55 protein-coding genes, 1 pseudogene and 1 riboswitch (1 of these 57 running past the window's edge) are annotated in these 57,671 nt (G+C 45.4%); of the genes and pseudogenes, 13 read left to right on the top strand and 43 right to left on the bottom strand.

Annotation, left to right across the window (positions count from 1 at the left end):
* A protein-coding gene (locus J2T20_RS17290) for an MFS transporter (RefSeq protein ID WP_307590455.1) crosses the window boundary here: on the bottom strand, positions 1 to 660 show its 5' portion. 651 nt of this gene lie to the left of the window's left edge; 660 of the gene's 1,311 nt are visible here — the first part of the coding sequence; its start codon is at positions 658 to 660; its stop codon lies beyond the left edge, outside the window.
* Positions 661 to 1,010: 350 nt separating this feature from the next.
* Between J2T20_RS17290 and J2T20_RS17285 the strand changes: the two genes are divergently transcribed.
* From J2T20_RS17285 to J2T20_RS17275, 3 genes are all read left to right on the top strand, one after another.
* Positions 1,011 to 1,478, top strand: coding sequence for a MarR family winged helix-turn-helix transcriptional regulator (locus tag J2T20_RS17285; protein WP_036650483.1), 468 nt, complete (start codon positions 1,011 to 1,013; stop codon positions 1,476 to 1,478).
* A 203-nt stretch (positions 1,479 to 1,681) separates the two neighbouring features.
* Positions 1,682 to 1,765: riboswitch (cyclic di-GMP riboswitch) on the top strand.
* Between the two features lie 158 nt (positions 1,766 to 1,923).
* Positions 1,924 to 2,970, top strand: a complete 1,047-nt coding sequence (locus J2T20_RS17280) for a GGDEF domain-containing protein (RefSeq protein WP_307590454.1) — start codon at positions 1,924 to 1,926, stop codon at positions 2,968 to 2,970.
* Positions 2,948 to 4,027 (top strand): GGDEF domain-containing protein, encoded by a 1,080-nt coding sequence (locus tag J2T20_RS17275; protein WP_307590452.1) that lies wholly within the window; start codon positions 2,948 to 2,950, stop codon positions 4,025 to 4,027. The genes J2T20_RS17280 and J2T20_RS17275 overlap by 23 nt, the downstream gene beginning before the upstream one ends.
* A 14-nt stretch (positions 4,028 to 4,041) precedes the next feature.
* Here J2T20_RS17275 and J2T20_RS17270 read toward each other — a convergent pair whose 3' ends face one another.
* The 3 genes from J2T20_RS17270 to J2T20_RS17260 all read right to left on the bottom strand — a co-directional run bounded on the left by J2T20_RS17270 (position 4,042) and on the right by J2T20_RS17260 (position 6,522).
* Positions 4,042 to 5,535 (bottom strand): MDR family MFS transporter, encoded by a 1,494-nt coding sequence (locus tag J2T20_RS17270; RefSeq protein ID WP_307590451.1) that lies wholly within the window; start codon positions 5,533 to 5,535, stop codon positions 4,042 to 4,044.
* A 16-nt stretch (positions 5,536 to 5,551) separates the two neighbouring features.
* Positions 5,552 to 6,115, bottom strand: a complete 564-nt coding sequence (locus J2T20_RS17265) for a GNAT family N-acetyltransferase (RefSeq protein WP_307590449.1) — start codon at positions 6,113 to 6,115, stop codon at positions 5,552 to 5,554.
* A gap of 107 nt (positions 6,116 to 6,222) precedes the next feature.
* Positions 6,223 to 6,522, bottom strand: coding sequence for a hypothetical protein (locus tag J2T20_RS17260; protein WP_307590447.1), 300 nt, complete (start codon positions 6,520 to 6,522; stop codon positions 6,223 to 6,225).
* A 210-nt stretch (positions 6,523 to 6,732) separates the two neighbouring features.
* Between J2T20_RS17260 and J2T20_RS17255 the strand changes: the two genes are divergently transcribed.
* Positions 6,733 to 7,212, top strand: coding sequence for a GAF domain-containing protein (locus J2T20_RS17255; protein ID WP_307590445.1), 480 nt, complete (start codon positions 6,733 to 6,735; stop codon positions 7,210 to 7,212).
* Between the two features lie 372 nt (positions 7,213 to 7,584).
* Here the strand turns inward: J2T20_RS17255 and J2T20_RS17250 are convergent, their stop codons facing one another.
* From J2T20_RS17250 to J2T20_RS17240, 3 genes are read right to left on the bottom strand one after another with little or no spacing between them, the layout of a single operon-like run.
* Complete coding sequence (locus J2T20_RS17250; protein WP_307590443.1) at positions 7,585 to 10,017, bottom strand: glycogen/starch/alpha-glucan phosphorylase; 2,433 nt, start codon at positions 10,015 to 10,017, stop codon at positions 7,585 to 7,587.
* Between the two features lie 55 nt (positions 10,018 to 10,072).
* Positions 10,073 to 11,176, bottom strand: a complete 1,104-nt coding sequence (glgD, locus tag J2T20_RS17245) for a glucose-1-phosphate adenylyltransferase subunit GlgD (protein ID WP_307590442.1) — start codon at positions 11,174 to 11,176, stop codon at positions 10,073 to 10,075.
* A 24-nt stretch (positions 11,177 to 11,200) separates the two neighbouring features.
* A complete protein-coding gene (locus J2T20_RS17240) occupies positions 11,201 to 12,364 on the bottom strand; it encodes a glucose-1-phosphate adenylyltransferase (protein ID WP_307590440.1) in 1,164 nt (387 codons plus the stop codon).
* Between the two features lie 418 nt (positions 12,365 to 12,782).
* Between J2T20_RS17240 and J2T20_RS17235 the strand changes: the two genes are divergently transcribed.
* The 3 genes from J2T20_RS17235 to J2T20_RS17225 all read left to right on the top strand — a co-directional run bounded on the left by J2T20_RS17235 (position 12,783) and on the right by J2T20_RS17225 (position 15,799).
* Entirely contained in the window at positions 12,783 to 13,469 is a 687-nt protein-coding gene (locus J2T20_RS17235; RefSeq protein ID WP_307590438.1) for a response regulator transcription factor, read from the top strand.
* Positions 13,466 to 15,031, top strand: coding sequence for a sensor histidine kinase (locus J2T20_RS17230; protein ID WP_307590436.1), 1,566 nt, complete (start codon positions 13,466 to 13,468; stop codon positions 15,029 to 15,031). The genes J2T20_RS17235 and J2T20_RS17230 overlap by 4 nt, the downstream gene beginning before the upstream one ends.
* Before the next feature lie 201 nt (positions 15,032 to 15,232).
* Positions 15,233 to 15,799: an FAD-dependent oxidoreductase gene (locus tag J2T20_RS17225; protein ID WP_307590434.1), complete on the top strand. Its 567-nt coding sequence runs from the start codon at positions 15,233 to 15,235 to the stop codon at positions 15,797 to 15,799.
* Between the two features lie 603 nt (positions 15,800 to 16,402).
* Here the strand turns inward: J2T20_RS17225 and J2T20_RS17220 are convergent.
* The 10 genes from J2T20_RS17220 to J2T20_RS17175 form a co-directional block, all read right to left on the bottom strand.
* Complete coding sequence (locus tag J2T20_RS17220) at positions 16,403 to 17,383, bottom strand: glycosyltransferase family 2 protein (protein WP_307590432.1); 981 nt, start codon at positions 17,381 to 17,383, stop codon at positions 16,403 to 16,405.
* 81 nt (positions 17,384 to 17,464) lie between these two features.
* Positions 17,465 to 19,624, bottom strand: a complete 2,160-nt coding sequence (locus tag J2T20_RS17215; protein WP_307590430.1) for a glycosyltransferase family 39 protein — start codon at positions 19,622 to 19,624, stop codon at positions 17,465 to 17,467.
* Positions 19,625 to 19,844: 220 nt separating this feature from the next.
* Entirely contained in the window at positions 19,845 to 20,396 is a 552-nt protein-coding gene (locus tag J2T20_RS17210) for a DUF1697 domain-containing protein (protein ID WP_307590428.1), read from the bottom strand.
* A 27-nt stretch (positions 20,397 to 20,423) separates the two neighbouring features.
* Positions 20,424 to 21,239 carry a phosphotransferase family protein gene (locus tag J2T20_RS17205; protein ID WP_307590427.1) on the bottom strand — a complete coding sequence of 272 codons (816 nt, stop codon included), beginning with the start codon at positions 21,237 to 21,239 and terminating at the stop codon, positions 20,424 to 20,426.
* 14 nt (positions 21,240 to 21,253) lie between these two features.
* Entirely contained in the window at positions 21,254 to 21,550 is a 297-nt protein-coding gene (locus tag J2T20_RS17200; RefSeq protein ID WP_307590425.1) for an antibiotic biosynthesis monooxygenase family protein, read from the bottom strand.
* Between the two features lie 22 nt (positions 21,551 to 21,572).
* On the bottom strand, positions 21,573 to 22,199 hold the full coding sequence (locus J2T20_RS17195; protein WP_307590424.1) for a hypothetical protein: 627 nt from the start codon (positions 22,197 to 22,199) through the stop codon (positions 21,573 to 21,575).
* Positions 22,200 to 22,290: 91 nt separating this feature from the next.
* Positions 22,291 to 23,394: a GerAB/ArcD/ProY family transporter gene (locus J2T20_RS17190; RefSeq protein ID WP_307590422.1), complete on the bottom strand. Its 1,104-nt coding sequence runs from the start codon at positions 23,392 to 23,394 to the stop codon at positions 22,291 to 22,293.
* Between the two features lie 29 nt (positions 23,395 to 23,423).
* On the bottom strand, positions 23,424 to 23,627 hold the full coding sequence (locus J2T20_RS17185; protein WP_307590420.1) for a hypothetical protein: 204 nt from the start codon (positions 23,625 to 23,627) through the stop codon (positions 23,424 to 23,426).
* A gap of 2 nt (positions 23,628 to 23,629) precedes the next feature.
* Positions 23,630 to 24,790, bottom strand: coding sequence for a Ger(x)C family spore germination protein (locus J2T20_RS17180; RefSeq protein WP_307590419.1), 1,161 nt, complete (start codon positions 24,788 to 24,790; stop codon positions 23,630 to 23,632).
* Positions 24,787 to 26,328, bottom strand: a complete 1,542-nt coding sequence (locus J2T20_RS17175) for a spore germination protein (RefSeq protein ID WP_307590417.1) — start codon at positions 26,326 to 26,328, stop codon at positions 24,787 to 24,789. The genes J2T20_RS17180 and J2T20_RS17175 overlap by 4 nt, the downstream gene beginning before the upstream one ends.
* 293 nt (positions 26,329 to 26,621) lie before the next feature.
* Between J2T20_RS17175 and J2T20_RS17170 the strand changes: the two genes are divergently transcribed.
* Positions 26,622 to 26,939: an MGMT family protein gene (locus J2T20_RS17170; RefSeq protein WP_307590415.1), complete on the top strand. Its 318-nt coding sequence runs from the start codon at positions 26,622 to 26,624 to the stop codon at positions 26,937 to 26,939.
* On the opposite strand, the gene J2T20_RS17165 is transcribed toward J2T20_RS17170, so the two are convergent.
* From J2T20_RS17165 to J2T20_RS17135, 7 genes are all read right to left on the bottom strand, one after another.
* Positions 26,936 to 27,607 (bottom strand): DUF1361 domain-containing protein, encoded by a 672-nt coding sequence (locus J2T20_RS17165; protein WP_307590414.1) that lies wholly within the window; start codon positions 27,605 to 27,607, stop codon positions 26,936 to 26,938. The two genes, J2T20_RS17170 and J2T20_RS17165, sit on opposite strands and share 4 nt — an antisense overlap.
* Before the next feature lie 126 nt (positions 27,608 to 27,733).
* Positions 27,734 to 29,512: a SulP family inorganic anion transporter gene (locus J2T20_RS17160; RefSeq protein WP_307590412.1), complete on the bottom strand. Its 1,779-nt coding sequence runs from the start codon at positions 29,510 to 29,512 to the stop codon at positions 27,734 to 27,736.
* Between the two features lie 108 nt (positions 29,513 to 29,620).
* Positions 29,621 to 29,947 carry an ArsR/SmtB family transcription factor gene (locus tag J2T20_RS17155; RefSeq protein ID WP_036650522.1) on the bottom strand — a complete coding sequence of 109 codons (327 nt, stop codon included), beginning with the start codon at positions 29,945 to 29,947 and terminating at the stop codon, positions 29,621 to 29,623.
* Between the two features lie 12 nt (positions 29,948 to 29,959).
* On the bottom strand, positions 29,960 to 30,358 hold the full coding sequence (locus tag J2T20_RS17150; protein WP_307590409.1) for a hypothetical protein: 399 nt from the start codon (positions 30,356 to 30,358) through the stop codon (positions 29,960 to 29,962).
* 240 nt (positions 30,359 to 30,598) lie between these two features.
* Positions 30,599 to 30,889 carry a putative quinol monooxygenase gene (locus tag J2T20_RS17145; protein ID WP_307590407.1) on the bottom strand — a complete coding sequence of 97 codons (291 nt, stop codon included), beginning with the start codon at positions 30,887 to 30,889 and terminating at the stop codon, positions 30,599 to 30,601.
* A gap of 18 nt (positions 30,890 to 30,907) precedes the next feature.
* The gene (locus J2T20_RS17140) at positions 30,908 to 31,543 is read right to left on the bottom strand and encodes a nitroreductase family protein (RefSeq protein ID WP_307590405.1); all 636 of its coding nucleotides are present in this window, start codon (positions 31,541 to 31,543) and stop codon (positions 30,908 to 30,910) included.
* Between the two features lie 34 nt (positions 31,544 to 31,577).
* Positions 31,578 to 32,006: a MarR family winged helix-turn-helix transcriptional regulator gene (locus tag J2T20_RS17135; protein ID WP_307590403.1), complete on the bottom strand. Its 429-nt coding sequence runs from the start codon at positions 32,004 to 32,006 to the stop codon at positions 31,578 to 31,580.
* A gap of 171 nt (positions 32,007 to 32,177) precedes the next feature.
* Between J2T20_RS17135 and J2T20_RS17130 the strand changes: the two genes are divergently transcribed.
* On the top strand, positions 32,178 to 32,957 hold the full coding sequence (locus tag J2T20_RS17130; RefSeq protein WP_307590401.1) for a carbon-nitrogen family hydrolase: 780 nt from the start codon (positions 32,178 to 32,180) through the stop codon (positions 32,955 to 32,957).
* Between the two features lie 703 nt (positions 32,958 to 33,660).
* Here the strand turns inward: J2T20_RS17130 and J2T20_RS17125 are convergent.
* Together J2T20_RS17125 and J2T20_RS17120 are read right to left on the bottom strand one after the other, a co-directional pair.
* Positions 33,661 to 34,587: a lipoate--protein ligase family protein gene (locus J2T20_RS17125; RefSeq protein WP_307590399.1), complete on the bottom strand. Its 927-nt coding sequence runs from the start codon at positions 34,585 to 34,587 to the stop codon at positions 33,661 to 33,663.
* Positions 34,568 to 35,572, bottom strand: a complete 1,005-nt coding sequence (locus J2T20_RS17120) for a copper amine oxidase N-terminal domain-containing protein (RefSeq protein ID WP_307590397.1) — start codon at positions 35,570 to 35,572, stop codon at positions 34,568 to 34,570. The genes J2T20_RS17125 and J2T20_RS17120 overlap by 20 nt, the downstream gene beginning before the upstream one ends.
* Positions 35,573 to 35,711: 139 nt before the next feature.
* Between J2T20_RS17120 and J2T20_RS17115 the strand changes: the two genes are divergently transcribed.
* Positions 35,712 to 36,599, top strand: coding sequence for a CHAD domain-containing protein (locus tag J2T20_RS17115; protein WP_307590395.1), 888 nt, complete (start codon positions 35,712 to 35,714; stop codon positions 36,597 to 36,599).
* 61 nt (positions 36,600 to 36,660) lie between these two features.
* Here the strand turns inward: J2T20_RS17115 and trxA are convergent, their stop codons facing one another.
* The 9 genes and pseudogenes from trxA to J2T20_RS17070 all read right to left on the bottom strand — a co-directional run bounded on the left by trxA (position 36,661) and on the right by J2T20_RS17070 (position 43,215).
* The gene (gene trxA, locus J2T20_RS17110; protein WP_373457821.1) at positions 36,661 to 36,996 is read right to left on the bottom strand and encodes a thioredoxin; all 336 of its coding nucleotides are present in this window, start codon (positions 36,994 to 36,996) and stop codon (positions 36,661 to 36,663) included.
* A complete protein-coding gene (locus J2T20_RS17105; protein ID WP_307590393.1) occupies positions 36,977 to 37,357 on the bottom strand; it encodes a MerR family transcriptional regulator in 381 nt (126 codons plus the stop codon). Before J2T20_RS17105 ends, trxA begins: the two co-directional genes overlap by 20 nt.
* A gap of 93 nt (positions 37,358 to 37,450) precedes the next feature.
* On the bottom strand, positions 37,451 to 38,644 hold the full coding sequence (locus tag J2T20_RS17100) for a Ger(x)C family spore germination protein (RefSeq protein WP_307590391.1): 1,194 nt from the start codon (positions 38,642 to 38,644) through the stop codon (positions 37,451 to 37,453).
* A complete protein-coding gene (locus tag J2T20_RS17095; protein WP_307590389.1) occupies positions 38,641 to 39,732 on the bottom strand; it encodes a GerAB/ArcD/ProY family transporter in 1,092 nt (363 codons plus the stop codon). Before J2T20_RS17095 ends, J2T20_RS17100 begins: the two co-directional genes overlap by 4 nt.
* Before the next feature lie 29 nt (positions 39,733 to 39,761).
* A complete protein-coding gene (locus tag J2T20_RS17090; RefSeq protein WP_373457820.1) occupies positions 39,762 to 41,525 on the bottom strand; it encodes a spore germination protein in 1,764 nt (587 codons plus the stop codon).
* A gap of 134 nt (positions 41,526 to 41,659) precedes the next feature.
* Positions 41,660 to 41,794 carry a hypothetical protein gene (locus J2T20_RS17085; protein ID WP_307590388.1) on the bottom strand — a complete coding sequence of 45 codons (135 nt, stop codon included), beginning with the start codon at positions 41,792 to 41,794 and terminating at the stop codon, positions 41,660 to 41,662.
* 101 nt (positions 41,795 to 41,895) lie between these two features.
* Entirely contained in the window at positions 41,896 to 42,285 is a 390-nt protein-coding gene (locus J2T20_RS17080; protein ID WP_307590386.1) for an SDR family NAD(P)-dependent oxidoreductase, read from the bottom strand.
* 53 nt (positions 42,286 to 42,338) lie between these two features.
* Positions 42,339 to 42,770, bottom strand: a pseudogene (locus J2T20_RS17075) (helix-turn-helix domain-containing protein); the annotation flags it as partial.
* Positions 42,771 to 42,879: 109 nt separating this feature from the next.
* Entirely contained in the window at positions 42,880 to 43,215 is a 336-nt protein-coding gene (locus J2T20_RS17070) for an SDR family NAD(P)-dependent oxidoreductase (protein ID WP_307590384.1), read from the bottom strand.
* Positions 43,216 to 43,657: 442 nt separating this feature from the next.
* On the opposite strand from J2T20_RS17070, the gene J2T20_RS17065 reads away from it, so the two are divergent.
* Positions 43,658 to 43,957: a hypothetical protein gene (locus J2T20_RS17065; RefSeq protein ID WP_307590382.1), complete on the top strand. Its 300-nt coding sequence runs from the start codon at positions 43,658 to 43,660 to the stop codon at positions 43,955 to 43,957.
* A 112-nt stretch (positions 43,958 to 44,069) separates the two neighbouring features.
* Positions 44,070 to 44,354 carry an ArsR/SmtB family transcription factor gene (locus J2T20_RS17060; RefSeq protein WP_307590380.1) on the top strand — a complete coding sequence of 95 codons (285 nt, stop codon included), beginning with the start codon at positions 44,070 to 44,072 and terminating at the stop codon, positions 44,352 to 44,354.
* 1 nt (position 44,355) lies between these two features.
* Here the strand turns inward: J2T20_RS17060 and J2T20_RS17055 are convergent, their stop codons facing one another.
* Complete coding sequence (locus J2T20_RS17055) at positions 44,356 to 45,180, bottom strand: AraC family transcriptional regulator (protein ID WP_307590378.1); 825 nt, start codon at positions 45,178 to 45,180, stop codon at positions 44,356 to 44,358.
* A 116-nt stretch (positions 45,181 to 45,296) separates the two neighbouring features.
* Between J2T20_RS17055 and J2T20_RS17050 the strand changes: the two genes are divergently transcribed.
* Entirely contained in the window at positions 45,297 to 48,425 is a 3,129-nt protein-coding gene (locus J2T20_RS17050; protein WP_307590376.1) for a glycoside hydrolase family 2 TIM barrel-domain containing protein, read from the top strand.
* Between the two features lie 229 nt (positions 48,426 to 48,654).
* Here J2T20_RS17050 and J2T20_RS17045 read toward each other — a convergent pair whose 3' ends face one another.
* The 7 genes from J2T20_RS17045 to J2T20_RS17015 form a co-directional block, all read right to left on the bottom strand.
* Positions 48,655 to 50,211: a response regulator transcription factor gene (locus J2T20_RS17045; protein WP_307590374.1), complete on the bottom strand. Its 1,557-nt coding sequence runs from the start codon at positions 50,209 to 50,211 to the stop codon at positions 48,655 to 48,657.
* A 28-nt stretch (positions 50,212 to 50,239) separates the two neighbouring features.
* On the bottom strand, positions 50,240 to 51,979 hold the full coding sequence (locus tag J2T20_RS17040; RefSeq protein ID WP_307590371.1) for a sensor histidine kinase: 1,740 nt from the start codon (positions 51,977 to 51,979) through the stop codon (positions 50,240 to 50,242).
* A gap of 73 nt (positions 51,980 to 52,052) precedes the next feature.
* On the bottom strand, positions 52,053 to 52,886 hold the full coding sequence (locus J2T20_RS17035; protein WP_307590369.1) for a carbohydrate ABC transporter permease: 834 nt from the start codon (positions 52,884 to 52,886) through the stop codon (positions 52,053 to 52,055).
* Positions 52,887 to 52,889: 3 nt separating this feature from the next.
* Positions 52,890 to 53,771 carry a carbohydrate ABC transporter permease gene (locus tag J2T20_RS17030; RefSeq protein WP_307590367.1) on the bottom strand — a complete coding sequence of 294 codons (882 nt, stop codon included), beginning with the start codon at positions 53,769 to 53,771 and terminating at the stop codon, positions 52,890 to 52,892.
* Positions 53,772 to 53,856: 85 nt separating this feature from the next.
* The gene (locus tag J2T20_RS17025) at positions 53,857 to 55,206 is read right to left on the bottom strand and encodes an ABC transporter substrate-binding protein (RefSeq protein ID WP_307590365.1); all 1,350 of its coding nucleotides are present in this window, start codon (positions 55,204 to 55,206) and stop codon (positions 53,857 to 53,859) included.
* A 15-nt stretch (positions 55,207 to 55,221) separates the two neighbouring features.
* Positions 55,222 to 56,682, bottom strand: coding sequence for a glycoside hydrolase family 32 protein (locus J2T20_RS17020; protein WP_307590364.1), 1,461 nt, complete (start codon positions 56,680 to 56,682; stop codon positions 55,222 to 55,224).
* A 248-nt stretch (positions 56,683 to 56,930) separates the two neighbouring features.
* The gene (locus J2T20_RS17015; protein ID WP_307590362.1) at positions 56,931 to 57,116 is read right to left on the bottom strand and encodes a hypothetical protein; all 186 of its coding nucleotides are present in this window, start codon (positions 57,114 to 57,116) and stop codon (positions 56,931 to 56,933) included.
* Between the last annotated feature and the right edge of the window lie 555 nt (positions 57,117 to 57,671).

The raw sequence follows: 57,671 nt of genomic DNA, 5'->3' as shown, positions 1-57,671 counted from the left end.
TTCATGGCAAAAAGATTGCTGTTTTGGGGCTTTATCTGTACCTATATCCGGGTTCTCCAGCTTAAAAGCTCCCTTATGGGGCAGTCCCAGTAGAATTACCGCTGACATAAGATAGGTAACCGAATCAATGAGATAACACGCCGAGATGCCGAATCCGGCAACCAGTAATCCACCAAGTGCGGGTCCGATGATTTTGGTAATTTGCTCTATAGAAGAGCTGAGCGCAACGGCACTATCCATCTGCGCTTGAGGTACAAGTTCCTTGAGTTTACCGCTTTTGGCCGGAGAGAACAGAACATCCATAACCCCTTTAACCAACAGCAGGAGATAAACCTGCCATAGCAAATCTGCAAATATCAGACAGGCCACTATCCCGGCTCTAGCAAGATCGGAGCCGATCATAAGTGCCTTACGATTGAATCGATCACTTAGATACCCGGCGAACGGTCCTCCGACCAGCATGGGAATTGCCATGCATAATGATATGGCTGTAATCTCCCACGGTGTAGCCTCCCACTTCAATCCAACCATCGTTAAAAGTGCCAACAAATGCAGCCAGTCCCCTACATTGGATATTAGCTGCGCAGTGATTAACAGAACAAAGGGCCTGTTAGCCGATAGTTTCCCTTCCTTGGCTTGATGATCTTGAATTTCTTTCATTACAGTCTCACTCCCCTGTCTCCTAAATTCCTTATTTATCCATGTTAAAGCAGAGCAAGATACCCTTCATCCGTCCAGAGGCGTAAATACGACCTCTGCCAGAGGCTGAAATTACCCTGCGTTCAGGTGAGAAACATGGAAATCTTTAATTTTTTTATTACGGCAAAAAATTGTTTGATTTTTAATAATTAAAAGTGTGCTCATTGTGACAAATCACATGTTCTTCTTCCATTGTTTGACGTATTGTAAAGCTATAAATAGGTTCGCTGCACAGGTGACCCTTTCATTTCAGACTATAAACTACTAACCGTGCGACGAGATCACACGATTAAAGATAAGGGTGGAGAAGCATGATACAATCCTATGAACGCGATACTCAATTAACACTGCATTTGTACCGGGTTTTTGCCAAGTCTTTCAAAAGCATCAACGAGCATGCTGTTACCGGCAGCAAGATTGAAGGGTTCAATCCCACTGCTTTTGCCGTTATGGAAGTCCTCTATTACAAGGGACCCCAACCTATTCAACAGATTGGCGCCAAGCTTCTGCTGCAAAGCGGAAATGTTACCTATGTAATCGACAAGCTGGAGGAACGCGGATATCTGCAACGCAAGCCTTGTCCAAGTGACCGCCGTGTAATCTTTGCAGAATTAACTACTGAAGGCGAACGACTGATGAATGAGATGTATCCGAAATATTCGGAGCGCATCCACCTTGCCTTTAGCGGCCTAAGTGATGAAGAGAAGGAACAAATGATTATTCTGCTCAAAAAGATGGGCCTGCAGGCTGAGAAACTTTCTCCGCTTCCACGTAAATAGTAGATTAGAATTCAAAATAGCAAGTCTCCTAACACGAGGCTTGCTGTTTTTTTATTACGCAAGAAACTTTCGTGTTTTTTCGCAACTTAAACATAGATATTAGTCAAAGAGAAAAATATTAGGTCTAAATACCTTTATTTGTAGAACTATAGTATTGTATTTTTAGATGAAACAACCGATAATCTAAGTAGAACATACCAAAATAAAGAAAAGAGCAAACCCGTGGAAACACGGCGACGCAAAGCTACAGGGGCTACAGCGTAAAGCTATGCCAGCCAGTTACCTTTTGAGATCTCAGATCTCGAGGTGTGTTTTTTTATTTTTCCATACCACTCCCTTGCATGGCTTGATGATTTTAGAAAGTGAATAACCAAAAAAGCGGTGAGTCATGATGAATATAACCCCCCAGCACAATAACCAAAATTTAAACAGGTGCGTGCTTTATGTGTATTGGTTGATTGCCGGGCTTATCCTTCTAGCGGGATTGCTTTCTCAATCTGAAGCTATATTTCTCCCTAGTATTTTTACGGCAACAGCAGCATTTACGATATCTTTACTGCTCGCAGAGTTTGCTCTGCGGTATATCACAGCTAACATGGACTATATGCTCATCTCAATCGGGTTTGTGTTTGCCATCGTAGTTATGCTCACCTTTGGTTCTCAAATTAGCGGACTGTACATTGCATTAGACATTCCTATCATCGTTTCCATTCTTTATTTCAGCCGTTCAAGGCTTTGGTTCGGATCTGTTCTGTCATTGGGCTGTTATTTTATTATGTATAGTTTCGTTGAGCCGTTGCGGCAGCAAGTCAACCCTAATGACTTTGTTGCGATCATTGGAATGATTATAGGGACAAGTCTTATTGGACAAATGATTTTGCGTAAAGCGGAGGAGCTTAAAGCGGCCTTGGAACGTGCTGTACGTTCTGAAGTGGAAGCGTTCGCCGATTCCATTGCCGTAGAAAACCAATCGAAGTACGATCATTTGACTGGGCTTACAAATTACGTAACTTTTCAAGATTATGTGGTCTCCATTATTGAGCAGCATGAGCGTTATGGACTCCCGTTATGCCTGGCTGTCTTAGATCTTGATAATTTCAAGACCATCAACGATACGTTCGGGCATTATGAGGGGGACAGGGTATTGCGGGAAACGGCCAAGCTGTTGTTGGCTGCAATCTCCAGCGAAGATGTAGCAGTGCGTTACGGCGGAGAAGAATTTGTACTTATACTAACTGGTAAGACGATGGACGAAAGCCTGCAACTGCTTGAACAGATTCGTGTGCAAATATCGCAGCTCCGTTGGGATTCTATTGATAATCATAAAATAACAGTAAGTACGGGTATCGTTCAGTATCGAAAAGGTATGGGAAAGGAAGATTTATTTAGGTCTGCCGATTCTCTGATGTATGAAGCAAAGCGGCTGGGGAAAAACCGTATTCAATTCCTCCGGAATGGAGTGTCAAGTTATGATCCGAATATTTCAGAATAACTCTCAAATATTAAGTGATTGGAATTATAAAATAAGAACTGTGTATTGGCTAATCGGATTGTTAATATTCCTATCTTCCATCGGATCATGGCCTTTCGCTACTATGCAGGAACATTCTACTATCCAACACCTGTGGAAATACATTTTTGTTCAAAACGGCCTGGTAATCGGTATCCTACTGGTAGCTGAGCTTATCTACCATATGAATACACGATGGCAGGATTATGCAATCATTTCTATCGGTTCCGGGTTCGCTGCTTTGATTCACGGGATGGCGCCAATTCATGTTTCCGGTGTTCAAATTGTGGTAATCCTGCCTATTCTCACCTCCGCTCTTTACTTTGAATATCGAAAGGTGTTATTCGCCTGCGCCAGTACTCTGCTGCCATATCTAGCCATTATTACCTTTAATTCTACCTACCGATTTGATGTACAAAAGCCTGTTGGTTACGGCTTAATTCTGTTTACAACAATAGCAGCTCTCGGAATCGTATATCGCGGGCTCAAAATTATGAAATATGAAAAAGCAGCACTTATAAATGAAGAGAAATATCGGCTCCAGCAAAAAGCCAATGATGAAGCCTTGAGCAAGGATGCCTTGACAGGGCTTAACAATCATAGATGCTTTCAGGAACGTCTTCAGACAGCCGTGAATAGTGAACGTGACCAACCTCTTCACCTTGCCTTAATCGATATTGATAATTTCAAACAGGTGAATGATGATTATGGACATTTAACGGGTGATATTGTTATTCGTAGAATAGGTCAAATATTGAAAGGACTTACGAATTGCAATTGCTTCGCAGCCCGTTATGGTGGCGAGGAGTTCGCCGTCATTCTCAGCGGCCTGAATTCCGCACAGACTGAGGAATGGCTCGAAGAGCTGCGAACACGGACGGAGCAGACCGTAATTACCGAGCTCGGTAATCAGAACATCACAGTTAGTATAGGCTGTCATCTCTTGGAAGAGAATGAGGACAATAACTTCTTATTCTGCCAAGCGGATGCTGCACTGTATCGGGCTAAACGCAACGGGAAAAACCAAGTAGCGTGGTAGGCACCAGCAAGAACCTACCTTGAAATATCCTGTATGGAAGGTACCGTACTGCGCAGTCCCCAGGAAATCAGCAAAGAGAGCAGTGCAATAACGGCCATAACGATAAACAACAAATGAAGCCCACCCTCCAAAGCGTAATGCAGGCTTCTTCCAACAGCCGTCGGCAGACTGCTACCTTCCTGCGGGTTCAGGAGCTTGTTGATATCTTCACCAGTCACTTGGGATCCAGGCTGATTCTTCAGCAGCCTATTTATGTTGAAATTCAGCCATGAACCAAATATAGCGACCCCCATTGTCTGTCCCAAAGACCTAGTGAATGTATTTAATGCTGTTGACGACCCCCGTAGTTCATGCCCGACTGAGGATTGAGCAATAATGGTAAAGACGGTGGAAACATATCCAAAACCTATACCGCAAATAAACATAAGACACAGCAAGAAAATCTGTGAGGAGCCTTCCGACATAAAAGTCAGACCCACAGCGCCGATTGAGATCATAGCCAAACCGAGCATAGCTGTTCTTCGGGACCCGGATCGCAGAATCATGCGTCCACCGGCAATCGAACCGAACATCCAGCCCACAGACATGGGAGCTAGAAGGAGCCCGGAGAGTGCCGCACTTTTACCTGAAACACCCTGGACCCATAGAGGCACGTATGTCGAGAGCCCGATAATTAATGTGCTAACGAGCAGGTTGGCCGCCGTAGAAACCGCAATATTACGAATTGAAAACAGTCCCAGCGGCAACATGGGCTCAGAGGCCCTGAGTTCTACTCTTAGAAACACTACCAGGAGAAGTACAGACGCTGACAATATCATTACTAACAGCGGAGATGACCAGGCAAGACTTTGTCCCCCGGTGGTTAACCCAAAGAGCAGTGCTCCCATACCTGAAGCAAACAACAATGCACCGGCTACATCAATTTTTGTCTTGCGGCGGACTTTATTTTCCTTCAAATAGCGGGATATAAATAGAATGGATAGAAGACCAAACGGTAAATTGAACACAAATACCCAGCGCCAGCTTAAATAATCCACCACATAACCACCCAGAAGCGGGCCTACGAGTGAAGAAATCCCCCAGACGGAGCTTAACATTCCCTGGGTTTTAGCCCTCTCTTGGATACTATAAATATCTCCGATAATGGTAAAGGTCATAGGAATAAGCGCGCCGGCGCCAAGCCCCTGAAGCACACGAAAAATAATCAGTTGTTCCATACTCTGTGATATCCCACACAGCAAGGATCCCAATAAAAAAACAATTGTACCGCCGATAAACACAGGTTTGCGACCGAAGAGATCACTGATTTTTCCGAATATAGGCGTTGTAATGGCCATGGCCAGCAAATAGGCCGTAAAAATCCAGCTTAGCCACTGCACTCCCTGAAAATCGCCTACAATCGCAGGTCCTGCGGGACCCGTAACCGTTCCTTCAATCGCGGCTAGAAAAGTAGCCAACAATACCCCAGTTAAGATAAGCTTACGTTCTTTTTCTCCCGGTGACGTCAAGATTCCAAATCCTCTCTCATAACATCCAATTCTGCCATCCGTCCGTGTTCAGCAGCGAATACATGGCCACATCCTGAAAGCCCGCTTCCGTATGACGATATTGGCGAAGTATCCCCTCCTGCCTAAATCCAAGCGCGGTAAAAAGCCTTACCGCACGTGCATTATCCGGACGACATATTACTTCTATCCGATTAAGCCCCATACTTTCAAAACCAAACTTCAGTAGGAGCCTCAGCGCCTCTCTCATATACCCGCAACCCCAAAACTCAGGTAGTAATTCACAGCCCAGCTCCCCTCGATAAGCACCCTCAAGCTGCCAGTTATTATAAGCGCAGCTCCCGATTACGGTACCCTCAGGCAAGACGATACTAAAGCGGAGGCTGTCATTCTCCTGAGCCATTTGCAATAACCTGACTATCAGTTCCCGAGTCTCGGAAACCGATGACAGCATGGGCGCCCCCAGCCAATAGGAAACCTCAGGATTAGACCAACAGTGAAATAACGCTTCCGCATCATCCACAGATATAGCCCTAAGCAACAATCTCTGTCCAGTCAATACAGGTACATGCCCATCGCCCAAATCAATCCGCCCCCTTTCATAACCCATCCATTATACATTAAAAACAGCGCTTGTACCGGGCAGTAGAATCACTACCCACTACAAACGCTGTTATTTTAGGAAGCCTATTACTTCGTTGCTCCGGCAGCTTTCAAGGGCTTAAGTACGCCGGTGCTGAGTACCTGAAGTTTCGCCTGTATATCCTTAAACTCCTCAATACCAGTACGGGTAATACTGTAAGCATCATCGTGTGCAGTTAAGAAATTGCCTTGTGTCAGCCGCTCCAGCTCCTGCTTCACTTCCCGCTCTGCTACACGGTATCCCAGGTCCTCTAATTCAGGCTGCATATCCGTTACCGTCAGGTCTTTCTCATGGGCAAAATAAAGCATGTGAATTCCCATAAACAAATTCTGTATATCGGCGCGCATGTCTCACTCCTTCTGGCCAAGAGCCTTCAGTATCTTAATCATCATTACCCTTCGTCACTGGCCTGGAAACATATACTCAAGTTCAAAACCCCGCATCTATCGGTAACTAACTTATATTAACTCTGTTAACCCTTGACGTAGCTTGTAAGCTGTATTATGTTGTAAATTACAGTTAAGTTACTGAGTCAACTTACAGAAAGGTGATGCTTCATGTTTCAGGCTATGCCTTATGATAGTACACGCAGCGAGCGGTTTGAATCTGTTCTAACCCAGCTGGTGGCACTTATTCAAGATGAACCCAATTCTATAGCCAATCTGGCTAATGCTTCAGCCCTTCTTAAATACTCTTTACCGGACACGAATTGGGCCGGCTTCTATTTATATGATGGAAACGAGCTCGTGCTTGGACCGTTTCAAGGACTCCCTGCCTGTATTCGTATACCGCTGAACCGCGGTGTGTGTGGAACAGCCGCTTCTGAACGGCGCACGCTTGTGGTAGGAGATGTTCATGCATTCCCAGGACATATTGCTTGTGATGCCGCCTCCAACAGTGAGATTGTCGTTCCTTTGATCAAGGATGATCGCCTCTTGGGTGTACTGGATATCGACAGTCCGATTAAGCACCGTTTCGATGATGAGGAGCGCCGCTTCCTGGAGCGTTTTGCAGCCATTATTACGGAGGTTATTTAGCTAAAAGCTGCTTGGTGATTGGCGTAACTGCAGTGAATGTTTAGACATCCGCCCGCTGTTGTCCCCAGATTTATTTGCACTAATTCAAATCCTTAAAAGCTAAAAAACGAGCCAGTCTCCGGGTTATTGGAGAGTGGCTCGTTTTCATTTTTAATCCGTAGTGGGTTCTTTGGGCTGGTTTTGGAGAAATTGTTGAATGGTTCCGCTGAAACCAGCGGAGAGGACGGAATGATTGCGTAAAAGCGTTAGCGGTCGCCTTTGTCTTCGGATGTACACTGCTAAGTGTAATTCAAATACATCTGAAGACAACAAGCTACTTACGCAACGTTCCGTTCGCGTAGCGCCCCAGTTACCATTTTGTAATGGATTAGATTAGAACCGAACCGGGCTGATATTCCAAATTTCTGAAGCATATCGACTAATCGTATTATCACTGGAGAATTTACCGGAGTGACCTATATTAATAATCGACTTCTTCAGCCATTCCTTCTGATTCCGATAATCACGATCAATTTCGACATGTGTTTCGACATAGCTTGCAAAATCCTTCAACACAAAGTACTCATCATTGTTATCCAGCAGCGAATGGAAAATTTGATCGAACTCTTGAGTATGGCAGCAAATAGGCCCTGGCGAAACGAGCTGATCCAATACTTCCTTCAAGCGACTGTCCTCATTATAAATATCGCGGGCGTAATATCCACCGTATTGATAATAATCAAGTACCTGCTCGGCACGAAGGCCAAACAGAAACATATTATCATCACCGACCATTTCGTGCATTTCCACGTTAGCACCATCCATAGTCCCAATGGTAAGAGCACCGTTCATCATAAACTTCATATTCCCTGTACCGGAAGCTTCCTTGCTGGCGGTTGAGATTTGTTCACTGACATCTGCTGCCGGAATGATTTTCTCAGCCAACGAAACGGAATAATTCTCCAGAAAGAATATACGAACTTTACCTTTAACGTCCGGATCATTATTAACTACATCAGCAACGGTGTTGATCAGTTTGATCGTGCGTTTCGCCAAGTGATAACTAGGTGCTGCTTTTGCTCCGAAAATGAACGTACGCGGTACCATATCCATAGAAGGATTTGCTTTGATTTGATTATAAAGATGCATAATATGAAGAACATTAAGCAGCTGACGTTTGTACCCGTGGAGCCTTTTTACATGCACATCAAAGATCGAATCCGGGTCAACCTTCCCCCCGTGTTTGGTGCTAATAAATTCTGCCAACCGCAGTTTGTTTTGTCTTTTAATCCCTGCGACTTTTTCTTGGAAAGAGGAATCCTCACAGTATTTAATAAGGCCGATCATTTCCTGCGGATGCGTAATCCAGCGTGTACCAATAGCTTCATTGATCAAGTTGGTAAGCGGAGGATTCGCATGCAACAGCCAGCGGCGATGGGTAATCCCGTTCGTTTTGTTATTGAACCGATGCGGGTACAACTCATTGAACAGCTTCATCTCGCGTTTTTGCAAGATTTCGGTATGAAGGGCGGCCACGCCATTCACACTAAAGCTGCCTACAATAGCCAAATGGGCCATTCTGACCTGATCCCCATAGATAATTGCCATTTGTGAAATACGGTCCTGATCCCCGGGATAACGGTCCATCAGTTCACGGCAGAAGCGTGCATTGATCTCTTCAATAATCAGGTGAATACGCGGTAAAAGCTCCTTGACCATATTAACAGGCCATTTCTCTAACGCTTCACTTAGAATGGTGTGGTTCGTATACGAAACCATACGTGTCGTTATATCCCATGCTTCATCCCAGCTCACGCCTTTCAGATCCATCAGAATCCGCATAAGCTCCGGAATAACCAGTGTAGGATGAGTATCATTAATGTGTAGCCCAACCTTATCAGGAAGCGTGTCATAAGGAAGCCCCAGCTTATCAAAGGTACGGAGTATACTTTGCAGACCTGCGCTGCAGAGGAAATACTGCTGCTTCAGGCGGAGAAGTTTACCCTCGTACTGGGAATCATCCGGGTATAGGAACTCGGAGATCGACTCCACAGATCGTTTATACTCTAGGAACTTATGGTAGTCAGCACCACCCCGGGTACCAAACATCCTGCCCGGCTGGGTAATAGACTCAGCGCTCCAGTTACGAAGAGTATTCACATGCCTCCGATCCGCACCAATAACAGGTACATCGTAAGGTACTGCGCGGACAGCCTCATAGTCCTTATGTTCAAAAACTAATTGGCCATCCTTCTCATAGCTGTCGACATGTCCCCAAAACTTCACTTCCACCTGCTTGTCTTCACGACGTACTTCCCATACGTTGTCCTTCTGCAACCAGTAATCGGGTAGTTCAACCTGGTACCCGTCTACGATTTTCTGCTCAAACAAACCATATTTGTAACGTATTCCGGTGCCATGCCCTGCATATTGGAGTGAAGCCAGTGAATCCAGGAAACAGGCTGCCAGACGGCCAAGACCACCGTTCCCAAGGCCTGCATCAGCCTCTTCTTCCTCAATATCCTTAAGACAAAAGCCAAGGTCTGCCAAACCTTCGCGCACTACCTCCAGCACGCCCATATTCAGCAGGTTGTTACCGAGAAGCCTGCCGATCAGAAACTCCATTGAAAAATAGTAAACCTGCTTCCCCTTATCGGCCTTGAATCTTTGATTGGTTTCCACCCAATTTTTGCCGGCATTCTCGCGGATCATGTTGCCCAAAATATTGTAAATATCGGCATTGGAAGCTTCTTCGAGCGGTTTGCCCAGATTTCCGATGAGTTTCTCGCGGAATACTTGTTTGAAAGTTTCTTTATCGTTAAACAATAGCAGGTTCCTCCTCACAGAAGCTTTTAACTAAACGGCAGCGGCAATTAGCGGTTTATATTTTACTGCTTTTGGCGATGACGAATGGCCGTCTATGATCTCCAACAAGTATCCGATCTTTGCTGAGATGAACGTCTTTATCCATAATAACATTTTCAATTACAGCATTCTCATCAATTACACATTTTTGCATGATGACAGAGTTCGTGATTCTCGCTCCCTTTCGCACCTGCACTCCACGGAAAATCACGCTGTTCTCAACTTTCCCCGCGATGATACAGCCGTTCGCAATAAGCGAATTACTGACATCTGCGCTTTCTAGGTAACGAGTTGGCGCTTCGTATTTAATTTTGGTCTGCACCGGATTTTCTTTAAAAAGGCTGAAATAATTGTCCGGCTCCAAAAGCTCAAGACTATTCTTATAGTAGCTCTCCAGAGAGTTAATAACCGCATGATAGCCTTTGTACTCGTAGCCGGCAATTTTTAGATTATGCCGATTTTTTTGGATCACATCCCGGAAAAAGTAGCTTTCTCCGTGGGCAATGCTGTATTTAACCTTCTCTAGAAAAAGTGCTTTCTCCATAATAAACATATCCAGATACAGGTTATGATGATCCTTCTCATGATGGATACCTATTACATTATTATGTTCATCTACCTCAACACGCTGGCAAAGATCATGTTCAGGCTGAAGCTGATCCACTTTTTTGTAGACCACAGTAACATCGGCGCCTTTTTCCAAATGGTATTTATACATATCTTCGATATCCATTGTCGTGATATGCTGCGTGCCGGAGAAGACTACATATTTGGCAGATGCGCGTTTGAAAAAGTCCAGGTTATTATGGAAATGCTGTAAATCACCTAAAGAAGTATCCGTTGGATCATTCCAGTCCGGAGGCAAAATAAACAGCCCGCCATGCTTGCGGTTCATATCCCACGATTTACCGTCACCCAAGTGATCCATCAATGAGCGGTATTTACGGCGGACAAACAGCCCAACGCTCTCCAGATCGGCACGCATCATGTTGGAAAGAACAAAGTCAATCAACCGATAACGACTCGCAAAAGGCACGGCCGCACCGGAGCGGAAGTAGGTTAGTTCATTTAAATTATCCAATTCATGGTCCAAATTGATAACACCCATAAGTTGCTTCATCGGAATCCACCATCCTCTAATCGATTATATGGTTTTGGCTGCGATTGGTTTTTTCTTTTTGCTTTTCTTGTCAATAAGCAGGATATCATCTTCATTCTCCCGCTCAATGCCAATATCCATATTATCCTCGATTACTATATTTTCGCTGATGATGGCTTTGTGAATCCGTACGTTTTTTCCAATCTTAACTTTAGGCATGATGACCGAGTCCGTAATAACACTACCTTCACCCACCTCAACTCCATAAAAGAGGACCGAATGGTTAACCTCGCCGTGAACAATGCAGCCTTCATTAACAATGCAACTGGAAACCTTTGCACCCGGAGCTACGTATTGAGCCGGTTGGTTTGGATTTCGTGTGTAAATACGCCAGTTCGGATCGTTCAGGTTAAGCGGCGGATTGTCACAGAGCAAATCCATATTCGCCTCCCATAAGCTGTTCACTGTACCCACATCTCTCCAATATCCTTCAAATGGATAAGCGAAGAGGGAATTGTTATTTTCCACCATCATAGGAATAATATCTTTACCAAAATCATGGGATGACAGGGCATTCTCCCCATCCTCCAACAGGTATTTCCTTAATACATCCCATTTAAAAATATAAACGCCCATTGAGGCCAAAGTACTCTTCGGCTTAGAAGGCTTCTCATCAAATTCATAGATTTTGAGATCTTCATCCGTATTCAATATGCCAAAACGACTAGCTTCCTCCAGAGGAACATCGATGACAGAGATCGTGCAGTCTGCATTTCTTTCCTTATGGTATTGAAGCATTGCGTTATAGTCCATTTTGTAAATATGATCGCCTGAGAGTATAAGCACATGCTCAGGATCAAATTGATCGACAAATTTCAGATTACGATAAATTGCATCCGCAGTCCCGCGGTACCAACTGCTCCCATTCTCCCGTTCATGCGGCGGCAATACGAATACCCCGCCATTCTTCCGATTTAAGTCCCAGTCGTTTCCTACTCCAATATAAGAGTGAAGTACAAGGGGTTCATACTGGGTTAATACGCCAACCGTGTCAATTCCCGAATTCGTACAGTTGCTTAAGGGGAAATCAATAATTCGGTAGGTGCCTCCAAAATAAACGGCCGGCTTAGCCAGTGACTTCGTCAGTGACTTCAACCTTTTGCCTTGGCCTCCCGCTAATAACATGGCCACCATCTCTTTTTTCTTCATGGAAGAGCCTCCTTGACCTTTAAATAGTAAAGCGGCGAAAATTAGTTGAGTGAATGCAAATAGAGGTGAAAATTAAAGAAATGTGCTTAATTAGGAGCTTGGTAAGATTAAAGAACGGGGAAAACCACACAGAAAAGGAATTATCAGACTGGAGGGGGCTCTCCAAACCCTGATGTTATCCTTATTGTAATGTGTTCGCTAGCCGCCGTCAAAACCCTTTATCATATCCAAAAAACACCTCTATTTCTATTATAGTCCTTATTAATACACTTAACTTCTTATATTATGATTAACCAATATGATTAACCGTGAACGATGTTTTTTAATCAAATAACAAAAGATTTGGGCAATCTTCAGCAAACGTTCAACCCGTTATGTCATAATGTTGCTAACTACTTTTACAATGGAGGGACCTGGATTGAAAGCCGCTCAAGGTGTACGACTTTTATTGGTGGACGACGAGCCTCATATCTTGCAGTTCTTGGAAATCGGACTGGTCAACGAGGGATTTGAAGTACAGACTGCTTCCGATGGTTTATCAGCTATAGCAATAGCCGCCGACTTCAAACCGCATGTAGCGATTCTTGATGTTATGATGCCAGGTATGGACGGCTTTGAAGTATGCCGTTACCTCCAAGCCGAGGAAAGTGAAATTGCTGTTATCATGCTTACCGCCAAAGATGAGGTTGATGACCGTGTCAAAGGCTTGTCTATCGGTGCGGATGATTATATGGTCAAACCTTTTAGCTTTGACGAGCTTCTGGCCCGGATTCAGGCAAGGCTACGCAATCATTTCCCTGGTCTGCTCGGCGAGGTTCGCTGCGGCCCATTCAGAATAGACGGACGCCGAAAGGAAATCCGCCACAAAGATGAGATTTTGGAACTTTCACCTACAGAGTATGAACTGCTTCAGTACCTTATCATTAATCACGGCCTGGTTCTTAGTAAAGCCATGATATTAGACAAGGTATGGGGTTATGATTTTGGCGGAGAGGAGAATATCGTCGAAGTGTACATCCGCTCCCTCCGCGAGAAACTCGGAGATAAAGAACACCGAACCATCCGTACTCTTCGAGGCTCTGGTTATCGGGTGGATCTCATATGATTTCCCGTATCTCCCGCCTTATTCACCGTCTCGCAGCCCCCCGCTCCCTGAGGAAGCAGCTCCTTGCCATCTCGATCTTAATTCTGTCAGGATTGCTGCTGCTCATCGGGGTGCTGCAATATTTCCTGATGAGGGATTTCATCTATAGCAACAGAGCCGAGTCTATGGAAACTCAAATACGTTCTGTACCCCGTGAATTGTTTTTCAACTTTCTTAATTACACAAGTGACGGCTTACTAAATGGGGGCTTTGCAGGGGAAGAAATTACATCTCCGAATGGTAAAAACGTCGGTCCTAAGCTCCCGTCTGGTGGTTTGCGTTCTGATGGCAATAGACGCCCTCTCCTACTGGACGCCCATACGACAATTGCTATCTACAGTTCAGACGGTACCTTCAGGGATTTCCAGCAAGAAACATTGTCTGATTCGACTGCACCCAGGCTTTCCGATGCTGAATACAAGGATCTGCTGCTACATATAACAGAACGGGCAACCGGCAATTACAAACTCATAACTGCCGAAGACGGCAGTGAGCATTTGGCCGTATTCATGAGTCTGGGTCGACCGGGTGATGCCAAGCTGCTACTGCAAATGAGTATGGATACAGGTCCTTTAAGTGATGTAATCATGCAGCAACTGCTTATTTTTGCAGCTTTGTCATTGGTTGCTTTACTGGCCGGCCTCTTTATGTATCTGCCTGCGCTGAGAAAAACACTAATTCCTTTATCCAATATGGGGGAAACTGCTCATATCATTGATGCAGGCAACCTGGATGTACGATTTCCGGTTGAACAGGGACAGAATGAAATTGACAAACTGGCTCTCTCTTTTAATAGTATGTTGGAACGTCTGGAGATATCCTTCCACAATGAAAGGGAGGCTAAAGAGCAAATGCGTCGTTTTGCCGCCGATGCCTCCCATGAGCTGAGAACTCCTCTTACCTCCATTCATGGTTTCTTGGAGGTCCTACTCCGGGGAGCCGCTGATAACAAAGAACAACTATACAACTCGCTGCACAGCATGCATGGTGAATCGAAACGGATTAACAAGCTGGTGGAGGATCTACTGTTGCTGGCCCGCATGGACGGAGCTCCACAGCTGCAAGTTATGGATCTGCTGCTTGGAGAAGTCATTTCTGAGATGCAGCCACATCTCCTGGTGCTGGCCGGAAATCGAGAGGTTACCTTCGATATTTCTTACGGTATACGCGGTAGATACGATCCCGATAAGATAAAGCAGGTTATCCTTAATCTTTTTCACAATGCGGTTCAGCATACGGACCCCGAGAAGGGTACTATTGATATGGCTATGCATTACAGGAATGCTCATGTCGAGGTAACCATACGAGACAACGGTTCCGGTATCTCAGCCGAGCATCTTCCGCATATATTTGACAGATTTTACCGCAGCGATTCATCGCGCACACGCAAATACGGAGGATCGGGCCTAGGATTATCCATCACAAAATCTATCGTTGAGGCTCACGGCGGAGAGATAAAGGTAAGCAGCGAACCCGGGGCAGGTACATCCTTCACCATCACCCTTCCTTGTCTGAAGGATTAGCTACGGGGCTGTAATTAACGTTATAATAGTAAGTGAGAATGCTCCACAAAACTCAGTGTATGCTTTCGGAGTAGTTTTGTTATGACGTTAGTTCGTAAGAAGTAATGCTCCACAAAACTCAGTGTATGCTTTCGGAGTAGTTTTGTTATGACGTTAGTTCGTAAGAAGTAATGCTCCACAAAACTTTTAGGAGGTTGGGACATGTACGAAATCGCCGTAATTGGAGCGGGACCTGCTGGTGCAAGCGCAGCCCTGTTCGCCGCAAAGGCAGGTAAGAAGACGCTGCTTATCGACAATGACAAGGGAATGACCCGCAGAGGATGGTACGAGAACTACTACGGTATTGCTGAAATCGGGGGCCCCGACCTGGTCGAAACCGGACATAAGCAAGCTGTAAAGTTTGGTGCAGAGCTTGTTGCAGAACAGGCCGTTAATCTTGTACCAAGCGGAGCCAGCTTTATGATTGAAAGTGAAAGTGGAATAACCTATGAAGCGAAACATGTCATTCTGGCCACTGGCGTTCTAACGGATCTGGCTGCTAAAGCTGGCATAGAAACAAAGGATGGCACAGAGCCGAGAATTAAAACGGTAATAGCTGTTAACGCCGAAGGCAAAACAAATATTTCAGGCATTTGGGCCGCGGGAACCGTTGCTGGAGTTAGCGTCCATGCGATCATTACTGCAGGTGACGGAGCGAAGGTTGCTATTAATGTAATTAGCGAATTGAACGGCGCACGATACGTCGATCATGATGTTTTGAAATCCTAATATCCTCACGATCCGGAAGATGGACATTTAAAGTCTATTTTCCGGATTTTTTCGTCACATGAAGACATTGGAGAGTGTTGGGAGCTACGTTTCAGCGTTTAAGTGTACTTTATACAACTAAAACATCCAACATACCCGAACCGCTCACTATAGTTGCACTTTCTACACTTATATCTACATTATTCGGCAATAATGCCTCTTTTGCGAGATTTTAGTTGCACTTAATACAATTAAAGCTCTGCGAGGTCCAATTTTGGCCCGAATAGATGTATAAAGTGCAACTAACCAGGTCAGACCCGAGCCTAGTTTCCGCCTAAGTTGCTTCATACCACGAATCCAAAGCTACTTTTACTCTTCATTCCGCCTAAGTAACCTCATCCTTTCATGCATCATGAGGAATCCATCCGAATAAAGGGGTGGCTATAGAAGTGGGGGACGAGTAGATGTTTGTTAGCTAGCATATAAAAAAAACTGTCAAAAATGGTAAGGTAATTCACCTCCATTTTTGGACAGTTTGGTTTCCTGTTTTTTTGCATAATATTTAAGTTGAGGCTTGGGTCTCGTGTTTGGGTTTAATGGTTGAGGCTTCTGTTAATAGGGTCATTATTTATTAGCGCTTACCCACTGCTGATCTTGTACTGTCTGCGGCTTCCCTCCATAAACCTCCTGAACAATGTAGAGCGGACGCCCCTTGGTCTCATCATAAATTCGGCCGACATACTCACCGAGAATGCCCAGCATAATTAGTACGAAGCCGTTAAAGGTAAGGGTAATTCCGATCATTGAAGCCCAGCCCTTGACTACAGATTCCGTGAAAATAACCAAATACATAACATACACAAGGTACAGAAAACCCGAGGCCGATAATAATGCCCCCAAATATCCGGCAAGCTTCAACGGTTTATACGAAAAGGATGTGATTCCATCCAGTGACAGCTTAATCATCCGCTTCAGTGGATATTTGGTTTCTCCCGCCAGACGTTCATCCCGCTCATACTCAATAGCCTTCTGACGGAAGCCCACCCAACTGACGAGTCCCCGTACAAAACGATTTTTTTCCGGCAGACGCTTTAATTGATCGCATACCTTTCGGTCAATAAGTCGAAAATCGCCGGTATCCACCGGTATGGAGATGTCTGTCGAATACCGGAGCACTCTATAAAACAGGCTGGCTGTCCATTTTTTGAAAAGGGACTCTCCGTTGCGCTTCACGCGTTTGGCATAGACGACTTCGTAGCCTTTTTTCCATTCTTTAATCATGTCGAGGATCAGTTCAGGCGGGTCCTGTAAATCAGCGTCAATAATGACAACCGCATCACCCAATGCATAATCCATACCGGCTGTAATGGCAATCTGGTGCCCGAAATTACGGGACAGGTCGATTAGGCTGACGCTCTCATCCCAAAAGCTGTATTCCTCTATCATTTGTGCGCAGTTGTCGGTGCTGCCGTCATTTACGAAAAGAAGCTCGTAAGCCTCGCCCGTCATTCCCATTACTTTCTTAATTCTACGGTACGTTTCTTGTATGACCGCCTCTTCATTAAACATGGGTATAATAATGGAATAGCGCACTTTGGTACTCATCCAGCAGCTCCTCCTTAAATTGGTGAAGCACGCTGAGTTAGGTATGCTCAAGAGACGCGCTTCAGGTTGATAAATCTCATTTTATTTCAGTGTTACCTCATACAAAGTGCCGCTGCTGTTAGCTGTTCCTGTTGTTCCTGTTGTTCCTGTTGTTCCTGTTCCCTGCCAATCAGCTGCCGGAATCTCTGTTCCATTCTCGGTAATCCATGTTGTCAGCTCAGAATTCCCACCGCGGCCGCCGCCCATCCCACCGCTGGATACAAGGAAGTATTTCACTTTTCCACTTTCCACTAGAGCCTTAAGCGTGTCTGCGGTATATACCGTATCTGACGCAGAGAATCCGTTCAAAATCACAACTTTCGCACCTTCGTCCACGATATAAGGAGCTGCTGTATTATAGTCCATAACGGCGAACAAGTATTTTTCACTGGTGTTGTGACTCTGTAAATAGGTTAGCAATGATTTGTTGACCCCTTCACTTCTGCCCATACCACCCGGGAAGCTGCTTGTTCCAATATTGGTTCCGCCCGGCATCATTCCGGCATTCCCTATCTGGCTTAGCATCTGAGCATTGGGTTGGAATCCACCCATTTCATTTCCGCCCGTGGGCCCCGCCGCCGGTAACATACTGTTCTGGCCATAAGTAATTGGTGTCAGTGCCCAATACATCGGCCCAATCAGCAATACCAATAAACCGGCTAATCCTGCCGCATATGCAAATGGTTTTTCTTTTCCCTTAAAAGCTGCCAGCAGCAGGGCAATCAACGCTCCTCCGATCAGAATACCGATGGACCAGCCGCTCCCGATTGTACTGTCATACGGATGGATGATGTACCATTGAACCGCTGTTGTTATCAGCGTTGCAGCAGGCAATAGCCAAGATAGCCAACCTGAACGTTCTCGGTACAGACTCCACAGCTCAGTCCAGCCTGCACCCGCCAGTGCGGCAATCGGGGGTGCCATCATGATCAGATAATATTGGTGAAAGAAGCCCGCGATGCTGAAGAACCCCATAATCGGCACCAGCCATGCCAGCCAAAACAATGCTTCTTTATGCTTTTGGGTAAAGTTAGTACGGCGCAAGCTTGCGAACAGTCCGATGCAGGCGAAGGCTACAAATGGAAGCAGCCAACTGGCCTGCCCCGACAGTTCCGACTGGAATAGACGCAGCGGACTCGCTGTTCCTGTATTAAACATTCCCCCACCTGAACCTGCACCTGCACCGCCGCGGTTTCCGAATCCGCCTCCGTTATCACCAGGTAGGGGGCGCCCTCCGTCGGTACCGTTACCTGCAGCTCCTGTCTGACCGCCGGGAACTAAAGTTCCGCCCTGTCCTGCAGCTGCTCCTTGACCTCCTGTTCCGTCCATTCCAGGCATCTGCCCGTTGAAATTCGGCATCTCTCCATTGCCATTTATCCCCGGCATTCCGCCTCCGTTCCCGCCTCTTCCCTGATCCCCTGTTAAACGGGATACTCCGTTATATCCAAAGGCTAGATTCAGTACAGAGTTGGTTCCGCTGCTCCCGATATAAGGACGTTTGCTGGCAGGAATCGAATCCACGATAACCGCCCAAGATATAGATACTGCGAGCAATACAGCCGTGGATGCGGCTAATACACCTGTTTTCCTCTTCCAATTCACCTTCGCTGCCAGTATATAAAAGAGGTAAAAGGCCGGCAGAACCATATAGGCCTGCAGCATTTTCTCATTAAAGCCGACCCCAATCAGCGCAAACGCAGCCAAAAGGCTGCCTATTTTATTACTCTTAGTTCCCTTAAATAGGAACCACGCGGCCAGCAGGAGGGTAAATACGAGCATGGCATCAATGTTGTTCGTACGACTGACCGCAGCAGCCACCGGTGTGGTTGCCATTGCCAAGGCGGCTAATCGTGCTGACATCCTGCCGAAGGTAGGCTTCACCAGCAGATATACCAGTAGTACAGATCCAACCCCACCCAAGACCTGCGGCAAAATTACACTCCAGCCATGCAATCCGAAAATCAGAGCACTAAACGTCTGGATCCAGAAGGTTACTGGTGGCTTGTCAACCGTTACCGAACCGGCGGAATCCAGGGATACAAAAAAGAAATTATGAAAGCTTTGCAGCATGCTCCCCACTGCGGTGGTGTAGTATGTATTCGCATATTGATCATTCCAGATTCCATAGCCGTACAGAAAAGCTGCAAGCACCAGAATGCCTAACAGAACAACATCCGAACCCATTCTTTTGATAAACTTCATATCTCCACTCCTTATCTAATATAACTTTATAACTAGGGCCGCCCTTATATCCGGTTCAACCTTTCCGTAGATAAATTATTGCATCCCTACCTTAACTCTCAATGAATATAGGCTGAATGTTTGCTGAACGTCCTTTAGGGGACAATCCAGCGTCACCTGAACGCAAAAAAGCCCCCAAGAGGGGGCCTAGCCTTGCTTATTCTGCATGCTATAAGTGCGATTATGGCTTTTCTGCTCTACCTAGAGCAACGAGTTTATTCACTGTATTCCAATTGCGGCTTGTAGCTGGCATGCCTAGCAGTTTATCCATTGGAACTTTAAAAAGCGCCGACTGACTTACACTGACCTCATAGAACACGTACATTTCTTTGCCGACAAACCTTAACTTATCCGGCCATTCCACGTAGGGTTGCAGCTTTTCAAGCGCCTCAGAAGAGGGTTCAGAGGTTAAGAACGAGACATAAAGCCTTTTATAGTCCTCTTGCTCGGAGAGATCAAAAGGGTTGTTCTCTATCACCTGCTCCAGTTCCTCCAGCGTTCGAAGAATAACGGAAACCTGAAATCCGTATACCTCTTTGATCCGCAGCTCAATCAACCCGCCAAGCAGCTCAATCTCATGATTGTTGCTCTCAAAAATAACATTGCCACTCTGAATGTAGGTCCGGACATTATCTAATTCGAGAGACTGGAACAGCAACTTTAAATCCTGCATTTTGATAATCTTGTTACCGCCGACATTAATGCCGCGCAAGAGCGCAATATAGGTAGTCAAAAGTCACCGCCTCTCCTTCTTCTTAGTTCATTCTCTAACCGACAGCGTCTTCAGACGTTTTCGAATTTCCGTAAGAAGCTGCTCTTTTTCCGTGTGGGGAAGCCATTCTACCAATCGTGCTGCCGCTACCGGTAGTACCCATTGATCTATATCTGCATAGGATTGACCTGATAACCTGAGATACTCGCGGATGTATCCCTTCGTTAATCTCTTCCTAATGAATCCTATCATTAATTTGACTGGTAGAGGGGCTTGTTGAGGTATAGCTCCTATACTGAACATAATCACCGACCGTGCAGCGTCACCATTAGGATCTCCGGCTAATCCAGTCATCCAATCAATAATCCATGCTTCTTGATCCAAAAGAACGTTATCCGGATGAAAGTCTCCGTGGCATAACTTGTGATTCTCCGGGAGGTTCTCCAAATAGGACAAAATAGCCGATTTTTCACCTATATCAAGCATCGGTGCCTCTTTAATACATCTGCTTAACATTTCCTTTTGATGCCCTATCTCTTCCGTAGCGTCAAGCTTATGCAGGCTATAGTGCAGCTCTGCCATCATTTTGGCGTATTGGCTGACTCTCCAAGGATTCTTGCTAATCATCTTCAGTAGCGAAGGGCCCTGAATCTGTTCAAATACAATACCTTTTCGATCATCAATGGATATGAGTTCAAAAGGCTTCGGGCTACGTATACCCTGCGTATACACGAACTGACTGATTTTGAACTCACGGAGTATATTCTGTTCTGGAATGTTCTCCCGGTATAGCTTCACAATCGTCTGATTGGTGTGCTGCAGTATCTCTGCTGTCCTTCCTTCTCCTATAAGCTCCACCTTCACTTGGATCCCCCTATTTAATCCAGACTTATACGGGTAAAGTGTTCTACTACTGGAAAGGGGCTGTAATAATGATGCAATAGGCCTTTCCATTCCTGATATTGAGTGGATTCTCTGAACCCTACAGTGTGGTCCTCCAAATTGCGCCACTTTACTAAGAGGAGATACTTATGATCATCCTCTAGACATTTTTGCAGCTCATGCCCCAAATAACCTTCAATAGAAGAAATTAGAATAGATGCCTCTTTAAAACTATGCTCGAACTCGTTTGTTAAGCCTGATTTTACCTGCAGCATCGCAACTTCCAAGACCATACCCATCCTCCTCTGAATTCTCTTAGATCCTTAATGCACCCCGGAAATATTCATGATATAAATTAATAATCACAATAAGTATCGCTAGAGATTCGTTCACAGTACCCACTTCCAAAGAGTGATTGGCATCATCTATTCTATACACTTTGATATTATTGACAGTGCTAATCTCAAAGGAATGCTGCTCCGTAAACAACTGATCAATGCTGCCGTAGATCACACTCCCTGCACTTTGCTGAATAAAGGGTATCGTTTCTTGCAGCGGAGTTAAATACAAATGTGATGTCTTCTTCTGTATTTCCAACTCCTCAGCGATTCTTCCGGCAATGACCGTCCCCATACTTTTGCTAATAAACAAAAACTTCTCGTATACAGGTAGCGAGGTAATAGCGGCTTTACATTCATCAACAACAATATTCATTTGTTCACGTTGCAGATCTACCCTCGCACTTTGATAACCATACTCCAGTAACAGAATGTCGCAGTTATACTCCTTCGCTACCTTAGCCGCATACTCCAGCAGTGGCCGTTCCGCCGAATAGTTTTTCCCGGGAAAAACAACAGCCAACGCCTTGGAGCCTTGCGTAATATGTGTATGTCTGACTTCTCTCCCCCAATATGAAGGCATAAGAATATGATTTACGCTCATAGGCCATTCTCTCCTCAAACAACAAGATACGGATGTTTTCCATGCCTTTATTATAGCTATTCTATGTAACGTTTGGAAATATTACTAAGGCTTAAGATGATTTTTGCTTTCGATTCCCTTTTTTTCTAATGACTAGCTCGGCCCCAATCCATAATATTAGCGGGATAATTACCTGAAACGGAAGTGCATAATATCTATAGGTTTCAAAGGCAAAATGCTGCATTTCAAAAATATCTTTAAATATAAAATCTGACATATAGACCATGATAAGCCCCATTTGAAGCACAACTGATCGGTAACTTTTTAAATTAAAAACTTTAGACATTCCTGTGCTGGCTACATATAAACATATGCTGACTTTAATAAATAGAGAGGTACAAAAAACAATAGCAGACGACCCCTCAATTCTCGTTAAAAAGTCGCCCACATTTATTCTGCTGACAGCCACATAGGATGGAAAGTAAAGGCTTGTTAGTGCGTTAGGGCCAAGTACCAGCAGGTTTCGCACAGAAATAAATGTAATCAATGCGCCCGCGATCAACAAGCCGCTTAGAAGTATCTTATAGCCCGATCCCTTTTCAGGAAGAGCCCGAAATGTACCCAGAAACAATACCGTTTCGGCAAAGGGAAAAGTAAAAGCACCAAAGGTATCATTTAAGATAGGTACCCAGCCCGGGTCTAATACAGGTCTCAAAAAATCAAAGTTGAACAAGGGGAGGGCTAAGATTTGAACGATTATGATCACGAAGATACTGAACACGAGTAGAAGTCTAGCCGTTCGCCCCATCACTTCAATTCCTGCTTTAACAGCCGAGATGCCGAGCAGACCCACAAAAAGCATAGGAACAATCATGGGTGTTTCTGTCAATGCAACCGTTCTACAGAATTCCCCGAAATTTCGCAGAACCAGCGATCCAAGATGCAATGCATACCATATATACAAACAGGAAAGTATTTTACCTCCGATTTTCCCAAACACGGCGACTAGAATGTCAAAAAGATCTTTGCCCGGAAAAAGAACACTCAATCGAGCATAGATCATAAGAAAGGGTACAACCAGCCCCAAGGCGAGAAGTAGCGCAATCCAACTGCTGCCGCCTGACTTCCCTGTTACCCCCATAATTAGTGAGCTTCCAAATACAAACAGGATGATCATACTGATATAATTCCCTGCGGGTACAATCTCTTTATTCATACTTTAACCCCCGTTCAAACCTCTATTTTCTAGAAAATTTTCCCCACCCATTGTACAATCCACGGTGAAGGGCTGGGAATCTGCCAATCCATGGCCAAGGCAACTGCTATCGAGAAAGATAATAGACATAACGCAGAGGTTACATAAAAATCACGTTTCAAACCCTGCTTCAGCAATCCATAGGGATCAATCCACACGATACCCACATATAGAAGTACAATCAAAATGCTCATATTTAATCACCCGACTTTATAGATCTTGTCGTTTTGGCACTGGTCTCAATAATCACTTTAGGTTCAACCACAACCTGCAGTTCAGGAAAGATCTTGTCCCAATCTTTCTCCATATTATTCCATTTCTTCGGCATATTCATATGAACATTCGCTCCAAATCCAAAAATATCTGACTTATATTTCTTCTGAACTTTATGAATTACGGCAAGCATGTTATTCTGCATCTGCTGCTCTGCAAGCTCCTCAATCTCTTTCTTCTTTTCAAAATCAGGGAATCCATTCGGTGTCATCACTTCATCCAACCCGGTTTTCGTTTCAGTGCTGATCTGTATTTTCAGTTTTCCGTTAACCCATACTGGCTTTATTTTTGTTTTATTAGAGAAAATCTCAAGGGAGTAAGCAGGTTTTCCTTTCTTATCATTAACCGGCAGTATCCCCCCTTTGATCTTATTGTTGACGAAAAGCATATATTTAGTTTCTTCCCCGATGAGTGTTCCAACCATTTTATCTTTTTCAAAAATAGCACACCCGCTGATTCGCTCCGTTTTTCTATTATCTCTCTCATTGATATAGACTAGCGGCGCTATAGAATGCTGTCCCGGAGATTCCAGCTTGTCAAAAAAATCCCAAATGTCTGAAACAGGAGCTGTACTCACATACTTCTCATGTTGCATCATTTCATCAAGCTCAAAAGACAGAATCGTATTCTTTGTTTTGTTCAAGTTTAGAATATCCCTGGCTCTCTTCTCTTTGGTAATAAACATATGTACATCTGAACGGGTCTCCGTATCTCTGCTGTACCAATCAATAACTCTTAATACCCCCTCCTTGGCCACCTCTTCACTAATAATAATAATCTTGGCATGGCTCCAGAACAGCTTGTTTCCTGTCATAGTGATCATACTCCGGACAATATCAAACATCGTATCCCCCGCAAGAGAGCTAATGGTGGAGCTGGCCTGATTATCACCACCCCCTCCCCCCCCTGAGGTATCAATCGTCTCAGCGGTCAACAATATTTTGCCACTGGATTGTTCCTTATCGATGGCTACACCGGCTACAATTGATATTTCCTCGACCTCCGTGTAATTCCAGCAGCCCGAGATGCTGAGAAGAATCAACACAGAAAGTATTGCGGACAACAATCTCTTCACTTGAGTCATGGCCTGTTCCCAGGCTTTCTCTTTCGATTGCGTGCCCCGACAATTACCGGATGAAGATACAGATGCCACCACGGGGCTCTGAACACGGAATCCTTAATATCTTGAGGTTTGATAGAGCCCACTTTGAGCATGTATGAAACTCCAAAGGAACGAAGGCTCATTAAGTGAATAACTATAGCGAGCAAACCCAAAAAATATCCATATAAACCCATCAAGAAAGCGGATAGCAACAAAAACAATCTGATCACCAACAACGGCCCCGTAAGTCGAGGGTTAAGCAGTGATGTTATGCCTGTTACGCCAACAACAATAACCATGGGGGCGCTGACGATGCGGGCATCTACCGCAGCCTGTCCAAGCACCAGCGCCCCCACGATGCTTACGGCCTGCCCAATAGCGGCTGGTATTCGGGCCCCTGCTTCGCGCAGGATCTCAAATACAGTTAGCATTAGTATCGCCTCGACAATGGTGGGGAAGGGGACCGCCTTTCTCGCATTGGCAATACTGAGCAGCAACATGGTAGGCAGCATTTCCTGACTAAAGGATACCAATGCTAAATACAGGGCAGGGATACTAATGGACAGAAAAGCCCCCATTACCCTTAGCATTCGGTTAGCTGAAGCAAAATAAAAATTAAAATAATAATCCTCACTTGTCTGAAAATTCTCTACAAATAAAAACGGTAGTGTTAGTGCGAATGGGCTGCCTTCTACCAGCAAAGCTATTCTACCCTCCATCATTTTACCGACCACAGAATCCGGGCGTTCCGTGCTCCCAATCATTTCAAATGGCGAATATGGCTCATCTCTGAGTAACTCCGCAAGATAACCCGAATCCGCAATATGATCCACTTTAACTTGTTCAAGCCGCTTTTGCAGCTCCTGTAGAATATCTGGTGAAGCCAGATTTTCCAGATATACTAGGCATGTCTGTGTTTTGGAACGTGTGCCTATCTCCGTAAAAATAATTTTTAAGTCGGAACTCTGAATTCTTCTCCTAATGAGTGACAAATTAACGGGCAAAGACTCTGTAAAACCCTCACGAGGTGCCCTGACCCCTTTTTCTGTGGAGGGCTCTGAAATGGCACGAGTCTCCCAGCCCTGTACATTAAGACTTAGACCTTCGGAACTTCCATCTACGAATAAGACTGAAAACCCAGCTATAATGGCACTAACTAAATCATCCGGCTGCTTAAAAAGTGTTACTTCACTAATATTTACAATCTGGGTCTGTATTTTATCTATAAGCCCTTCAGCAGGCAAGTCCTCAATATCACCGAAGTCAAAGCTCATAAGCGGCCTTATAATAGCTTCCTGAATAAGATTCCGGTCTGCCATACCGTCAATATAGATCAAGCCACAACGAATTTCCTTACTGTACGCATTGTTAATCATTCTTGTTCTGAGCGTTCCATCATCGGCAAATATTCTGCGAAATAAGGCTAGATTCTCATCCAATGAGGCACTAAGCGATAGAGACGATAATGTCTTACTTGAAGAAGACTTTTCTTGATTATTGTCCGTTTCTTGCACAGACATAGGGTCTCACTCCCGCCGCAATAGAATTTGTTAAATTATCCCCACAGACGTTCACTCCTATGCATCTTTGTTATCTCAAGAAGAAACGGCTTTGCCGTCCTTAATGGGAGCCTATGCTTCCGAAGCAGCGATACTCCGTATCGCTTTCAGGTATCCGTTTCTCGTAGAAATATAAGCAAAGTGTGCTGAAAACATATACTTTCTTATATTTCAAAAAAAAGAAGCCGCAACCTGCGGCCTCTGTCCACTCTGTTATAATTGGGTTACTACTACTAGGTAAAGGAGTTCTCGCAATGACACCGTTCACGGAAAAAGTTATCCGCATTATTCAATCTATTCCAGAAGGAAAAGTTATGACCTATGGAAGCATCGCCTTCGCTGCAGGCAGTCCGCGCGGAGCACGACAGGTCGTTCGAATCCTTCACTCTATGAGCCGTAAGTATAATTTGCCGTGGCACCGAGTGGTTAACGCTAAGGGGATGATCTCCCTCACTGAAGACGAGTCCAACTCCATGCAGAAGCTTCAGCTCCTGGGAGAGGGCGTTATTTTTGATGAGAAACACGCGATTGACCTTACGAGATTCCAATTCTTCCCCGATCTGACAGACTAGCTTTTCTTCCCGCGCGCATTTAGAAAACTATAGAGCGTAGCGTAAATAACAAGCAGAACAAAAGTGATGAACAGGCTGAAAAATACAGACTGCCGATTTAGACTGTCGACCATAAGCTTGTAGAGCTGATGCCGATCCGTTAGTATATCCCAGCTATTAAGACGGTATACCCTGCCAAGCAGAACGCCATAGCCGCCCAGAGCGCAGGCTGCCAGAACAAATACCCAGGATAAGAGCAAGCTGGTTTTGCGGTAAATGACAGACTGAATTTGATATAACGAGAAGAAACCAGTCATCCAAGCACTCCAGGTAAATAACAACAGCATGGTAAGGTCATACCAATAGCGGCTTAGTACTTCGCCCTCGACTATGTACCTCTTGTTCCTTATCGTTAGATGCAAGAGATCGGTCATGATGTACGGGGCGTTCGGAAAAAACAACAACCATGCCGCACAAAGAGGAAGCAGGAGAAACCCTCCTCTTTTCCATTTGTCCAATTGGTAAACAGTCATCGAGAACATAAAAGGAATCCACGCTAGAAACAAATTCCAGATCAGAAAAGCATAATACGTATCAGTACGCAACGAGATTACACGATACACGGCAAGTGTTGCCAACGACAGAGCGGCCAAAAGCATAAATACTTTTGGATAATTTAATTCCTTCATCGGTTTAAGTTCTCCTCCGCAACAAAGTTACATGTATTAGCTACAATTGTACAAATAGGCAGAGCAGACGTCTATATGAATTATAAAAGCCCGGACACTGGGAGTGCCCGGGCTTCATTTGATTTCTTAAATTCCGCCGCGGAGCTCAGGCATTACCCCGGCCTTTGCGCGTCCTTTGAAGGAACGTTGGCTTAATACTTCATCCATACCTGAGAGGGCGCTACATTCTCTGAAGGCAGAATGTCTGCAGCCTGCACATTTACTCTTATCGACAACGCGCAGCGCATCATTGATAGCTTCACCGGTATGCTCGTAGAAATGTTCTGCACCGATGCTTTCATACAATCCCGTCTTTCTCAGCAGACTGAGCGGTTGCGGTTGAATACTCGATATCATCAGTTTTCCCCCGTTGGCCTGCAGCTGCTTCACCAGTCCAGCCAAATTAGCCTCTCCGGTGGTGTCCATGAATGGGACCTTTGCCATGCGCAATAAAATAACAGTAGATTCATCCGGACCTGAACCGGGCATCGTATCGTCGAATTTATAAGCAGCCCCGAAAAATAGCGGTCCCTCTACATTGTAAATCCCAATCTGCGGGCAGTCATGATTATCTGTAACCATGTGCGCTGCTACCTTAACTGAAGACGGATCAGGAAGTACCTTGGAGACCAAGTGAACCTCGCCCATCCGTTTTACAAAAAGAATTACGGCAAGAACAAGTCCCACCTCAACCGCAAGTGTCAGGTCAGCAAACACCGTCAATAGAAAAGTGATGAGCAGAACCAATGAATCACCGGTTTTGGTCTTTAGCAGATGAAGGAACTCCCTACGCTCGCTCATATTCCAGGCGACAACCATTAGGATAGGTGCCATAGCAGCGAGCGGTATAGCTGAAGCATACGGAGCAAACAGCAGAAGAATAAGAAACACAACGACTCCGTGAATTACCCCCGATATAGGTGAGGTTGCCCCGTTCTTAATATTGGTAGCTGTTCTGGCAATAGCCCCGGTTGCCGGAATCCCGCCGAACAGCGGAGCGATAATATTGGCGACCCCCTGACCGATTAGCTCATGGTTACTGTTATGACGTTCTCCGGTCATGCCGTCTGCCACGACGGCCGACAACAGCGATTCAATCGCACCCAGCATGGCGATTAGGAATGCAGGGCGGATCAGAGAAACGATGCGGTCCCATGTGATCACTGGAAAGTGAAAACTCGGAAGCGTATTAGGAATAGCTCCATATGCAGAACCGATGGTAGTCACCTTGCCGCTGAAGAACAGTGCTGCAAGTACCGTAGCGATTAAAAGACCGATTAGGGATCCCGGCACCCTTGGCGCAAATCGAATGGTCAGCATCACAACAATGAGGCAAATTGCAGCCGTCAGAATGCTATAGACGTTAATTGTGGAGATATGGAGACCAATCTCCCTCATATTATCCACGAATTTCTCGTGCCGCGTCATATCACGCAGACCCAAGAAATTCGCAATTTGTCCGCTGAATATGATAACGGCAATGCCTGCGGTAAAGCCTATCGTCAGCGGCTTGGGGATAAACTTGATCAGAACTCCAAGCTTCAAGAATCCCATGATGACCAGAAACACTCCTGCCATCATTCCTGCAATCAGCAGGTTCTCATATCCATACTGCATTCCTATAGCGAATAAAATGGGGATAAATGCACCTGTAGGTCCGCCAATTTGAAATTTGGATCCACCGAACAGTGAAATTAGAATACCCGCAACAATGGTTGTATAAATTCCGTACTCCGGCTTCACGCCTGAAGCAATAGCAAATGCCATCCCTAACGGGATGGCAATAACACCGACGATTGTCCCTGATATCATATCCTTACGTAAAGAAGAAAGAGTATAGCCTTGAAAACGGCCCCAGCCTGTCATGATCTAACCTTCTTTTCTCTAAATATCTGATTATTTGAATATAATGTAAACATTACTCCTGCACGACGCTATTGTCAACGTCCAAATAAGGCTTAATATATCCAAATTTCACTCGCTACGTATGCCTTCCAGCAAGGAAATAGTATTCACAAGATGATTATCGAATATTTGCTTAGTTACGGCCAAAAGGTCCTTAATTAAGGGATCTCGAAGGGAATAGATGACTGAGGTTCCATCCTTGACGCTGGCTACCACATTTTTGGCCCGCAGCACAGCCAGTTGCTGAGATACAGCAGAGCCCTCAGATCCTAAAATAGCCTGAAGTTCATTTACATTCTTCTCACCTTCGCTTAGCAGTTCCAATATACGAATACGCATTGGATGCGCCAACGCCTTGAAAAATTCGGTCTTAAATTGCTGAATATCGCTGTTCATGACTTGAGCTCCTTATAGCTTTACTTCTGAATCGACTATTATCATATCATATATCCGGAGCTCAGCCGTCTTAACCTCTACAAAACTACCAAGAGCCATAGGTTCACCCAGACACTCGAACATAATTAAGCTGTCACCTACCTGAAGAAATGCCGATCCGTCCTCCTCAATGTTCTCCAGCCTGCCGGTAAAAGTAACATGATCCTTATCCAGCGTCAGACTGTATTCAGCTGCTGCCGGCAATATATCAATCCATCTCATTAAAAGCTGATTAATCTCGAACTCTACCTCATAGTTATGGCCCAGCGAAATTGCTGCTCCGCACCATATGCCTTTGCCCTCCCCGTAGGGTGAAGTGAAGAGGACCTCGTCTTTTCTTAATCCGCGCCCGGTAATTGTTATTATCATCATAAGCTCCATCTATAATATTGTAGTTGTGTTAATTATACATGAGGATTGTAATGGCCGTTCAAGTATAATTCCGTGTGGCAGCGTTTAAATAGGCAACGGCCTTGAGGAATGCCGATGAACAGCTATAGATACCCTAAAGTTTGGATGTGTAAACGTGTGAGTTTCCCACTAGTAAATAACAAAGCGCTCAGGCAATTAGATGCCTGAGCGCTTGTTATTTAAGTTCATTGAAGTTGTTAATTATACTAGATTGCCGCTATAGACCTTAACATCTAACGGTGCAGCCAGGAAGGTTCCCGCTTTTGCCGCAAACGCTGTAAAGTGTGCACTTGCATTATGTTCGGAGACAGCCTCTGAATCACGCCAGGTCTCCACCATAATAAAGTCATTCTCATGCTCTGTATGTCTGTACAATTCATAGGATTGATTGCCTTCTTCAGCCACCGAAGCAGCAATCAATGGTTTAATTTCCTCCAGAAATTGAGCCTGACGCTCTGGAAGCACATGAAAAACAGCATGGATAATGATCATTATTTCTTCAACCTCCTCTTATTTCCAATCAGTGATCTTGTCAATTGGAAGGCGTACAGATGCGTAGCCTTCTTCCGCTGCTTTGCCGATGGAAATAAGCATTACAGGGATGTAACGTTCCTTGTCCAAGCCGTAAGCTTCAGCGATCCGGTCCTTTTCATATCCGCCAATCGGGTTGGTGTCATAGCCGTGAGCACGGGCTGCCAGCATAAGCTGCATAGAAACGAGGCCGGCATCAATCAGAACGGTATCTTTATTCACATCGGCAGGTAATGTTGAGAAATGACCAGCCAATGCGGTAAGCTGTCTTTCCTTCACATCAGCAGGCATTAATCCACGTTCAACAGCAGCGCCATAGATTTCTTCAGCATAATCGAAGTTGTTCAAATCTCCAAATACAGCAATGACCGCAGAGGACGTCTCTACCTGAACCTGATTGAACTTGGCTAATGGAGCCAGCTTCGACTTTCCTTCCGCACTTTCAATAACAATAAAACGCCACGGCTGCATGTTCACCGATGAAGGGGCGAGTGTAGCTTCCGTAAGTATTTCGGTCATCTCTTCCTTACTGATTTTAACAGATGGATCATATTTACGAATGGAGCGGCGACCTGTAATTATGCTGGTAAAGTCATTGGTTTGTGTAGCGTTCATATTTTATTCTCCTTTTGTTTTTAAAATATTTGTCTTATAGCAATCCGATATTCTGTTGTATGCGTGTTAGTAAATCAATCAGCGCTGTGCGGTCCTGCTCGTCGAAATCAGTAAGTAACCCGTTAATAAATTGATTCTTTTCTTTACGATAGGAAACGATTTTTTCCCGGCCTTTTTCGGTAAGGGACACAAGTGTAACCCTATTGTCAGCCGGATTATTACGACGGGTAATTACCCCGTCTTCTTCGAGCCCCTTTAAATGTCGGGTGATCGCCGCCGCATCAATATCAATAGTCTTTTGTAATGATATCTGGCTAATCTCGTTAACCTGGAACAGCTCTTGCAGAAGACGCAGACGGGAAGGACTGATACCGGCACAACGTTCGAATTTGGGGCCGATACCCTTATTTAAAGACTGCAGCAGCTCAAAAATGTGATCTTCCTGGGGACGATGCTCAGTCATAATTACCCCCTCTATTATGTGATTAGTTGTGTAAAATTGTTTCGCTTAATGTTATATTACACATTATTGATTGACCCGTCAACTAAATAGCATCCTGATGCAGATTGAAAGTTGCTTTAGCGTTGGAGAACAGATAATCTTAATCTATCAGTCCATAGAGGAGGTTAACTGTTGAGAATATCCTTGATCCAGATGGATATAGCATTCGGCAATCCTGAGGCTAATTATTCGGCAGTGGAATTGAAAATTAGGGAAGCTGCCGCTGGAGCCCCCGACTGCCTTATTCTTCCTGAGTTGTGGACCACGGGTTATGATTTAACCCGGTTGACAGACATTGCCGATACTGATGGGGGAATCACCAAGAAGTTCATCTCGTCTCTTGCGAAGAAATATGGCATTAACATTGTAGCGGGCTCTATCGCCAAAATGAATTCGGACGGGATCACTAATAGTATGCTCGTATTTAACCGCCAAGGTGAACTCGTTGGGGAATACAGCAAGCTGCATCTGTTCGGATTGATGGAAGAACACCTGTATTTGCAGCCTGGCGAAAGCAAAGGATTATTCACATTGGATGGTGTACCGAGCGCGGGTGTAATCTGCTACGATATCCGCTTCCCCGAGTGGATTCGGGCCCACATGACCCAGGGTGCTGAAGTGTTGTTCGTCAGTGCCGAGTGGCCGCTCCCAAGACTGTCCCATTGGCGTGCGTTACTAATTAGCAGAGCCATCGAAAATCAGTGCTATGTTGTAGCTTGCAATCGCACGGGTACTGATCCTGCCAATACCTTCGCTGGCCACTCCATGATCATCGATCCGTGGGGAGAAATAGTTTGCGAGGCCTCTGAAAGTGAAGCTATCCTAAGTGGTGTGCTTGATTTGGACAAAGTACGATTGATTCGGCAGCAAATCCCCATCTTCCTAGACAGACGTCCGCATCTTTATATGTAGTTTAGTTTAGTTGCACTTTATACACCTATTTGATGCAAAATTCGCCTCCGTTTGACTTTAGTTGCACTTTATACACCTAAAAACCAACAAAACACGTTTCACAGCCCTAAACCGATGAAATAACTGCATAAAGTACAATTAAACATTGGCTTATAGAAAATGGAGCAACTTTAGTTGTACTAAGTGCACTTATTCGGATAGGTGGCGGTTTGCGTGCGTGGAATAGTTAGTTAAGTACATAGATCGCGGTTTGCGCACGTAGGATAGTTAAGTACATAGTTGGTGGTTTGCGGACGTGGAGTAGTTAGTTAAGTACATAGATCGCGGTTTGCGCACGTAGGATAGTTAAGTACATAGTTGGCGGTTTGCGTGCGTGGAATAGTTAGTTAAGTACATAGATAGTGGTTTGTGCACGTAGGATAGTTAAGTACATAGTTGGTGGTTTGCGGACGTGGAATAGTTAGTTAAGTACATAGATAGTGGTTTGTGGACGTGGGGGAGTTAGTTAAGTACATAAATAGTGGTTTGCGCACGTTAGTAGTTAGTTAAGTACATAGATAGTGGTTTGCGGCGTGGGATCGCTAGGGTGAGAGCATATGCCTGTTCTTCCTAGCTGCGAAGGATCACAAAAAGGCGCTGCAGGCTCGGTAATTTCCCCCGATCCCTGCAGCGCCTGCGCAGTACGTTCCGCCTTCAGCCCATGCTACGCGTAACGTTCCCGCAGCACCCGAGCGGCTTCCAGCACGCGTATGTCTTCATAGTCCAAAGTATAACCTGTCTCCTCTGCCAGGACAGCAGCCGGCTTAACTTGGATACCGCGGTTAGCTAGCACCTGAAGCATAGCCGAAGTAAATACCTCCGTTGTTACCGGGCCGCCCAGCTCCCCTAATCCGGCAAGGGTTTCCGGTCGTACGTCAGGATAGGACAATCCTTCCTGCCCGCAGGCAGCCTCTTCATAGAAGCGGCGAATAAGCTCCCCTCGCTCCTGTCCCGATCCGGAAATAACCACAAAAGCGTGTACAAAATAGGCATGGCTTTGCCGCCGCTGCGCTATTCCGCAGAATTTACGGCCGCCAATCGCCAGATCAAAGTCACCGGGGCAATAGGAGTGAGTAATCTCTCCCGCCTCAATTTGAGCCGCCGCCAACGGGTGAGTGACGGCAACAGCTTCCGTTATCAAGGAAGCCAGCAGGCGGAAATCATCATGAAAGTCCAGCTTGCCGCGGCTTTTCGGCAGAATCAGGGAGATGTTAATCACCCCTTCATCAAGCGGTACAGCAGCGCCTCCTGAATGTCGAACGGCTGTGCGGATTCCCTGTTCCTCCAGCCTTAGCATCGCCAATCCTGCACAGGGCAGCTTGCTGTCCCGGAGTCCTAACGCAACTCCCCCTTGGTGACTCCATATGTGTATTGACGGGAGCACCAAGCCTGCTCCAACATCACGGCACAGCGTCTCTTCAAACGCGAACGGGATCAGCATGTCACCGGATGCAGGCTTCGCCGTCTCCCCGACTCGTTCACCGTTTATCTGCTCTGCAACCTTGCGATGTATATGCTCGAACAGTACCAGCTGCTGCGGAAGCTGGCTCACCTCTGTATATTTCCCTGGATTAGATCGTCCATTGATCATGAATAATGCCCACGAGTACCCACTGACTACCCTCTTCCTCGAATACAAGCCGCAAGCTCTGCCAATCCATACCGGCATACTGCGGATCAAATCCGGCGTAATGATATTCGACAACAATAGCATTTGGATAAATATTATGCACGTTGTTAATTGTGTTACCCGTACCAATAGACACATTGTAACCGATTTGCGGCGCTACTGCGAAGTCAGAACTGTATATAAATCGGTCATAATACCCGGCGAAGTTCAACAATATAGGATCGCCAGTACCATCAAAGGAACCCCAGAGATAGGCTGTATTGTCCAAAGGTGCAGTAGTTAAGGAGCTATGACTCAGTACACGGTCACTAGCTGTGTTCACATAACCGTAAGGGGAGAAGCGAACCCCCTGCTGGGAGCTCAAGGCTGCCAATGCGCTCCAATCCTCATTCTTCAGTGCAGTCACTACCGCATCTGCCGTGTTCTGAATAATCAACTTAGCTGCGGATGGTATAAGCGGCATCGCTATGGAGGCTGTCCATGTCGAAGCATTCCAGGATACCGTCCCACCCATGCTTTCGGCAGAGAAGCGCAGAGGAATATAGATCCTGCCGTTCCGAAGTTCTGCCGGGACGTCAAGTGTTACGGGATTTCCGTCTTTAAAAGCCTCAAAGCTACCGGCTGTCATCCGGGCCTTATGCGCACCTCGAGCAACCGTTGCGGTCAGGGTTGCCTTATTCCAGGTCAGCGCTGCACCAATGCCCTCCGCTACTCCTCTTAGAGGAACCATCACTCTACCCTGCTTAAGATAAGGGGAGTCAGCAAGAGTTAGCTTTATGCCGTTAACTTTAATTACAGGAGTCTTAACTGTGACAGATACGGCTGCGGTGCTTATTCGATCAGTTGCAGCCTGAGCCAGAACCGGATGTTCACCCGCATAGAAACCCCCACATGAGATAAGAAAACTCAAGCCCAATACCCTTGCAATCTTGTTCTTCATCATCATCCTTAACCCTCCTGTCAAAGTTGGTTTGTAATCCGTGTTTGATAATGATAACGTTGTCTTATAGTATAAGACGAGACTCTTTTTCAAAAGGTTACGCTGCATTTCTGAATATAGCCAACAAACTTTTGGAGGGATGCACATGACTGTGGAAGAACTGTCAAGAACTGGACGGATTAGTAAGGCAGAGCAATGGGAACAGGCACTTCATTTACTTTATATCAATTTTCAGGACTATATTAAGGCTGCGCTTAAAAAGTTTGATGAAGAGGATATTCATCAGGCGCGAGTGAACAGCCGCAAGCTTCTTACTTTGTTAGCCATTCTAGATCCAAGTCACTCTTCGGGCTTATTCCCGTACTTCAAACAAGCGCAAAAGCTGCTGGGCAAGGTTAGGGACGATGACGTACTCATTGATTCTTTTAAAAAAAGACGGAAAGACTCCAAAGAAGCCGCGGATACAAAAAGCGCCGAGCTTCTAAAAGCCGTAATCAACTACCAGAAGGAAAAACGCAAAAAACACCGTCAAAGGCTAGCCGATGAACTGCCTAAGCTATTAGGAAAAAAGCTGGATGAACAATGGGACACCTTCCTAACAGTGCTGTTAAAACCCCTGGTAGCGAAGAGAGATGCCAATGTTGTTATGCGTGAGCTTGAGGTTGCTTTTGAGCAAAAGAAACAATCATGCAGAGCTTTATTTCGGAGACCTGAAGGGGACTCAGAGGAAGCCTATGAAGCGCTGCATCAATTGCGAATCGGGGCCAAAGAGCTTCGGTATACGGCCAATGCTGCTGCCTTTGCACTGAATCAGAAATTCCATACCCATGAGCAAATTTATTCGGAGATACAGGAACAGCTCGGACAGATTAATGATAAGCGGGTATGGCTCCAGACTTTGAACCGTATTGGACGCGAGGAGCTGGATATCAGCAAAAAAACTTGGGAAGTCTTCACTGACACACTTAAAGCAGAGGTTCTGGATGCCTTACATCAGGAGGATATAGCTCATCTCATAGGCAAGTCTAAATAAAATGGCATTAAAAAACAGGCAGGGGTCCTTCTTAGATACCCTACCTGTTTTTTATATTTTTTTAAATCGCTTCCCGGCTTAGCAGTTGCTTATTCAACAGGCTTTGATAGACCGACTTTGGACGTAAGCCTACCAGTTTCTCCATAGGTTGGCCGTCCTTGTACACTATGACTGTAGGCATGCTCATCACACCCGCTTCCGCTGCCAGTTCGGGCAATTCGTCACAGTCCACCTTAACAACAGTCACATCGTCACCATATTCCTGATGAAGCTCCTCCAACAAAGGCAGCAGCACCTTGCAGGGAGGACACCACGCCGCACCATAATCCACTAAAACTATTCCGCCCCGCTGTAACTCTGTATGCAGCCATTCGGCACTATTCGCTTGTATTGTCAATTTGTTTCCCTCCCTGTTCTTGCATAATTGAAGCCATACGCTCCTTCAAATTATGCTTGATCTGATTCAACTCTAAAAGCTGGCGTTCAATATCTGCAAGCTTGCTCTCGTATAGAGGCATCACTTCTGCGCAGAAGGCCTCTTTGTTCCTGAGCACACAGTGCAGAAATCCAGATATTTGTTCCGTTGACAGACCCAAATTCAAATACAGCTTAATCGTTTCAACCGTCTCAACAGCAAGAGGTGAATACTCCCTATATCCGTTGGCCTGACGGACCGGTGTAATCAATCCCTGACTCTCATAATATCGCAATGACCGAACGCTAACGCCAGTCAGTGTTGCAAGTTCACCTATTTTCATGTCAGTCTCCCCGGGTTCATGAGAAATGGTCTACCCTCAGTATAAACCCTGACACCAGTGTTAAGGTCAACACTTTTCCATATCCTTTTCCAACTATTCAATCGTTGTTCCGGAAGCCCCATAATCCTTGATGTCGATTTTCACCTCGTACGTAATCGGAGTGTGGCTAAAAGTTTCATCCCAATTCTCATTCACCTTGTTCCATACGTCCGGATGTTGGATATGCAGGGTTCTTCCAAATTCGGCAGCATCTACATGGAATTCTCCTTGCAGTTTAGCCACTGTTTTTTGGACCATCTCTTTCACATGCTTCTCCAGCACTTTCTCATCTTCCTTTATACGAGACTCGTCCAAAGGCTCCCCGCCGGGAACGAACATCTCAATATATCTTCCTGTTGATTCTATCTTTACCTCAAAAGAGATATCGTCACCCTTCATCTTCGCCTTGATTTTACTCCCTATAGTTTTAATCTCATACGTAATAAGCTTATCACTCTCCGGATCATGAATCTTTAGTACTCCACCCTTGCCCCTACCCGTAAGCCAGATCAGGCCCTCCACCTCAGACTCATTCAGGAATCCGATGAGCTTTCCCGTTTTCCCTTTAATCACGCCTGCTCCTGCAAACTTGGGCTCTTTTCCTGAAGCTATAACGTTCTGCAGTATAAAGCTTGTCTTCCCATGCAATGGGCCAATTAATTTAGCTAAAGATAAAGGCTCCCCTATCCGGGAGCTCCGATCTCTGTTGTTATAGATACCTTTAAGCACCAATGAAGGAATTTGATTCGGCAGCGCTTGACTCAGTACCTCACTGGCCTTTCCTTTGCTGACCAACACTAGAACACTTAGTCGAATGTCATTATCACGGGTGAAAAAATCTATAAGCTCGGAGAGATTAGTTGAACGTGCAAGCGACTCCCCGATCACAATGATTTTCAGGTGATGTCCAACGGGGTTACGGTTCGTACGCAGTGAAAGTTCCCGGATAGTCTCGAAGATGGAGTTCCCTGTTTCAGACATATTGTAGTAAATTTTAGATTGGGTCCCATCTCTCGTGGAGCCAGATGAGCCTTCGGGAACAATGAATTGATAGGTACAAGTCATCTTATTCCGTTTCGGATATTTGCCGCCCTTTTGCTCAAATTCCTTTTCCATTCCAGTTTCATCTGCAGCGTCCAGAGCAATGCCTACCTGTACATTTAAATCCTCAATGGGTGAACTGCTCCAGCAACCAGAGAGCAGAACACCTCCTGTCAGCAGCAAAAGGATTAGTCTCCTACGTCTCATGATCCTACCCTCCTTAAATACGCGATAATCAGCAGAGGCAGAGGCACGAAACCGAATATTACGATGGCCCAATTCCCATTCATCGCCCCAAGTGAAAATAGCCCATTAATGTTTGGTGGAAGCTGGGAAATGATATAAGCTAATGGCAACAGGACAAATAAGGAATTGTGAAATTTCCTATTCATGGTTTGGGATAAGCCCAAAGCCGCACCATAAAAGCTAATGCAGAACAAGCAGAAAATTTGCATGATCCAGATCGACATCAGCAGGGACTCAAAACGTTCAAATATAAGATAATCCACTTCAAAGCTGCGTATTAAATCAAGGAATGGCCAAGTTCGAGTGGTGACCCCATCAACGGAAAAAGCACCGATTGTCAAGACAACAGCTAAAACATAAAATACTGTTGCTATAGCCGTCCCTCCAATAATGACCTTTACGGCTTTCTTGGGCTTCTCCATAAAGGCAGTAAGAAACAGCATAGCTTCCCCTAATGTAAAAGTAACTTCTGCTGGCATAATGCCCTTCCATACCGGTCCTATTCCCTCACCAAGGACGGGCCGTAAATTATTGACGTCAAAGACCTCCAGACTAATAAGGCAAACTCCAAGGAAAATGGTCCATGTAATCGGAACGATGAGTCTGCATAACCGGGAAACTGCGTTGATTCCTCCCCTGCATAAGTAGAGAGCAATCCACATAAATGAGGCATCTATAGCCCAGGCCGGTGTTCCCTCAAGCAGAAAGAAACCCGTTACCTCCTGTACGGTTCGCACTTCATAACTGGCAATAGATAAAAAATACACAACGATAGCTATATTCAGACAAACTCCCAGCGGCTTGCCAATAATTTTTCCGATAAATTGAAAGAAGCTCTCACCCGGAAACCGCTGACACAGCTTGACCATTATGATCCCTGTCAACATCGAGGCTATACCACCCAAGATAACAGATATCCATACATCAGGCGTCCCCGCAGCCTCCACCGTCGTGCGGGGAAGCGTTAAAATACCTGCACCCACTATATAATTGACCATAACAATCATCGTTTGACCGGTTGTTATTTGATCACGTGGCTTGGTATCCATATTCTCACCCTCCAATTTCTCTTATTTTCTCAACCTTTTCTAATCGGGTTCTTTGGTTTCAGCAGGGCCGGCCTGCGTTTCATAAATTGCAGCGGCAGCCGTATAAAGAAATCTTTCCAGTCGTTTATACGATAAGGCACCACCACCCCAACATAAGGAACACCAAAACTCTTCAGTTTGATTAGATGGGAGATTAGTAAAAGAAAAAATAAAATCACCCCATACAACCCGAACATAGCTGCTGAGAACATAACTGCGAATCTTAGCAACCGCAAGGTAATGCCGGCGCTATACATGGGCATAGAGAAAGAGGAAATAGCCGTTACTGCAACAACGATTACGAGGATCGGGCTGACAATCCCTGCCTCCACCGCAGCTTGGCCAATAATGAGGCCGCCGACGATTCCCATCGCTGGACCTATGGGTTTAGGCAGTCGCAGACCCGCTTCCCTTAATATCTCAATAGAGACTTCCATGATCAGCGCTTCAATTAATGTAGGGAAGGGTACCCCCTGACGGGAACTAAGAATGGATATAACCAGTTTGGTAGGAATAAGCCCAGGGTGGAAGGACAGGAAGGAAATGTACAAAGAAGGCCCGAACAGGGATATAAATGCCGCAAAAAAGCGGAGTACACGAAGCAATGAGCCCGGTAACCACCTGTCATAATAGTCCTCTGGAGATTGCAGCAGCATGCTGAATGTAACGGGCATAATTAACGCAAATGGTGTTCCATCAAGGAGAATAGCTACTCTTCCCTCTAGCAATGCTGCCATTACTCGGTCAGGTCTTTCTGTATTCTGAATTTGCTGAAAGGGACTGAGATAGTTGTCTTCAATCAACTGCTCCACGAAACCTGATTCCTGGACATCATCAATATCTATGGTTCGGATTCTTCGCTCTACTTCCTCAACAAGCTCCTGATTCGCAATATCCTTCATATAAGCCAAAACCAATTCTTTTTGAACCCTTTTTCCTACGGTAAAAGAAATCATAGCAAGTTCTGTGGTTTTCCCATGCCTGCGCAGCATTGACGTATTGTCACTAAGTGTCTCATTGAATCCGATCCGTGGACCACGCAATAACGCTTCTGAGACCGGCTCTTCTCCCCCTCTTGTTCTCCCTTTGGGCGTCCCAAGCACAAATACTTCTTTCATCCCATCTACCATCAGAACCGCTGTACCAAAGAGGACTTTCTGTAATGATTTCATTAAATGATCGGTATACCCGATCTCTGACACCAGAATCACTTGATGCACTAGAATATCTTTCAGGGATGCTGCGTCCGGAGCGATTGTCATCCCTTCAAAAGGCCGGTCAGCGTACATTAATGGCTTCAAAATATCGCGGTCCATTCCCTCCTTATCCGTAAGCCCTGCCAAAAAGAAGAGTGCTGCCTTAATCTTTAAAGGACCAATGTAAAATTCCCTCACACTTACATCCGACATATCCCTAGTTATGTCCTTAAATTGTTGGAGATCTTCCTGAAAGCGTCCGGTAAATACCTCGCCCGAGGCTTCTTCCTCTTTGCCAAATCCAGTATTTGTTTGGACATTGTCTCTATTTCCACCGGAGGATGGAGTGCCCTTCTGTACCTTTTCTCCAGGTTTCTGTGCACTTGGAACCCCGCCACCCTTACGGCCTGCAGCTTTAATTCCTCTCCGACTCATTTGTCCTTCCTTCAGTCCAAGCCACTTTACAGCAATGGTTATGGCAACAGGGACAACGAGGATAAACAGTCCTTGGATAAGCACTGTCCAGCTTGGAAAGAAGTCCATAATCGTATTCCACACTAGGATTACCTCCTTTATAGCTCGTTGTCCTATTTTTACCAAAGCAGAGCAATTCATGCATACAAAGAAGAACAGCGCAAAAAAGAGCCCAACCGCAGCTTCCGCTACAGTTAAGCTCTATATTTAAACCCTTATTATTTAGTCCAAAGCCTACAAAACTGCTGCTGCCCACAAGCCGCCTGTCTCATCTCTCCGTCATGCGGATATTCTGCAAGGACCGTTGTTTTCAGATAAGGATGTTGTTCAAAATAGTACGGCTCCTCATCCATTACGAAGTCCCCAATCCCCTGCGGAAGCGGATGATCCGAAAATTCGTTATAGGATATAACGAGTGGATATGTACTAAGGGCTTCTTATGAGTTGGATTCACTTACCAAGGCCAAGGATTTCCCTCCAGATCCAAGTAAGCGGGTTCCTGACTAAGATATTTCTGGGCATCCTGGACAATCGTCATGATTTTGCCTGCTGACTCCTCCGGAGGCGTGGTCGCTTCCGCATTTTTTTGCCCGTTCATATAGCTCTGCAACCAGCCCGGATGGAATACCATGACCTGCCCGCCCAGCTCCTTAAGATGATTATGCATCAATGAGGATTGCATATTGAGCGCACTCTTGGACATACAGTAGCCATACATATTGGTACGTTGATTCCGGCTGATACTGCCCGCCTCCGAGGAGATATTCACGATCAGCTTCCGGGAGCTTTGCAGCAGCAGACCCATCAGAGCATTACTCACCCGCAGGGCGCCTAAGGTATTCACGTTTTGAATACTCCCGCCACCTGTAGAGGTGGAGGATTCTTGGGTAGTTGCTTCCAATGAAGCAGAGTTATGATAATTCTATTTCCCAATGCAATGTTGCCGTTGGTCTGTTTCGTGGTATAGCTTTGTACGGGATGCTTACGGCTTTTAAACCGTGGAGCCTGATTCTGTTTTTTAAAGAACCGATCAAAGCTATCTGCCACGTGTCGAACGGCGGATTGCAAGGCGATACTATCCACCGTTTTGAGCCAATCAAACTGCCCTTTGAGAGTAGGAAGTTGTGTGGCACAGGTGTTGTAGGATAAGCCTTTTCCTGTTGTCGCATAGGTATTGTTCCATAGTCCCAAAAAATGATTGAACACAAAACGGCAACAGCCAAACATCTGATGAATGAGTTGCTGTTGTTCCTTTGTCGGATAGATTCGGTACTTATAGGCTTTATGGACCCGTATTTGTGTACCAAAATCTTGATCAGATGCCAACATGCCACACATCTCCTTTCAAAAGGGTTATAGGAATATATTAGCACATATGTTCGGTTTCTTAAACCACCGATTCAACCCCAACCTATAGAGGTAGGGGTGTTTTTGGCTTTTATTGATAAAGTCGACTAATAACCTCATAATCCAGTTCCACGAGCATCGTGGCATCATCATCCTTATGGATAATACCGGCGTTGTTAACGATGAGATCCACATGGCGGGTTTTGCCGGCAATGAGGCGGGCCGCCCGTTTGACACTATCATCATTGCCGATATCCAATGGAACAAGCTCCAGCTGTTCAGGGAATTTATCCTTTAAAGCCGTTAACTCTTCTGACTGTTCCATGTACTGTCCAGCGAAAACCGTATAATCATGTTCCAAAAGCCACTCCGAAATATAAAATCCCAAGCCCCGATCGGCACCCGTTACACAAGCGATTGTTTTCATTAAACGTGGACACCCCTTATCTATTAAAGACATGATAGTGTGATTGCATCTTTCTCACCTTAGCACGATGTAAGCGCTTTTTCAACGCCCCTACAGTACATCAACATTACTCACTGAAACAAAAAAAGAGCATCCTGCACCAACAAAGATTATAACCGTCAATAAATAAGGATTTAACTCATTTTTCCATTATTCCTGCCTAATTTTGTGCTCATTTCAGCCAAAATGAAGTTTTTCCGTTTTTTACAAATGGTTAACCAAAGAGTATGATTCGGATTAAATCCAAACTAAATGAATGCACGCGACAGCTAACCTCGTAAGCGCATAAGAGAGAACCATGATCCGCTAGCTTATACGCGAGGTTTACTATAACTGCGCCTATAAACCGCAAGCAGAGGTCCTCCTCTGTATGCGGTTTTTTGTGCCGAAAGGAAAGTGTAGAATGACAGCCCCCTCGCTCAGTCATAGTCGAACCAATGCCCATTTGTTTGCTGAATTTGTGCAGAAGTATAACGGCAGCGTATATTCCCTGAGTTCCATATTGACGGAATCCTTAGTGAAAGCAGAGGAAATAACTATCCACACCTTCACGGAGCTCCACAAGTCTTTTCAGCAAGACCAGTTTAACCCTCAGCTTGGTCCTACCAAGCTTACCAACGATGTATTCGGGAATGCTCTGCTTTCCTGGAAAGCAATACGACCACATCCAAGATTCTGTTCAGAAGTGTACGCGAAAAAATGAACGGAGAAATTAAACATTCCTATCCTTATGATTCCCCGGCTTAATGAGCGCTTGCTTTGTAAATCGTTATATATTAATGTTACGATAGTTTTTGAGAGAAGGTGCTGTTGCAGTGGATAACAATTTCAAGAAATATGACCATGCGGCTGAGACGCTTAAGTGTCTTGCTCACCCTGTACGCTTATGTATTGTAAAGGGGCTGATGCAAAAAGGCTCGTGTAATGTGAGTTTCATGCAGGAGTGTCTAGAGCTGCCGCAATCCACAGTTTCTCAACATTTGCAAAAACTGCGCAGCGCCGGGATCGTTGAAACCGAGCGTAATGGACTTGAGGTCATCTACACTGTGAAGGACGAAAAAGTAAAACGTCTGGTTCAGATATTTTGTGGAGAAGAATGATTCAATTCAACCCATGTAATTGTTTGAACTGTTCAGGGGACATGCCGGTATATCGCTTGAATTGGGCGCTGTAGTAACTTGGATGCTCGAAGCCTGCCATTTGGGAGATTTCCTGAATCCTTTTTCCGGTTTCCCTGAACATAAGCGCTTTGCTCAGATTGACTCTTTCCTGATTGACGTACATCATGGGTCTGATATTCATACTTTTTTTGAAAAGCAAACACAAATACTGCGGCGTGATCCCTGCGGTATCCGCAAGTTCCTGTAATGACAGCGGTCTATGCATGTTCGCTTCAATATATTGAAGCACCGGCGCCAGCCGATCCGTATGGCGGTCACGGCTCTGTGAACCCGTTAATTGTCGGCTTAGATCCAGCAAAAGAGCGTAAAGCAGCTTCGAAAACTCCATGTCTTGACCCGCTTGTCTCGTTTCGGCTATGGCTAACATCCCCCAAAGATTCGATAGCAGCATTTCACCATTCACTTGTCTTACCCCAGAACTATGGATACCTCCAAAGACTAAAATCCGGGCTGCTTCCCGCCCATTAAAGGATACCCAAGCAAGCTCCCACGGTTCGTGGAGCGGTCTATAAGTATGCGGTACGCCGGGATACAAGATAAAAGCATTCCCTGCGCCAACCTTTATTCGACTCCCCTCAACCCACAACTCCCCCTCACCGCTAATGACTTGATGATATTGGAAATCAGGAAAACCCTCTAGACGCACCATTTCCACCTGATGATCCCAATACCCTACGGAGGATACATATAGAGGCAGTTCTTCCGTCAGCTCGTCAACCTTACTGAAAACCATTTTACTTTTCATAACGACTCCGTTTCATATTGTTATAGTCACTTGAAAATACTTGCATATAATTTAGGAAATCAGGTCTATATAATGTGAATATAATATAATTCAACTATACGGCAGGAGTGCATGAAATGCGAAAAAAACTTGTCTATTCACCCCCTACCAACGGGTACCCGGAATGGAACAATAATCCCGAATGTTTTCAGATCAACCGAATGGATGCCCGTGCTACGTGGATACCTTTTGATACAGCAGAGGATGCTTTACATGGAGACCCGCAATCCTCGCCCAACTATGTGTCTTTGAATGGGATGTGGAAATTCGCCTATGCAGAGACTCCGGATCAACGCATAAGCAACTTTTATGAGAAAAACTATGATTGCAGCTCTTGGGCTGAACTTACCGTTCCCTCTCACTGGCAAATGCATGGATATGACTATCCTCAGTATACGAATGTACGGTACCCTTGGAGTGAACGTGAGCCAGAGCTGAAACCTCCTTTTGCTCCTACTCAATATAATCCGGTTGGGTCTTATGTACGAACCTTCTCCGTACCGGAGGACTGGAGCGGGAAGCCTGTTTTCATCAGCTTTCAAGGTGTGGAGTCTGCCTTCTATGTTTGGCTCAATGGAGAGTTGGTCGGATACAGCGAGGATACCTTCACTCCTGCGGAATTTGATTTAACCCCATATCTAATCCCAGGTGACAATAAGCTTGCCGTTGAAGTGTATCGTTGGTGTGACGCCAGTTGGCTGGAGGATCAGGATTTCTGGAGACTTAGCGGCATATTTAGAGATGTCTATCTATATACAACACCGGAAGCCCATATCTATGATTTCTTTGTTCGGACAGAACTGGATGAGCAGTACCGGCATGCTGAATTGCAGCTGGAAGTGAAGCTTATTGATTATTTTGAAAGAACCGTTGAGGCTGTTATTGTGCATGCACAACTTTATGATCACGATCAGAACGCTATCTTTGATCAGCCGCTTTCACAGACAATCCATTTCAATGGCGCTTCTACCCAGACACTCCATCTCTCTTCATCTATTATTGACCCGTTAAAATGGAGTGCTGAGCATCCGAATCTATATACGTTAGTGTTGTCTTTGCATCATGTGGATGGAGAGCTTGTGGAAGCCGTTAGCTGCCGTGTTGGCTTTCGTACATTCGAGCTTAAGGATGGTTTAATGAAGATTAATGGAGAGCGGATCGTCTTTAAGGGCGTGAACCGCCATGAATTTTCATGTGATACCGGCAGATCGATTGGTATCGATGATATGGTGCGGGATATTCAACTGATGAAAGCCCACAACATCAACGCCGTTCGGACTTCGCATTATCCGAATCAGACCCTATGGTATGACCTTTGTGACCAATATGGGCTGTACGTAATTGATGAGACCAATCTGGAGACACATGGTTCGTGGACCTATGGACAGACTGACTTAGGCGGAAATACGGTACCCGGCAGTAGACCTGAATGGCGCGAGAATGTACTGGATCGGTGTAATTCAATGCTTCAAAGGGATAAAAACCACCCTTCCATCGTCATCTGGTCACTCGGTAACGAGTCGTTCGGCGGTGATAATTTTGTGGCTATGCATGATTTTCTTAAGAAAGAAGACCCCTCCCGGCTTGTCCATTATGAAGGCCTCTTTCACTATCGCGAGAGCGATGCAGCCTCGGACATTGAGAGCACCATGTACATTAGTCCGGCTGATGTGGAACAGTATGCGCTTAATGATCCAAAGAAGCCTTATATTCTGTGCGAATACAGCCATGCAATGGGCAATTCCTGCGGGGGATTGCATCTGTACTGGGATGTATTTGAGAAATATGATATTTTACAGGGTGCCTTTATCTGGGACTGGATCGATCAGGCGATCCGGGTCAAGCAAGCTGACGGGTCCGTGCATATGGCCTATGGAGGAGACTTTGGGGAATCGCCTCATGACGGTAACTTTTGCGGTAATGGCTTAATATTCGCTGACCGTTCAGTATCTCCAAAGCTGTATGAGGTCAAGAAATGCTACCAGAATGTTAAGTTTGATACTGTCGATTCAGAGCGAGGCATTTATCGGGTAACCAATCAAAATCTATTCACAGATTTGGCAGAGTACGTACTGGCTTGGGAAGTAAGCTGTAACGGCAATCCTGTGCTAAAAGGCACAGTTGACCTTGCTGTACCTGCAGGAGAATCGGCAGAAATTTCGGTCCCTGTGGTCGATGAACCTAACCTGCAATCAGAGGGCGAGTATGTCCTCACGTTTAGCCTGCAGTTGAAGAAATCCACCCTTTGGGTGGGAGCGGGCCACGAAGTGGCATGGGAACAATTCCTACTGCCTGCGCCTCAGTTTAAGCCGGGACAGGATCATGACTCTGTTTTGACATCAGATCGTGGTGTGATTGTCGAGGAACAAGCAGGACAGTTAACGGTTCAGGCCGCGGATGTCACCGTTCAATTCAATTCTTCAAGCGGCTTTCTAATCTCTATGCAAAATAAAGGCAAGGAACTGCTGCTTGAACCTGTCCGTCCGAACTTCTGGCGTGCAGTTACGGATAACGATCTAGGCAACAAACTTCCAGCACGCTGTGAGATCTGGAAAACCGCTGGAGAGACTGCTGTATTACGTTCTTTTGAATGGTCCAAGGATAGCGATCATGTTATTATCCGCGCAGAATATCAATTGCTAACCGAACCCGTGTCTACGCTCTTATTAGAGTATAAAATAAGCAGTAAAGGCTCCATAGAAGTCTTTGAAGAATTGACACCGGGCTTAGGATTGCCGGAGATTCCTGAGATTGGTTTGATGTTAATCGTAGAAGACAGACTCGACACCGTTTCCTGGTACGGTCGAGGACCGCATGAGAATTACTGGGACCGCAAAACAGGAGCCCGCCTGGGTTACTTTTCAGGACGTGTTCAGGATCAGTTCGTTCCGTACATTCGGCCTCAAGAGTGCGGCAACAAAACCGATGTGCGGTTTGCCAGCATCACAGAGGGTGCAGAAGGCTCAGGATTCCGTGTAGATGGCGATCCTGTACTGGAACTAAATGCCTTGCCATGGACACCTACTGAGCTGGAAGCGAATGATCATATATATAAGCTGCCAGCCAGCAATAAAACCGTTGTGCGTGTGAATTACAAGCAAATGGGCGTCGGCGGAGATGACAGCTGGGGCGCAAAGACGCATGCGGAGTTCACGCTGCCGGCAGATCAAACTTATGGATTTCGGTTTAACCTTCGGATGGTGTAAGTAAGGAACTAAGTAATAGCAAAAAAAAAGGGTCTCCCATTAGCCGATTCAAGCATGGCTTTTTTGGGAGACCCCTCTTTATCTATGTGGATACATACATCACCGTTATAGGAGTTCTACCTTCCTATCACTCACCCATCCAATTTAGAGCTTTCCTCATCCGATAGACGACCTCTGCACTTTTATGAATTTCCCTAGCCGAAATTCGAAAATCACTGCTCTCGTTCGTTTATCTCATCATATGGTCATCCCTATACTGACCAGGACTTACACCCACATGTTTCTTGAAAACTTGGCAGAAATACCGCTGATTATCATACCCGACGTTCTGCGATATTTTAGAGATTTTGAAACTGCTTTCCCTCAGCATCTGTTTCGCATTCTGAATGCGTAGGAAGGTGACATATTCAATAATCGTCTGTCCCGTCGATTTGGAGTATAAGTTGCTTACATAGGAAGAGTTGAGATCGAATCGATTCGCCAATTGATCGAGTTGAATATCTTCATGATAATGGGATTCCAGATAGGCTTTGATTTCTTGAACCACCTTTTCTTTCAGGGTGGTTTTCGTTACGTTCAAATAAAATTGCACACTCTGCGCAAAATCCTGGCACTGTTTCTGCAAAGACGCCCAGTTCGGCGCTTCCAGTATCCCGTCAATCAGTCGCGTCCGGTCTCCGATTACGATCTCGATCTTGATCCCATAGTCCTGCTCGATCAGATCGAGTAACCGGTTCACCCAATCTATGCCGGCCTTCTTCAGGGTAATAGGAGCGATCAATCGCACCGTCCCCCATTCCGTCCAGCGTACGAGCATCTCTTCGAACTCTTTCTGTTCATAACGGACGAAGGATTGTATTTGGTCGGACCAATCGGAGATCAATCTCTCGGAATCACGGGTGATCTCAAGCCAACTGTTCCCATCCATTACCGGAACGCCGAAGAATAAACCCATTTGACATGCCTTGTCGGCTGCCAAAAAAGAGATGTGCGCATGCATGATTTCGGTTACAACCGGACCGATTCCAAACGACAATGAAATATCGTCCGATGAGCTGTCATTCGAAAACGTTTCTGCTGCAGCCATCAGAATATCCGTTAATGGCGCGTATTCCTCTAGAGCTGCCATGCATAATAAGATAACTTTCTGCTGCTCGTAGAGCAGATCCACGACGATTCCGCGATTCGCCAAAAAGCTGAGGAGAGCATCCATAAGGTCATTGTTCTTCATTCGTTCGAGCCAAAGCATCGACGAGCTTCCGAACACGATGGCCGCAAACTGGTCATATCGTTCGTATGGCGTCTGATCGAACGACGGTCGCTTTGCGTGGACGATTAGATCAGTAAACACCGCCCGATCTAATGCTCTTGCAATTCGAAGCTCAGGGCGATTTCCCGTTTGATCCGCTTTACGTTCCAGGCGCTCGACCGCCCTCGAGACGGTCTTGGTTACTTCCTTGAGTTCTGCCGGCTTGATCAGATAATCTACCGCCTCCAGCTCAATGGCTTCTTTTGCGTATTCAAACTCGGAATATCCGCTTACGATAATACATTCCGCCTTGTGGCCTTTCTCCTTTAGAGCACGGATCAGCTCGAGCCCGTTCAGGCCGGGCATCCGAATATCTGTCAGGACAACGTCTGGATCCAATTGAAGAATCCGTTCCAATGCTTGTTTGCCGTTATTTGCCGTTCCCACGATCTGTATCCCGTATGCGTTCCAATCAATCAAGGCCGATAATGTTTCTACCACAAGCTGTTCGTCATCCGCTATAAAAAGTTTATACATGATGCGTTCCCACCTTCATAGCCCGACCTTAATCCATTATGCCGATCTCAAGGGTAACTTTGGTGCCGGTGCCCGGAACACTGTCTATGTGGATCCCCCGGTCTTGGCCGTAATGCAATTGAATCCTTTCCTGTATGTTCCTTAAGGCGTATCCCCTCGGCTGCATAACAGTAGGATCAAAACCCACTCCGTCATCCTCGACTTCGAATACAAGCGTTTCCCCTTCAATTCGGCCCCGAATGGCAATGTTTCCTTTGTCCTCTTTCAACTCAATTCCATGAAAAATCGCATTTTCTACTAACGGCTGAATAAGCAGTTTTAGCATACGATTATGCTCAATTCCCGGTTCGAGGTCGATTGTCACCTCAAATTTTCCGTTATAGCGGATATTCTGAATCTCCAAATAATTTTTCACTTGGTCAATTTCATTGCCGACAGTCGTAATGTAGTCCCCGTTGTTCAAGCTTAATTTGAAAATGTTAGAAAGAGACATGACCATTTTGGAAATATTCTTAGCACCGATTCTTTCCGCCATCAAATAGATAGAATTCAGCGTATTGTATAGGAAATGTGGGTTGATTTGACTCTGCAGCGCATGCAGCTCCGCTTCCTTCTCCTTCAGCTTGGCTTCGATCAATTTATCCGATAATTCGGTATTAGTGCGGAAGGTCCGTAAGAATTGATTGCCAATTTTCCCGATTTCGTCTTCCTCTTCAAAGAGGATTCCTTCAATTTCATCCCGTTTGACCGCTTTTCGGGCGACGGAGGAGAGCAAGGTCAATTGCTTCGTGATTCGCTTTGAGATCAAATACGAACCATAGGCGGCAAGCAGGAAAGCCAACAGCGTCAATGAGATCGTAACATTACGAATCAAGACGATTTCCGAATTGATATTCGAATAGGGGATCATACTGACCACTTTCCACCGGGTTCCCGGATTCGTATCGAAGGTGATGACATATCGTTCTCCGCCCATTGTTTCGATGCGGGTGCCTTGTTCAGGCAAATCATAGAGCAGGCTCAATTCCTTTTTAGAAATCTGTCTTAAATTGGCGGTACGGGAATTATGGTAAATGACTTTATTTTGCTCCAGAATCATCAAATGCCCGTTTTCCGCATTAGTAATGTCTTTGAACATTTCATCGAAGACGCGTCGATCGATTGAAATGATCAACATGCCGATCGGTTCGAGTGTATCGAGGTTATTTAATCGTTTGCCGAACAGCAGTAAGTCTGGACTGTTCTTGATGATCCGGACTTCATCACTGTTCAGCCACAATCCCCGCCCCCCCATGCCGCTCACTTGGCTGTACCATTTCGACCGGGAAACAGCCTGATAGATATTGTCGTAAGTGAATCTGTCCCATTGGCTCGTGACAATGAGTTCCCTTTTCCCGCTGCCTACGTATACGTAACGTATATACGATTTGTTGTTTGTAATATTGACAACCAGATTACGAGTGGCATTCTGGAGGTCATAAATTTCCTTAAAATCATCCTTGTTATAGGATAGGAAGGTTTGAACGTCTCGTGAAGACAACATAAGTTTAGAGATCGTCTCAACGTCATTCACGAATGTTTGGATATTCCAATTGATGGAGCCCAGCAAATTGGAGGTGGTATCAGACACCTTGTTCTCTACCACCTTGCTCAAATAGACAAAGGTTACGGAGGCGATAAGGACAAGCGGCAGCAAGGAACAGGCGATAGATAATATGATAATCTTGCTTCGGATACTGATCGACAGAAATGGCCGGTTTATTTTCATGATATCCCTCTGGCTGAGAAAAGTATAAAGCCTGGTACTTTCAGTATAACTTGTACCAAAGCTATTTGGGAGATCAACCTTTAGTCGCTCCTGCGGTCATGCCGGAAATAACGCTCTTGTTGAAAATGAAGTACACAATCATGGTCGGGATTGTCGTGATGCTGATTGCGGCGTAGGTCGCTCCCCAATCCGTCAATCCGTACTGGCCGATATAATCCATTAAGCCAACCGGAATGGTTCGCGATTTCAGGTCGTGAATAAACGTATTTGCGAAGATAAACTCATTCCAGACGAAAATCAGATTCATGACAACAACCGTAACGATCGTATTGCGCGATAGAGGGAAAATCATCCGCCAGAAAACCTGGTAAACACCGCAACCGTCCATAACGGCGGCCTCCATAATCTCGTTCGAGATATATTTATAGAAGCTGACGAACAGATAAATCGAGATCGGCAGTGCAAAACCAACTTGGGGTAAAATTAGGGAAGTGAGCGTATTGATAAGTCCCGTTTTGTTATAAAGAATGAAAAGCGGTATAAGCACGACTTGGATCGGGATCATGATACCGCACAGGAATAAGAACAACACGCTTTGACTCCATTTAAAACGCATCTTCTCAATAACGAAAGCGGCCATGGCGCTGAGCAGGATCACTAGCACGATGGTTGTCACGGCAACGATGATACTATTGAAGAAATAAGTACCTAAATTCCCTTTGTTCCAAACCCTGAGATAATTTTCGACTGTGAATCGGCTGGGCAGACTAAGCGGATTGTTGCCAGAAAAATCGGTAGGCGCCTTAAAACTAGAGATGAACACCCAAATAAGCGGATAAACTTGAATGACAAGCAGAGCAAAGGAAATAATCACGAGAATCGCCTTGGAATAGCTGGAAGGTTTCATTTTTCAGGTCTCCTTACTGTCCATCATCCGTCTGATAAAGGCGACTGCAATGAGGCTTTCAATGACAATAAATACGGCCATAGCGCTGCCGTAGCCGAAGTTCAGACTAGAGAATGCGGTTTTGTACATATATGTCGGCAATAACTCCGTCACGCGGCCCGGCCCCCCGTTCGTCATGAGATACGGAATGTCGAACCCTTTTAAAGCCCCCGTAGTGGCCATAATGACAGAAACCATCAGTACCGGCTTGATCATCGGCATTTTGATCGATCGAAACAGGTTCCAGGAAGAAGCTCCGTCAATTCTGGCGGCTTCCTCGATATCGGAAGGAATGGAAATGAGCGCAGTATATAAAATGATCATATAAAGACCGATATAACGCCAACCTTCGGGTATCGATACCGCAGACAACGCCCACTTCAAGTCGGAAAGCCAAGGCCTGCTCCAGTCTCCAAGACCGATCTGCTGCAGACAAAAGTTCAATATTCCGACAGGCTCGAACGAGTATACGTTCTGGAACAACTGTGCTATAGCTACCGATGTGATAATAGCGGGAGCAAAATACAACGTTTTAAATAATTCTCTGCCTTTGGTGATGCTAGTCAGCAAGATGGCAACCAGCAAACCGAGAAACACTTGCATCACCACAATAATGAACACATAGATCAAATTGTTGCTGAATGCCTTCCAGAACGTCTTATCTCCGCCGAACATCTTGGTATAATTGTCAAAGCCGATATAGACCATATCGGAAACCCCGTCCCAGGAGAAAAAGCTGAAGTAGATCGACCAAAGGATGGGCGCTAGAACGGTGAATAAATACACGAGTAATGCCGGCAGCAAGAAGACTAGAACGGCTTTGTGATTGCGTAGGACTTTATCCATGCCTTCCTCATTCCCCATTCTAATATTGTTTTTTACTTTCATAGCCGGCCAATCGAATCTCGGTTGGCCAGCTTGATCAGCAAAGTTATTTGAAATATTTCGGAGCGTTTTCCTTAATGGCTTGATCCATTAATTCCGCAAATTCATCCGGGGTGTGAGCTCCAAGAGCCAAGGCATTAAGCTCGTTGCCAAGCAGTTCATTTGTGGCCGGGTCCAGGCGCGTATCCCACGGAACCGCAAAGACATTTCCAGCTTTGGCGATTTCGTCTTGAATGTTATAGAAAATTTCCGGCATTCCTTGTCCTTGGTCAACCGAATAATTAAAAGGGGAGAATTGTCCTTTTTTCGTATAGGCTTCCGGATATTTCTCCAGGAGGAATTTAACGAATTCCTTCATCGTATCATCGAAGGTCTCTTGGTTGAATGCAACACCGATGCCCGAATTGATAAAATAATCGTTATCCGCCGTCTTGGCCCCTTCCATCATAGGAAGCCGGAAAAATCCGATGTTGTCCTTCATTTCAGCACTGATTTTATCATTTGCGAAATTCATCGTTTCCCATGAACCCATGTAATAGATACCGGTTTTACCAGCTAGGAACAGGTCGCGTGCCGCGGTGTAATCGGTCGCAGTGAACCCTTGTTGGAAGTACCCTTTAGTACCCAGTTCGTGAACTAACTTTATACCTGCCATTCCGGCCGGATCCTTGAATGATGCCTTGCCTTGCTTGACGCTCTCGATAAAGTCATTACCGGTCATGCGGAACGGTTTGTATGCCAGGTACCGAAGAACCGGCCATTTGTCCTTACCGTCGACGGCAATCGGGGTGATCTTGTTCTGTTTCAGTGTCTCGGACACCTTTATGAACTCATCAAACGTCTTTGGCGGCTCAAGGCCGAGATCCTTAAACATCTTAATGTTGTACCAGAATACCTCGATCCCAAATTCGAGTGGGAGCGTGTACATGGAACCGTCAGCGAACTGTTGATATTGCAAAGCAATCGGACGGAAATCTTCATATTTCCCAAGATCTTGCAGCATCTTTTTCATGTCCACCAGCTTGCCTTGCTCTACCAGCTTGGAGGCATAGGCATCTGGATCAGTATCGAACATAGCGGGCATCTCGTTGCTTGCGATCAATGTCCGCAGTTTCTGCAAATAAGATGGACGATCGCCTGTGCCTTCCATAACCAGCTCAAATTCCGGATGCGTTTTGGAAAATTCGTCCGCAATTTCCTTTACGGTAACAGCCTGAGGGCCATCTACTCCGCGGGCGACAAACCATTTATACGTTTTCTTGTTCGCCTTTTGACCCTTATTTGCCGTTTCTGCAGCGTTGTTATTAGAGTTGTTATCCCCTCCGCATGCGCTCAGCAATGGTATCAGGATAACAAGCGATAATGCGAGACTCAACCATTTGACGTAACGTTTCATCTATAAAACCTCCTGTTAGTTGGGAATCGAAATAGATGCCTGTTCAAATTGCGCTTGGCCTTCCTGGACAAAGCAACCCCAGTTACCGGTTTTCAAATTATACAACCGTGTGGTCATGGCGACCTGATCGGCCAAGTACACAACGCAAACGGAATTCTCCACAACAATCGTGATATCGTAAGCCGTACCGGCTTGTAATTCTATCGGCACCTCCAACTCTACCGCATGTGGACGGTCACCGTCGATGTGCCATTGCGCCTCACCCTTCACCCGGCGGGGCCACATATCGATTACCAGACGGTTATGAATGGGTTCAAGGCGAATGTAATAGGCTTCATCTAGATCCTCGCTTGCGCGAAGCATGATGCCACAGCTTCTGGTCCCTTCGGAGAAGGACAGCCGGGTCGAAATCTTGCAAACTTCGGGCATGGAGCCGGCTGATATGCAAGAGAATGTTTCATTAGCCCCCGTACTTATACGTCCCTCTGACTCCTTCCAGTCCCCAAGCCGCGAACCCCACACAGCAGCCTGCTTTTTAGCAAAATAATGGGAAACGGTCTCGGGTATGCGAACCGTTAACGATCCATCCGGTTCTTGAACGACTTCGTGTACGACCAAATTACCGGCCCATTCCCAATCTGCGTAATCATCCTCGTTTTCCTTGCTTGGATCCCAACCAAAAGCGTACCGTTTGTTTCCGTCACTCCATGTTTTTGCGGCATAGAATGCTCTGGCGTCAAACGCGTCGTTTCTCGGGGCCGTCCAAGGTCCGCTGAGCGATTTGCTCATACGGTAATGGGTGACGAACCGGTCCGAGAACGTGGAGTAAACCAGATACCACCATTCTCCGATCCGGAACAAATCCGGGCATTCGTGTGTCACGTACATTTTCGGATCCCAGAAAGGTTTACGGATTTCCCATTTCTTAAGATCCTTGGAAGCGCACAATCCAATACTCCCCCGGCGCCGGGATGGACCTTCTTTGTTCCTTGCTGCGAGAAGCATCCAATACTCTCCCGCCTCTTCGTTCCAGAAGACGAAGGGATCGCGCCAATCATGTCTTTCATATTGAATCCCGTCCGAATAGAAGGTATCTTCGGGAATTTTCCGCCACGATTCCATATCCGTGCTTACGGCGTGCATGATGCATTGGAGCGGCACGCCGTCCTCCACGAATTCCGGGTGTGGATTGAGGCCGGTGTAGTATAGATGGTATTCTCCTTCGGCTTCGATAATGGAGCCGGTATAACAGTTCATATCTTGCTCACTCACACTTCCATGCTTCAGCATTTCGCCTTTTTCTTCGTAGTGCACGAAATCGCTTGTGCGGAGCTCGAACCAGGAGGTTCCTTCACCATGAATTTTCTTGTTCTCCCTCCAATCATGAAGATAGAACAAACGGAAGGTACCGTCTTTGTAGAAGGGGATGAGGTCTCCTATCCAAGCCCCCTCCGGTTTGTAGAACAAATTCGACAATGCATACAACCCCTTTCTTTTATCGTATCTTGATTATAGAACGGGTTGAAAACGCTTTAAATTCTAACTTCTTTATCCTATGTGCAATATTTTTTGTTTTCTAATAATGAAAAGACCAGCTCATCTTCCTTACACCAATTATTGTGGCTCCAATACATTCAGAATAAAAAAAACCAGTGAGATCATGAGTTATGATCTTACTGGTTCATTAGCCGGGGCAACTGCCCCTAGCTTATTTTCTGTACCATTTACTTTTTCCTGCTACCTCTACTAAAGGTCCAGATGGCCATACAGCAGCCTACCATTCCGACTCCAAGCAGAACCGTCTGAACAATACCCAACAGCGGTGAATTTTCAGGGTGAATTTGGGTGCTAAGTACAATTAACAGCGCAGAAGCTGCAAGCACCGCCCCTGGTTGGTTCTTCTTACTCACACTTTCACCTCCTGCATAACGAATAAATGATACATTCCCGAACCCTTACTCGATGCATACATAACCACCGTTTTATGATCAATTGCATTTGTAGTACCTGCAATAACCGGAAACCCCTTAGACTTGATTAGCTTCCTCGCCCTTGGCCAACTATTCTTATCTGAGCTCAGTGGCTGATAATGTACTGATCTGGCTTCTTCTCTAAAGTTGCAAAGACTATAATTTTCTTACCCTTTATCTGACTTCATAGTATTTACAACATTAAGCTTTTCGTCCACCTATATCAACCCCTTTAACGTTCCCTACCTTCTTTACCCCTTCGATTGTCGATTTAATTGTACTTTCTGCAACTAAACTTCTCTCTTTCCACCAATTCGGACTAATAGCTGTATTTAGTACAACTAAACCCAATGATTTCTGCGAAAAGCGCCTAATGCCCCCATTTTAGTTGCATAAAGTACACTAGACATGCACAAATGCTGACATGAAAAATATAGTTTAAATAAATTACTAAAAATGTATAATTATGATTTGTTTTCACTACTCAATCCATAA

It is taken from the genome of Paenibacillus wynnii (assembly GCF_030812855.1).
Classification (GTDB): Bacteria; Bacillota; Bacilli; order Paenibacillales; family Paenibacillaceae; genus Paenibacillus_AQ; species Paenibacillus_AQ wynnii_A.
This window is presented reverse-complemented; position numbering and strand designations above follow the sequence as displayed.

What these genes read in the sequence shown, in the direction of transcription:
- J2T20_RS17135 (WP_307590403.1), bottom strand. Translation starts at nt 32,006, where the DNA reads ATGACTGAGCATCGTCCCCAGGAAGATCACATTTTTGAGCTGCTGCAG.
- J2T20_RS17095 (WP_307590389.1), bottom strand. Translation starts at nt 39,732, where the DNA reads ATGGATACCAAGCCACGTGATCAAATAACAACCGGTCAAACGATGATT.
- J2T20_RS17105 (WP_307590393.1), bottom strand. Translation starts at nt 37,357, where the DNA reads ATGAAAATAGGTGAACTTGCAACACTGACTGGCGTTAGCGTTCGGTCA.
- J2T20_RS17220 (WP_307590432.1), bottom strand. Translation starts at nt 17,383, where the DNA reads ATGAGTACCAAAGTGCGCTATTCCATTATTATACCCATGTTTAATGAA.
- J2T20_RS17285 (WP_036650483.1), top strand. Translation starts at nt 1,011, where the DNA reads ATGATACAATCCTATGAACGCGATACTCAATTAACACTGCATTTGTAC.
- J2T20_RS17125 (WP_307590399.1), bottom strand. Translation starts at nt 34,587, where the DNA reads ATGATCAATGGACGATCTAATCCAGGGAAATATACAGAGGTGAGCCAG.
- glgD (WP_307590442.1), bottom strand. Translation starts at nt 11,176, where the DNA reads ATGAAGCAACTTATGGGTGTTATCAATTTGGACCATGAATTGGATAAT.
- J2T20_RS17145 (WP_307590407.1), bottom strand. Translation starts at nt 30,889, where the DNA reads ATGATCATTATCCATGCTGTTTTTCATGTGCTTCCAGAGCGTCAGGCT.
- J2T20_RS17030 (WP_307590367.1), bottom strand. Translation starts at nt 53,771, where the DNA reads ATGGATAAAGTCCTACGCAATCACAAAGCCGTTCTAGTCTTCTTGCTG.
- J2T20_RS17165 (WP_307590414.1), bottom strand. Translation starts at nt 27,607, where the DNA reads ATGAAGGAATTAAATTATCCAAAAGTATTTATGCTTTTGGCCGCTCTG.
- J2T20_RS17070 (WP_307590384.1), bottom strand. Translation starts at nt 43,215, where the DNA reads ATGAAAACAATCGCTTGTGTAACGGGTGCCGATCGGGGCTTGGGATTT.
- J2T20_RS17055 (WP_307590378.1), bottom strand. Translation starts at nt 45,180, where the DNA reads ATGAAAAGTAAAATGGTTTTCAGTAAGGTTGACGAGCTGACGGAAGAA.
- J2T20_RS17180 (WP_307590419.1), bottom strand. Translation starts at nt 24,790, where the DNA reads ATGACTCAAGTGAAGAGATTGTTGTCCGCAATACTTTCTGTGTTGATT.
- J2T20_RS17035 (WP_307590369.1), bottom strand. Translation starts at nt 52,886, where the DNA reads ATGAAACCTTCCAGCTATTCCAAGGCGATTCTCGTGATTATTTCCTTT.
- J2T20_RS17230 (WP_307590436.1), top strand. Translation starts at nt 13,466, where the DNA reads ATGATTTCCCGTATCTCCCGCCTTATTCACCGTCTCGCAGCCCCCCGC.
- J2T20_RS17215 (WP_307590430.1), bottom strand. Translation starts at nt 19,624, where the DNA reads ATGAAGTTTATCAAAAGAATGGGTTCGGATGTTGTTCTGTTAGGCATT.
- J2T20_RS17150 (WP_307590409.1), bottom strand. Translation starts at nt 30,358, where the DNA reads ATGATGATAATAACAATTACCGGGCGCGGATTAAGAAAAGACGAGGTC.
- J2T20_RS17120 (WP_307590397.1), bottom strand. Translation starts at nt 35,572, where the DNA reads ATGATGATGAAGAACAAGATTGCAAGGGTATTGGGCTTGAGTTTTCTT.
- J2T20_RS17255 (WP_307590445.1), top strand. Translation starts at nt 6,733, where the DNA reads ATGTTTCAGGCTATGCCTTATGATAGTACACGCAGCGAGCGGTTTGAA.
- J2T20_RS17160 (WP_307590412.1), bottom strand. Translation starts at nt 29,512, where the DNA reads ATGACAGGCTGGGGCCGTTTTCAAGGCTATACTCTTTCTTCTTTACGT.
- J2T20_RS17225 (WP_307590434.1), top strand. Translation starts at nt 15,233, where the DNA reads ATGTACGAAATCGCCGTAATTGGAGCGGGACCTGCTGGTGCAAGCGCA.
- J2T20_RS17040 (WP_307590371.1), bottom strand. Translation starts at nt 51,979, where the DNA reads ATGAAAATAAACCGGCCATTTCTGTCGATCAGTATCCGAAGCAAGATT.
- J2T20_RS17240 (WP_307590440.1), bottom strand. Translation starts at nt 12,364, where the DNA reads ATGAAGAAAAAAGAGATGGTGGCCATGTTATTAGCGGGAGGCCAAGGC.
- J2T20_RS17085 (WP_307590388.1), bottom strand. Translation starts at nt 41,794, where the DNA reads ATGGATGAGGAGCCGTACTATTTTGAACAACATCCTTATCTGAAAACA.
- J2T20_RS17170 (WP_307590415.1), top strand. Translation starts at nt 26,622, where the DNA reads ATGACACCGTTCACGGAAAAAGTTATCCGCATTATTCAATCTATTCCA.
- J2T20_RS17050 (WP_307590376.1), top strand. Translation starts at nt 45,297, where the DNA reads ATGCGAAAAAAACTTGTCTATTCACCCCCTACCAACGGGTACCCGGAA.
- J2T20_RS17140 (WP_307590405.1), bottom strand. Translation starts at nt 31,543, where the DNA reads ATGAACGCTACACAAACCAATGACTTTACCAGCATAATTACAGGTCGC.
- J2T20_RS17100 (WP_307590391.1), bottom strand. Translation starts at nt 38,644, where the DNA reads ATGAGACGTAGGAGACTAATCCTTTTGCTGCTGACAGGAGGTGTTCTG.
- J2T20_RS17175 (WP_307590417.1), bottom strand. Translation starts at nt 26,328, where the DNA reads ATGTCTGTGCAAGAAACGGACAATAATCAAGAAAAGTCTTCTTCAAGT.
- J2T20_RS17155 (WP_036650522.1), bottom strand. Translation starts at nt 29,947, where the DNA reads ATGAACAGCGATATTCAGCAATTTAAGACCGAATTTTTCAAGGCGTTG.
- J2T20_RS17275 (WP_307590452.1), top strand. Translation starts at nt 2,948, where the DNA reads ATGATCCGAATATTTCAGAATAACTCTCAAATATTAAGTGATTGGAAT.
- J2T20_RS17025 (WP_307590365.1), bottom strand. Translation starts at nt 55,206, where the DNA reads ATGAAACGTTACGTCAAATGGTTGAGTCTCGCATTATCGCTTGTTATC.
- J2T20_RS17065 (WP_307590382.1), top strand. Translation starts at nt 43,658, where the DNA reads ATGACAGCCCCCTCGCTCAGTCATAGTCGAACCAATGCCCATTTGTTT.
- J2T20_RS17260 (WP_307590447.1), bottom strand. Translation starts at nt 6,522, where the DNA reads ATGCGCGCCGATATACAGAATTTGTTTATGGGAATTCACATGCTTTAT.
- J2T20_RS17200 (WP_307590425.1), bottom strand. Translation starts at nt 21,550, where the DNA reads ATGGTCTTGGAAGTTGCGATGCTGCAGGTAAAATCAGGCTTAACAAAC.
- J2T20_RS17185 (WP_307590420.1), bottom strand. Translation starts at nt 23,627, where the DNA reads ATGAGCATTTTGATTGTACTTCTATATGTGGGTATCGTGTGGATTGAT.
- J2T20_RS17045 (WP_307590374.1), bottom strand. Translation starts at nt 50,211, where the DNA reads ATGTATAAACTTTTTATAGCGGATGACGAACAGCTTGTGGTAGAAACA.
- J2T20_RS17115 (WP_307590395.1), top strand. Translation starts at nt 35,712, where the DNA reads ATGACTGTGGAAGAACTGTCAAGAACTGGACGGATTAGTAAGGCAGAG.
- J2T20_RS17190 (WP_307590422.1), bottom strand. Translation starts at nt 23,394, where the DNA reads ATGAATAAAGAGATTGTACCCGCAGGGAATTATATCAGTATGATCATC.
- J2T20_RS17195 (WP_307590424.1), bottom strand. Translation starts at nt 22,199, where the DNA reads ATGAGCGTAAATCATATTCTTATGCCTTCATATTGGGGGAGAGAAGTC.